This window comes from Candidatus Chryseopegocella kryptomonas (assembly GCF_001536065.1).
Taxonomy (GTDB): Bacteria; Bacteroidota; Ignavibacteria; order Kryptoniales; family Kryptoniaceae; genus Kryptonium; species Kryptonium kryptomonas.
The window spans coordinates 1-48,722 of record NZ_CZVW01000016.1; the positions used below are offsets into that span (position 1 = coordinate 1).

At 35.3% G+C, this 48,722-nt stretch carries 45 protein-coding genes and 2 pseudogenes; 33 read left to right on the top strand and 14 right to left on the bottom strand.

Annotated elements, in window-relative coordinates:
• From AWW83_RS07165 to AWW83_RS07240, 15 genes and pseudogenes are all read left to right on the top strand, one after another.
• Positions 1-475, top strand: a pseudogene (locus AWW83_RS07165) (site-specific DNA-methyltransferase); the annotation flags it as partial.
• A gap of 42 nt (positions 476-517) precedes the next feature.
• Positions 518-3,481 (top strand): DEAD/DEAH box helicase family protein, encoded by a 2,964-nt coding sequence (locus tag AWW83_RS07170; protein WP_092350372.1) that lies wholly within the window; start codon positions 518-520, stop codon positions 3,479-3,481.
• Positions 3,482-4,106: 625 nt separating this feature from the next.
• On the top strand, positions 4,107-4,898 hold the full coding sequence (locus AWW83_RS07180) for a hypothetical protein (RefSeq protein WP_143713920.1): 792 nt from the start codon (positions 4,107-4,109) through the stop codon (positions 4,896-4,898).
• A 17-nt stretch (positions 4,899-4,915) separates the two neighbouring features.
• A complete protein-coding gene (locus AWW83_RS07185) occupies positions 4,916-5,239 on the top strand; it encodes a T9SS type B sorting domain-containing protein (protein ID WP_143713921.1) in 324 nt (107 codons plus the stop codon).
• A gap of 211 nt (positions 5,240-5,450) precedes the next feature.
• A complete protein-coding gene (locus AWW83_RS07190) occupies positions 5,451-6,344 on the top strand; it encodes a hypothetical protein (RefSeq protein WP_092350380.1) in 894 nt (297 codons plus the stop codon).
• Between the two features lie 70 nt (positions 6,345-6,414).
• The gene (locus AWW83_RS07195) at positions 6,415-6,924 is read left to right on the top strand and encodes a hypothetical protein (protein ID WP_143713922.1); all 510 of its coding nucleotides are present in this window, start codon (positions 6,415-6,417) and stop codon (positions 6,922-6,924) included.
• A gap of 29 nt (positions 6,925-6,953) precedes the next feature.
• The gene (locus AWW83_RS07200; RefSeq protein WP_092350384.1) at positions 6,954-7,334 is read left to right on the top strand and encodes a hypothetical protein; all 381 of its coding nucleotides are present in this window, start codon (positions 6,954-6,956) and stop codon (positions 7,332-7,334) included.
• Positions 7,286-8,536 carry an MBL fold metallo-hydrolase gene (locus tag AWW83_RS07205; protein ID WP_092350386.1) on the top strand — a complete coding sequence of 417 codons (1,251 nt, stop codon included), beginning with the start codon at positions 7,286-7,288 and terminating at the stop codon, positions 8,534-8,536. Before AWW83_RS07200 ends, AWW83_RS07205 begins: the two co-directional genes overlap by 49 nt.
• Positions 8,533-9,258: a ribonuclease HII gene (locus AWW83_RS07210; protein ID WP_092350388.1), complete on the top strand. Its 726-nt coding sequence runs from the start codon at positions 8,533-8,535 to the stop codon at positions 9,256-9,258. Before AWW83_RS07205 ends, AWW83_RS07210 begins: the two co-directional genes overlap by 4 nt.
• Positions 9,255-10,922, top strand: a complete 1,668-nt coding sequence (locus AWW83_RS07215; RefSeq protein WP_092350390.1) for a metal-dependent hydrolase — start codon at positions 9,255-9,257, stop codon at positions 10,920-10,922. The genes AWW83_RS07210 and AWW83_RS07215 overlap by 4 nt, the downstream gene beginning before the upstream one ends.
• Positions 10,919-11,914 carry an NB-ARC domain-containing protein gene (locus AWW83_RS07220; RefSeq protein WP_092350392.1) on the top strand — a complete coding sequence of 332 codons (996 nt, stop codon included), beginning with the start codon at positions 10,919-10,921 and terminating at the stop codon, positions 11,912-11,914. The genes AWW83_RS07215 and AWW83_RS07220 overlap by 4 nt, the downstream gene beginning before the upstream one ends.
• An 877-nt stretch (positions 11,915-12,791) precedes the next feature.
• On the top strand, positions 12,792-16,247 hold the full coding sequence (locus AWW83_RS07225; RefSeq protein WP_092350394.1) for an AAA domain-containing protein: 3,456 nt from the start codon (positions 12,792-12,794) through the stop codon (positions 16,245-16,247).
• A 283-nt stretch (positions 16,248-16,530) separates the two neighbouring features.
• The gene (locus AWW83_RS07230) at positions 16,531-19,377 is read left to right on the top strand and encodes a site-specific DNA-methyltransferase (protein WP_234697272.1); all 2,847 of its coding nucleotides are present in this window, start codon (positions 16,531-16,533) and stop codon (positions 19,375-19,377) included.
• 94 nt (positions 19,378-19,471) lie between these two features.
• Positions 19,472-22,525: a DEAD/DEAH box helicase family protein gene (locus tag AWW83_RS07235; RefSeq protein ID WP_159421139.1), complete on the top strand. Its 3,054-nt coding sequence runs from the start codon at positions 19,472-19,474 to the stop codon at positions 22,523-22,525.
• Entirely contained in the window at positions 22,522-25,266 is a 2,745-nt protein-coding gene (locus tag AWW83_RS07240; protein WP_092350400.1) for an ATP-dependent DNA helicase, read from the top strand. The genes AWW83_RS07235 and AWW83_RS07240 overlap by 4 nt, the downstream gene beginning before the upstream one ends.
• 122 nt (positions 25,267-25,388) lie before the next feature.
• Here the strand turns inward: AWW83_RS07240 and AWW83_RS07245 are convergent, their stop codons facing one another.
• A complete protein-coding gene (locus tag AWW83_RS07245) occupies positions 25,389-26,336 on the bottom strand; it encodes a hypothetical protein (RefSeq protein WP_092350402.1) in 948 nt (315 codons plus the stop codon).
• A gap of 145 nt (positions 26,337-26,481) precedes the next feature.
• Here AWW83_RS07245 and lexA point away from each other — a divergent pair, with 145 nt between their 5' ends.
• The 9 genes from lexA (at position 26,482) to AWW83_RS07290 (ending at position 33,868) form a co-directional block, all read left to right on the top strand.
• A complete protein-coding gene (gene lexA, locus AWW83_RS07250) occupies positions 26,482-27,084 on the top strand; it encodes a transcriptional repressor LexA (RefSeq protein ID WP_092350404.1) in 603 nt (200 codons plus the stop codon).
• Positions 27,085-27,104: 20 nt separating this feature from the next.
• Positions 27,105-27,533: a LexA family protein gene (locus AWW83_RS07255; protein WP_092350406.1), complete on the top strand. Its 429-nt coding sequence runs from the start codon at positions 27,105-27,107 to the stop codon at positions 27,531-27,533.
• Complete coding sequence (locus tag AWW83_RS07260; RefSeq protein ID WP_092350408.1) at positions 27,494-28,741, top strand: Y-family DNA polymerase; 1,248 nt, start codon at positions 27,494-27,496, stop codon at positions 28,739-28,741. The genes AWW83_RS07255 and AWW83_RS07260 overlap by 40 nt, the downstream gene beginning before the upstream one ends.
• 64 nt (positions 28,742-28,805) lie before the next feature.
• Entirely contained in the window at positions 28,806-30,284 is a 1,479-nt protein-coding gene (gene xseA, locus AWW83_RS07265) for an exodeoxyribonuclease VII large subunit (RefSeq protein ID WP_092350410.1), read from the top strand.
• A gap of 3 nt (positions 30,285-30,287) precedes the next feature.
• Entirely contained in the window at positions 30,288-30,506 is a 219-nt protein-coding gene (xseB, locus tag AWW83_RS07270; protein ID WP_072150004.1) for an exodeoxyribonuclease VII small subunit, read from the top strand.
• Positions 30,507-31,027: 521 nt separating this feature from the next.
• A complete protein-coding gene (locus AWW83_RS07275) occupies positions 31,028-31,570 on the top strand; it encodes a sigma-70 family RNA polymerase sigma factor (protein ID WP_092350412.1) in 543 nt (180 codons plus the stop codon).
• A gap of 34 nt (positions 31,571-31,604) precedes the next feature.
• A complete protein-coding gene (locus AWW83_RS07280) occupies positions 31,605-32,015 on the top strand; it encodes a hypothetical protein (protein ID WP_092350414.1) in 411 nt (136 codons plus the stop codon).
• 22 nt (positions 32,016-32,037) lie between these two features.
• Positions 32,038-32,190: a hypothetical protein gene (locus tag AWW83_RS09895; RefSeq protein WP_159421140.1), complete on the top strand. Its 153-nt coding sequence runs from the start codon at positions 32,038-32,040 to the stop codon at positions 32,188-32,190.
• Between the two features lie 454 nt (positions 32,191-32,644).
• Positions 32,645-33,868, top strand: a complete 1,224-nt coding sequence (locus AWW83_RS07290; RefSeq protein ID WP_092350418.1) for an ATP-binding protein — start codon at positions 32,645-32,647, stop codon at positions 33,866-33,868.
• Between the two features lie 300 nt (positions 33,869-34,168).
• Here AWW83_RS07290 and AWW83_RS09900 read toward each other — a convergent pair whose 3' ends face one another.
• The 7 genes from AWW83_RS09900 to AWW83_RS07320 form a co-directional block, all read right to left on the bottom strand.
• Positions 34,169-34,336, bottom strand: coding sequence for a hypothetical protein (locus tag AWW83_RS09900; protein WP_159420569.1), 168 nt, complete (start codon positions 34,334-34,336; stop codon positions 34,169-34,171).
• Between the two features lie 109 nt (positions 34,337-34,445).
• A complete protein-coding gene (locus AWW83_RS07295; RefSeq protein WP_092350420.1) occupies positions 34,446-34,691 on the bottom strand; it encodes a CopG family ribbon-helix-helix protein in 246 nt (81 codons plus the stop codon).
• A 470-nt stretch (positions 34,692-35,161) separates the two neighbouring features.
• A complete protein-coding gene (locus AWW83_RS07300) occupies positions 35,162-35,386 on the bottom strand; it encodes a hypothetical protein (protein WP_092350422.1) in 225 nt (74 codons plus the stop codon).
• A 20-nt stretch (positions 35,387-35,406) separates the two neighbouring features.
• A complete protein-coding gene (locus tag AWW83_RS07305; protein ID WP_092350424.1) occupies positions 35,407-35,808 on the bottom strand; it encodes a hypothetical protein in 402 nt (133 codons plus the stop codon).
• 49 nt (positions 35,809-35,857) lie between these two features.
• On the bottom strand, positions 35,858-36,280 hold the full coding sequence (locus tag AWW83_RS07310; RefSeq protein ID WP_143713923.1) for a hypothetical protein: 423 nt from the start codon (positions 36,278-36,280) through the stop codon (positions 35,858-35,860).
• 98 nt (positions 36,281-36,378) lie between these two features.
• Entirely contained in the window at positions 36,379-36,663 is a 285-nt protein-coding gene (locus AWW83_RS07315; RefSeq protein WP_092350428.1) for a hypothetical protein, read from the bottom strand.
• Positions 36,664-36,682: 19 nt separating this feature from the next.
• The gene (locus tag AWW83_RS07320; protein ID WP_092350430.1) at positions 36,683-36,868 is read right to left on the bottom strand and encodes a hypothetical protein; all 186 of its coding nucleotides are present in this window, start codon (positions 36,866-36,868) and stop codon (positions 36,683-36,685) included.
• A gap of 463 nt (positions 36,869-37,331) precedes the next feature.
• On the opposite strand from AWW83_RS07320, the gene AWW83_RS07330 reads away from it, so the two are divergent.
• Positions 37,332-38,141, top strand: a complete 810-nt coding sequence (locus AWW83_RS07330) for an AAA family ATPase (RefSeq protein ID WP_072150002.1) — start codon at positions 37,332-37,334, stop codon at positions 38,139-38,141.
• On the opposite strand, the gene AWW83_RS10225 is transcribed toward AWW83_RS07330, so the two are convergent.
• From AWW83_RS10225 to AWW83_RS09905, 4 genes are read right to left on the bottom strand one after another with little or no spacing between them, the layout of a single operon-like run.
• Positions 38,116-38,292 (bottom strand): PIN domain-containing protein, encoded by a 177-nt coding sequence (locus AWW83_RS10225; RefSeq protein WP_143713503.1) that lies wholly within the window; start codon positions 38,290-38,292, stop codon positions 38,116-38,118. The genes AWW83_RS07330 and AWW83_RS10225 overlap by 26 nt on opposite strands.
• A 14-nt stretch (positions 38,293-38,306) precedes the next feature.
• Complete coding sequence (locus AWW83_RS07335) at positions 38,307-38,543, bottom strand: PIN domain-containing protein (RefSeq protein WP_072263486.1); 237 nt, start codon at positions 38,541-38,543, stop codon at positions 38,307-38,309.
• Positions 38,500-38,781 carry a ribbon-helix-helix domain-containing protein gene (locus AWW83_RS07340; RefSeq protein ID WP_092350434.1) on the bottom strand — a complete coding sequence of 94 codons (282 nt, stop codon included), beginning with the start codon at positions 38,779-38,781 and terminating at the stop codon, positions 38,500-38,502. Before AWW83_RS07340 ends, AWW83_RS07335 begins: the two co-directional genes overlap by 44 nt.
• A gap of 51 nt (positions 38,782-38,832) precedes the next feature.
• A complete protein-coding gene (locus AWW83_RS09905) occupies positions 38,833-39,000 on the bottom strand; it encodes a hypothetical protein (protein WP_159421141.1) in 168 nt (55 codons plus the stop codon).
• A gap of 607 nt (positions 39,001-39,607) precedes the next feature.
• On the opposite strand from AWW83_RS09905, the gene AWW83_RS09830 reads away from it, so the two are divergent.
• The 3 genes from AWW83_RS09830 to AWW83_RS07355 all read left to right on the top strand — a co-directional run bounded on the left by AWW83_RS09830 (position 39,608) and on the right by AWW83_RS07355 (position 40,949).
• Positions 39,608-39,850, top strand: a complete 243-nt coding sequence (locus AWW83_RS09830; RefSeq protein WP_143713924.1) for a hypothetical protein — start codon at positions 39,608-39,610, stop codon at positions 39,848-39,850.
• Between the two features lie 249 nt (positions 39,851-40,099).
• Positions 40,100-40,537 (top strand): hypothetical protein, encoded by a 438-nt coding sequence (locus AWW83_RS07350; protein WP_143713925.1) that lies wholly within the window; start codon positions 40,100-40,102, stop codon positions 40,535-40,537.
• Positions 40,538-40,580: 43 nt separating this feature from the next.
• The gene (locus AWW83_RS07355) at positions 40,581-40,949 is read left to right on the top strand and encodes a hypothetical protein (RefSeq protein ID WP_143713356.1); all 369 of its coding nucleotides are present in this window, start codon (positions 40,581-40,583) and stop codon (positions 40,947-40,949) included.
• Positions 40,950-41,009: 60 nt separating this feature from the next.
• Here AWW83_RS07355 and AWW83_RS07360 read toward each other — a convergent pair whose 3' ends face one another.
• On the bottom strand, positions 41,010-42,176 hold the full coding sequence (locus AWW83_RS07360; RefSeq protein WP_143713926.1) for a hypothetical protein: 1,167 nt from the start codon (positions 42,174-42,176) through the stop codon (positions 41,010-41,012).
• A 555-nt stretch (positions 42,177-42,731) separates the two neighbouring features.
• Positions 42,732-43,805 (bottom strand): endonuclease NucS domain-containing protein, encoded by a 1,074-nt coding sequence (locus AWW83_RS07365; protein WP_092350443.1) that lies wholly within the window; start codon positions 43,803-43,805, stop codon positions 42,732-42,734.
• Between the two features lie 631 nt (positions 43,806-44,436).
• On the opposite strand from AWW83_RS07365, the gene AWW83_RS07370 reads away from it, so the two are divergent.
• The 5 genes and pseudogenes from AWW83_RS07370 to AWW83_RS07390 form a co-directional block, all read left to right on the top strand.
• On the top strand, positions 44,437-44,664 hold the full coding sequence (locus AWW83_RS07370; RefSeq protein ID WP_072149994.1) for a helix-turn-helix domain-containing protein: 228 nt from the start codon (positions 44,437-44,439) through the stop codon (positions 44,662-44,664).
• The gene (locus tag AWW83_RS07375; RefSeq protein ID WP_072149993.1) at positions 44,665-45,453 is read left to right on the top strand and encodes a ParA family protein; all 789 of its coding nucleotides are present in this window, start codon (positions 44,665-44,667) and stop codon (positions 45,451-45,453) included.
• Positions 45,453-46,025, top strand: a complete 573-nt coding sequence (locus tag AWW83_RS07380) for a hypothetical protein (protein ID WP_092350445.1) — start codon at positions 45,453-45,455, stop codon at positions 46,023-46,025. Before AWW83_RS07375 ends, AWW83_RS07380 begins: the two co-directional genes overlap by 1 nt.
• Entirely contained in the window at positions 46,013-47,146 is a 1,134-nt protein-coding gene (locus tag AWW83_RS07385) for a hypothetical protein (RefSeq protein WP_072149991.1), read from the top strand. Before AWW83_RS07380 ends, AWW83_RS07385 begins: the two co-directional genes overlap by 13 nt.
• A gap of 234 nt (positions 47,147-47,380) precedes the next feature.
• Positions 47,381-48,722, top strand: a pseudogene (locus tag AWW83_RS07390) (site-specific DNA-methyltransferase); the annotation flags it as partial.

Sequence of the window (48,722 nt, forward strand, 5' to 3'; positions counted from 1 at the left end):
GGAGCATTTCTGGACAATAGTTTTGCCAAGAATGAAAAAGGTTTTATTCTATGATGAATCTGGAATTTCAAAAGAAAAAGATGTTAAAGAAAAATACAATGAAAAAACAGCAGGTGGATTCTTCAAATACTACGAACTTGAACAATATGAAGACACTTTAAGGAAAACAAAATACAAAGATTCCTACTTATTTGAGAATCCTAACGAAGACCCCTATAATCAATATATTTTTCTTAAAGATCCAAAGATGCTTGAAGCATTAGAAATTAACTATAAAAATAATAAGGTAAAAGTGAATTTATCAAAACTTTATCAAAATATAGACATCCCAGAAACCCTTTCAAATCTTCTTGGTAAATGGATAAAGAAAATTACAGCGGATTATGTCGAATTTGAAGATGGTGAGAGGATAGATATTAAAAATCTGGATTGTAAACTTATTAAACCCTTAATCTGGTGGTGTAGAAAAAAGTAGAAAAAACTTTAGTCATGAGAAAAAAAGAAGGGTGAAATAACTATGTCAAGGATTTTTCTTCAAAATATGTTAGAGGGTATAAAATTTGAGAATTTGCCGTCTAACTGGACTTCATTTGATTTAGAAAAGTTTTCGAGAAACAAAAAACTGTGGGATTTCCAGCAAGAGGCAATTGAAAATGCTATAAAGGTACTGTGGAAATATTTTGAAGATTTTGTTGATTATCAGGATGGTGAAAAATTAGAAACAAACAAGAAGAGGAAAGAAAAGTTTTTTGAATGGTATAAAAGTAATGGATTATATGAAGATTTATATATTACATTAGATAAAAAAGGGAGAAAAAAAGAACACAATCTTCTTAGAGATTATTATCCTCAAGAAAATAGTAAAATACCTTATAAGCATTTCATTAATAGAATGTCTTTTTGGATGGCAACAGGTAGTGGTAAGAGCTTGGTCATTATTAAACTCATTCACATTCTGGCAGAACTAATTGAAAGAAAAGAAATTCCCCCATATGATATTCTGTTTTTAACTCATAGAGATGATTTGATAGATCAACTTAAGAAACATGTAGACGAATTTAATTCTTCTAATGAACCGAAAATAATTTTAAAAGAATTAAAAGAGTATCCTGAAGTGAAAAAAGAACCTTCATTATCTGGTATCACTGTATTTTATTACAGGTCAGATAACTTAAGTGACGAACAAAAAGAAAAGATTATTGATTTTAAAAACTATGATAATAATGGGAAATGGTATATATTTTTAGATGAGGCACATAAGGGCGATAAAGAAGAATCAAAAAGGCAACATATTTATTCTATCTTATCAAGAAATGGTTTTCTATTTAACTTCTCAGCCACATTTACAGACCCAAGAGATATTATTACCTGTGCTTTTGAATTTAACCTATCAAGTTTTATAAAGTCTGGCTACGGAAAACATATCCACGTTTTAAAACAGGAAATAAGAGCATTTAGAGACGATGAAGATTATACCAGTGAAGAGAAGCAAAAGATAGTTTTAAAATCCTTAATTCTTTTGACTTATGTAAAGAAGTTTTATAAAAAGATTACAAAGAACAAATCTGATTTATATCATAACCCGCTACTTTTGGTACTTGTTAACTCTGTAAACATAGAAGATGCAGATTTAAAACTATTTTTTGACGAATTGGTAAAAATTGGAAAGAAAAAAATTGGGGGCAATGTTTACAAAGAAGCGAGAGATGAATTATGGAAAGAGTTAAAAGAGGAACCTGAATTTATATTTGAGGACGGAGAGAAAATAAAGATAGAGGAAAAAATTTTTAAAAGTATAAAAATAAATGATATTTTAAATTATGTATACAATTCACAAACAAGCGGAGAAATTGAAGTTATAAGAAATCGGTCTAATAATAAAGAACTTGCCTTTAAGTTAAAAACAAGTGATAAACCTTTTGCTTTGATAAAAATAGGCGATATTTCTGGATGGTTAAAAGAAAAACTTGTAGGATATGAGGTTCAAGAAAGGTTTGAGGAAGAAAGTTTCTTTGAAAACCTGAATAAAGAGGACTCCACAATTAATATTTTAATGGGTTCTCGCGGTTTTTATGAAGGATGGGATTCAAACAGACCAAATGTGATTAATTTTATTAACATAGGGATGGGTGAAGATGCAAGAAAGTTTATTCTCCAATCTGTAGGAAGAGGAGTGAGAATTGAGCCAGTGAAAGGTAAAAGAAAGAGATTAATCCATCTTTACAATGCTAAAGAAATTGCTAAGAATTTGTTTAATAATATTAAAGATAAAGTTTTACCATTAGAAACTCTATTTATTTTTGGGACAAATAAAAATGCTTTAAATATAGTAATCGGTGAATTAGAACAGGAAAAGAAAAAGGAAGGTGAAATTCAAATTTCTCTTATTAAAAATCCAGCAATTGAAAAAAATAAAAAATATAAACTACTAATACCTGTTTACAAAATTGCAAATTATCCACTCTTTAAAAATAGGAAACAAGTGAAATTTGAAATCTGTAAGGAAGATTTTGAAATGCTTAAAAAATTTATTGAATTTATAGAAGATGATAGGATATTATTGATGAGGTATAACACAGAACCAGAAAAAATAAAAATTTTGAAAGAAAGTTTAAGGACAAAAAATATTTTTAAGTTTAGTGAAAAAAGTTTTAAAAATGTGGATTTACTTATCCAAAGATTTTTTGATCATTTAAGTTTTGCCTCGGAGGAGTTTGAAAAGTTTAAAGAGTTAGAGGATGAGATAAAACATTTTAAGAATATAAAGGTATATTTTAAAGATGTTAACGAACTTCAGAGGAAGATCGAAACTGTTTCTCAATCTGATAAACAAGAAAGAGAGTTGAAAGAAAAATATAAAAAGGGAAAAATTACTTTAGATGAATATACAGAGGAGATTAAAAGAATTACTTTGATGATTAGAGAGGGGGAGGTAGAGTATCAAGGTAAACGATTAAGAATTAAGCATATTGCTACTCATTACTATCTTCCACTTATATTATCCGAAGATGAGAAAATAGACTATATTAAACACATTATCAAAACTAAAAGTGAAGTAGAGTTCATTAATGATTTAGATGATTATCTATCTGAAAATGATAATAAATTCAAAATGTTTGATTGGTGGATGTTTAGCAAATTGGATGAAAGTTTAGACGAAATTTATATACCCTATTATAATCCTAATTTAAATAAGATTAGTCGCTTTTACCCAGATTTTATTTTCTGGTTAAAAAAAGGCAGGAACTACTTTATCGTCTTCGTTGACCCAAAAGGAACAGAACACGTGGATTACCAACGAAAAATAGATGGCTATAACACAATTTTTAGAAAAAACAAAAAAACAAAAAATTCCCTTCAGGTAACAGTTCATTTGTTCTTTAGAACTAAAGATATAAACAAGATACCCAAAGAGTACCAAAAATTTTGGTTTGATCAAATAGAAATGATGTTGTCCAAATTACTTAATCATCCCCAGTAAAGTTTGATGAACCCTTTAAGAAAAATATTTTCAGAAAAATCCTCTCTTAAATCTGCAAATCCTGGAAGTTCTTGGTGAAGTGATCCCTTAGGGAAAAGAATCTCTCCCGAAGGTCCAAGGGACCCCATTTGGGGAATTCACTTGGACTTTCGCCGACCTTTGAGTGATCTATTCGCTGATAAAGAAAGCCTTTGGAGACAATCCCTTTCGTCATTGCTATCACAAGCAAAACAATCTCACTTTCTCTTTCATTGTTGGCTAAGCCACATAGCTAACCCCTTGGGACTTGCTTTTTTATTTACACCTTATTATATTTTCGCTAAGAGCTGAAGCACCATTAGCCGATGCACAAGCGAGGGGAAGTGAAAGGAAGATAAGATTAAAAACTGTAAAATTTCATGTTTTATATCAATTTTGAAAAAAGTTTCACCCTCGCTTGTGCATTTTTTTATGCACAGGCTTCAGCTCAACCCCCGCAACCGCCCAGTTTCACACCTCGGGGAGGTTGCGGGCAAAGTTTCAACCCTCACCCCTGGGGAAATCTTCTCCCGAAGGTCCTAAGGACCCCCTTTGGGGGATCGCTTTGCCGATCAATCTTATTAAAAACCAAAAAAGGAGACCAAAAATGCGTAAACTAATCCTTCTCTCTTTAGCCCTGTTTCTATTCTCCTGCTCTAAACCAACTGACACAGATTTAACCGCTGATAAACAACTTAAATTTGACGATTCACCAACCACCCTCCTAAATGAATCTCTCAACGAATTTGAAAACCTACACGAATGGATCCTCGCCGGACGACCCATGGGGAAACAAAATGCTGTTTTCAAATTTGATAAATCTACCGCTGACTCCGTCTGGATCTACGGCGACACCCTCCCAGGAGGTTTAGGCGTCGTCATAACTGAAAAACACTCTTACCCAAAAGGACTCCTCCTGATCACAAAAAACTACAAATACGGTGACTACGCAAACCTCAAAATCGTCTCAATCACCGAAAGATTTATCTCATGGTCGCAATACAACAACTCACCCGAAACAAAAATAAAAACTGAACTCACTTTTGAATCAGCTCCATCTAAAACAATCATCACACACATAACAAAATGGACCAAAGGAATTCAAACCCGAGAAACTTACTACTTCAGAGAGCCAGTCATCACAATTGACAACTCACGAGGTATCAAAACCGTAAGACAGGCAGACCCAAATAACGAGGTAATAGTAACTGAAACGAGAGACTTAACAACAAATAAACTGCTTCAATCAAGATGGACAGGTCCATCTTCAACATATCCAGGCGGTTTCTTCACGAGAACAAACAACTACGAGGACGGAAACCTCGTCTCCTGGACGAAAACAACTACCGTTGGCCAAGGCGATGGCTCAATCATAAAATACATAGACAGATACCCATAATCGCTCTCTCTTTGCTGTTGATAGGCTGTCAAACACCTGAACCTGAAATTGTAAAATCTTTGAGATTTGAACCGCCCCTTTTTGACTCATTTAAACAAAACACAACACTAAAATATACACTTACAAAACCTGCTACAGTTAGCATATACATATACGACCGAGAAGGGAACAGAATAAAAACAATCGCCCAAAACCTGCACCTTACCCAGGGAACACAATCCCACGGATGGAAAGGTGACAACGATCTCGGAGAATTCCAATCAGTCGGAATTTACATCGGCGTCGTTGAGGTAAAAGGAAACAAAACATATAAAACAACTGTTGAAATCTTCCACTGGTAAAAATTGTTATTGTAAACCGTTGAGCAAATGAAACAAAAAATGTGGATAAGTCATCGTTAATAAGTCATCGTTAATAACTTTAGCCGAAAATTTGCTGAAAAATGGCTATATATAAAAAAAATTTTTTCAAAAAAGTTATCAACGATGGGTTATCAACGACAGTCGGCAAAAGCGATCCCCCAAACAAAGGGGTCCTTAGGACCTTTGGGAGATGATAACTTTTTATGACATAAACAGCGATAAAATAATCACCCCAGAACTTGAATTTAAATCAAGAGTAAAATTTGACCCATTTAAGATTTTAAATGAAGAACTCTTCGCAATCGCATTGTCAAATGATAGCTTATTTCTTTTCCTTGATAAATTTGTTTATCAATTCACCCCTGAGTTTAAATTCAAACTTGAAAAACCACCGACAACCTGGGAAACCATATCAATATACTCAGCCCCAAAAAATTACTTTGACCTCCTCAAGCAGTATCTCGCACTTGAACCCTGCTTCAAGTTTAAACCCCCACCAGGAATGGACAAAAACGAAATAAAAAAATTAATTGAATCCTCATCCTGCCAGAACGGGTTTCTTGAAATAAACTCATTTGAACCATCACCAGAAATTGACATAATCTTAATTGAAAACGGAGACGAATTTGAAAAAATTGAAATAACTGAAACCTCAAACATAAACAGAATCCTGATCTATGACCTTGAAAAAAATAATTTCAGAAACTGTAAAGTTCAGGTCGGCAAAGCGATCCCTCTCGGGAGGAGCACCTTTGGGGGTCCTAAAGAGCATGCCACATCAAGCACACTGCACAGAAAACTTTTTGAATTAATTTTGAATTACATTGAAAAGAATGTCTCCGCTAAAATAGTTTGGGATCTAAACATTAACCGAAATTTAATCTACCGCGAGCATACTACACTTGAAACATTACAAGCCACGCTCTCAACAATCAAAAACGCAATCAACCTCATCAAAATAAACCAGAAGGAGCATAAACAAAAAATAAAAGAACTCATTGAAATCTTTTACTCCGAAAACTACAACGAACTTGAAAAACTAAACCTTACAACCCAAATTGAAAAATTTTACACAGAAATATAAAAAAACCATCCCCCCTCTCTGTAAAATAGAGAGGGGACCAGGGGGTGAGTTCATCTCAAAATTCCTAACCTTGCTATTTTTTATTATCACCTTAACCGCCAAAGCGCAGGATCCAGACCTTGAAATCACAAAAAAACAACTTGAACTAAAACAACACTCACTCCTCAACAGAATCATAAACTCAATTGAAATCCGTGCCCACGCTGGCTTCGGAGCAGGCTACTTCTTAAGCCAGTTTGACCCAATTAACCCGATCTATTCCCCATATACAATTAGAGACAGATTTTCGCTGTCCATATCAATTAACATCTCAAAAATCCTTGACAATTCAACATACAAAATCAAACAAATTGAACTTCAACAACTTGAAAGAAAAATCCAGCGTGAAAAACAAATAAACAAAGAAAAAATTTCGCTGTTGAACGAAAAAATAAAAGCACAAACAAAAATAATTGAACTATACGAAGAACAATTCAACCAGAACAAAATCTCCCTTGATAAACTACTTGAAGAAAAAATCAAACTGCTTGACCTTAAACTAAAACTAAAAGAAATTATCAGCGAAAGCAATGAACAATAGAATTGCAAACAAAACTAAATAAAATCGCCATGCCACTCTTCATTAAAAAAGAAAGAGAAGAAGAAACAAAAGCGGAAGAAATTATAACCGAACTAAAATCCTCGGATTCAGGAGAAGATGAGCCTAAGCCAGAGCAAACCGTCAGTTCAGAAACTCAAAAAATCAAATTTAAAATTGACGAAAAAACACAAGCAAAACCCCCACTTGGAACGATCACTGTCAAAATCCTCGCAAACGATATTGAATTCGCAACATTCATAATCGCACCAGAAATCTTCAAAGAAGCATCCATCCTGCTTAAAGAAGTCATCTCAAAAATTGAAAACCCACAACTAAAATTAACCACAAACTGCAACTGCGTATGGTGCAAAGAAAAAACCACAGAATTAGAAAACTTCTTAAACTCCTGATCGCTGTTGCCTTTACTACAAAAACATTAGCGCAGATAATCTCAATCCACCAAATAAATGTTTCTCAAGGTGACGCCTGCTTTATTAAAATTGACACAATTAAATTCTTAATTGACGCTGGAAATCCAACAAAAGGAAACAATGTAATCATACCATATCTTGCCACACTCGGAATTGACAAACTCAACTTCACCATCGCAAGCCACCACCACGCCGACCATATCGGCGGACTTGACGAAGTTATCTACGCCCTTAACCCGGAAATATGCTACGATAGGGGAGAAACCTACAACAGCCAACAATTTAACGAATATATCACCTCTGCAGGCGCACGCCGACGCACCCTCAACCCAAAAGATACAATCATCAAAATAATCAGACAGAATAAACAAATAACCTTAACATGTATCGCCTCATCCGGCTGGATCTGGAACACCTACGCAGGAACCTCAGACGAAAACACACTCTCAATCGCACTCCTGCTTGAATTTGTCTCCCAGACAGGGGACACTTTCAGATTCTTTACAGCAGGCGACCTCTACGCAAAACAAGAGTCGCTTATCGCTGTATATTTCCCCAGAAAAATTAACCTGATGAAAATCTCCCACCACGGCTCACGCTCAAGCACATCGAACTTCATGCTACAAACCTTCCAGCCTCAAGCTGTCATGATCACCGTCGGAGACAACAACCCCTATGGACACCCGCACCAGGAAACACTTGCTAAACTTGAAAACACACCCAGCATAAAATACATCTATCAAACTGAACAGGGAGCTCGCGCATCAACAAAATCTGTAATAGCAGGAAACATAATCGCAAATGTTTATGATAGATTTTTCACCATAACAACATCCAACAACCCTGCACGAATTGACACATTCTATTTTGGTAACGAAACAACTCTCAACGCCGAATCCGAACCATTTAAACGAGAAAATGAAAACAACAAAAAAGACAGATCAGCTATGATAAACTCACACAGCGAAAACGGCTTCACAAAAATTCAAATCTTTATCCCAGATGAAATCATCCAGACAATTCAGGTTTATAACATCCTCGGGAAACTCGTCCACGAAACCAATATAATCATCCCGGAAAAATTTGAACTCAAAATCCCCAGCACCGCAAGCGGAGTTTATCTCGTCCTTGTCAAAACAAACAAAAACATATACCATAACAAAATAACAATCCTGAAATGAGGCTAATCATCGGAATTGACGAAGTCGGCAGGGGCGCAATCGCAGGTCCCGTTGTCGCCGGGGCTGTTGCAATTGAAAAAATTATCCCCGGTGTAAGAGATTCAAAAGCCCTCAACATAAAACAAAGAGAAACACTTGTACAGGAAATTGAAAAGCACGCAATCGCTGTTGCAATTGAAATCATACACCCAAAAACAATTGACAAACTTAACATACACAACGCAACTCTGCTCGCTATGAAAAACGCATTTTTAAGCGCTATTGAACAGATTGACACTAAACTTGACGAAGTTTTTATCTTCATCGACGGGCTTCACATCTTCAAAATAAATCCTGATGAGCTAAACAAACAGATTAACCTTAACCTGATAGCAATTCCACGAGCGGATAAATTTATCTATCAAGTAAGCTGTGCAAGTATTTACGCAAAACATACCAGAGACACGATGATGATGACAATTGAACATGCACGGTTCCCCGATTACAACTTCAAGCGAAATCTTGGATATCCAACACCCGAGCATATAAGAATCCTGAAGCAAATAGGACCCTGTGAAATTCACAGAAAAACTTTTTTAAAGAACTTAAACTCGGCAAAAGCAATCCCCCAAACAAAGGGGTCCTTAGGACCTTTGGGACAGGAAAATCTTTTTAAGCTTGCAGAAAACATCGGCAAAAGCGATCCCCCAAACAAAGGGGTCCTTAGGACCTTTGGGAAATGACCTTCCCAACTCACATATTCTTTGCCCAATTTTGCCTTGCCTTCGCTTCAATAGGGCAGGGAATTGATTTCAACACAACAAACGCCCTCATGGCTGGGCTCGGATCCATAACCCCTGACATCGACAACTCAAACTCATGGCTTGGAAAACTACTTTACCCCATCAGCAAAAAAATTGAAACTAAATTCGGCCATAGAACAATCACACACTCAATCTGGATGATAATAACGTTGATAACTATCGCATCAATCATGACACTGCTGAACAAATTTCCGCAACTAACTATAGCCTTCTCAATAGGCTACATCTCACATATACTAATTGACTGCACCTCAACCCAAGGCGTTAAAATCCTCTACCCCCTGTCAATGAAAAACGCCGTCTTCCCATTTGACACTCAACAACCAGAAGCCTACAGAATAAAAGTCGGCTCAAAAGAAGATATAATCCTCGGCCTCATCTTCCTGATTCTGACAGCCCCACTCGCATATATCTCACACAAAACACACACTAAAATAATAAGACAAATCCAAAAAGATATTAATTCAGCCGTCAGAGCCTACAACGAACTCGCTAAAGACTTTATATGCTTCGCAAAAATAAACGGCATCAACACAACTACACACGAAAAAATAAAAGGCGAATTCATGATTATATCAGCAGAAAAACAAAACATGCTCCTGGTGCGCAACCCCGAAGGCCTCACAGTAACCGTTGGAAAAGACCCATTCAAAAACGATATCTTCACAACTGATATACTCACCACACCAAAAATCAAAGCAAAAACAGAAATAAAAAACATAACCATTGAAAACCAAACACTCACATCTGGACTTAACACACCCCCAGATCTGGACTCGCTCGTCTATCTTTCTGGCGAAATTGAACTCTACGAACCAATCTTCATAGAAAAACCAATAACTAAACACGAATTCATCAAACAAACATCAGAAAATAAAATCAAACTTAACTTCGCCCCACTCGACTACATCAAAAAAACTAACATCGCTAACCTCATCATCAAAAAAGCATCTATCACTGCAAAAATCTTCTACCCAGAACAGACCCCATCCGCCTTGACCCCGCCGATTAAAACCCACGAAGAAAACAAGTTCACAACTCAAACAATTGAATTAAAACCAAACGAAAAAATAAATCTCTTAATCAAAACTGGACAAGCGATCTCCACAGGAGAAATTATTGCCTACAAACTATCACCAAAAGCAGAGAAAATCTCACTTGAAATTGAAAAACTCAACATAAAAATTCTAAAACTTGAAAACCAGCTCTCTATACTTAAAAAGAAATTAACAGAAGACACATCATCAATAAACCTGCAAATCCTCAAACTATCGCAAGAACTTAAACGAACGCAGGAACTAATTCAAAAGGGGCTCAAACCACAATCAGCACAGGAACAAATCAACGAAGAAATAGAAAAACTTAACACAAAAAAGAAAATTCTCCTGCTTGATTACCAGGACAAAGAATCAAAAACCCAAATCCAGATCAAAGAGATAAAACTCCAGATTAAACAAAAAGAAATTGAACTTAAAAGCGAGCAACTAAAACAAACCATCACATCAAGCGCAAGCGGAATCGTCGCAGACATAAAACAGATCCAGTCTAAAACAAAAAACTCAATCATCATCACAATCAAATGATCCTAAGCGATCAAAAATTCTTCGGAAGAAAACAGGAACTAAAAAAACTTGTCGTTAATATCCTCCTCGGAAAACATACCCTGATCATCGGAAAAAGAGGAATAGGGAAGACAACCCTGATTGAACATGCGATCTCAATCATCAAAGGCTCAACCCATAGAATTGACATAAGCCCAACGGCATTAGCAGAAGAATTCAAAGACATAAGACTCGCACACAAACTAAAATCAGCATGGAAAGGGGAAATAAAACTTATAAAAGTCAACCTCAACAAAACAAAATCAACAATTTTTAACGAAATAATTGAATCCCTCTACGCTGAAAACGACCTCGTAACAGACGAACTGATTCGGATCAACAGCGACGGAACAATATCAATTCAAGTAAAAAACGCACCAATAATCATAAAATCAATCACAGGAAAAAATTACATTTTTCTTTTTGACGACCTTGACCTTGCAACAGGTCAGATGATTGAATTCATAATTGACCTCATGCCACACGCAACCATAATCGCAACAACATCAGAATTAAAACATGAGAAAAAATTCAAACACCTCTACTCATTCTTCGAAAAAATACAACTCAAAGAACTTGAAAAAGAGACAACAGAAAAACTCACAAACTACCTGATTGAAACATACATAACTGAAATTGACACAAAAACAAAAGAATTTCTAAAAAACGAAATCCTCAGAATATCCAAAGGAAACCCAACAATCATAAAATCAGCACTTCAACAAGCAAAATCACAAAAACTAATTAGAGACGAAGATATAAAAAAATTGAGAACATTAGAAGAAAGCGAATACATAAACCTTGGACCATTTTTCGCACTCCTGCTCGGCTCTGTAACTGTGATAAAAATCTTGCAAATAGGACTTGAGAACAGAGAAACCTACATCCTGCTGTCAATCTTCTCATTCTTATCATACCTTACAATTAGAATTTTTAGATACTTCTTCCTCTTCCGCCCCCAGCGAAAAAAATAAATCCCCCTGGCGAAGTGACCCCTTAAGGGATCTATCTCCCCTCTCTAAACACTTAGAGAGGGGGCAGGAGGTGAGACAAAAAACCAAACAAAGATCCTAAAAACTCCCCTAAAATCCAATTGTTATTCCCGTTTCAATCCCTCACAGGTTCGATTCACACTTGAAGGTAAGCTGATGCAAAGGCGAACCGCTAAAGGGTTTCAATCCCTCACAGGTTCGATTCACACTATTGTGTTCAAGAAAAGGTCCCTTGAACACAAACTCGTTTCAATCCCTCACAGGTTCGATTCACACCCACGGTAAAACAAAACTTTAAATAAACCAATTCACACACTTAAATACAATAAATTTTACCCCAAAAGTCAAGTCCTTCTGTGTTAACTTTTACCCTTGATTTTTCCGCTGACCTCCCTGACAATGTGTCAAGATTTGCGTCAGAGCAAGGGAAAATGATTGTAAATCAACAAGATATTCAAATTCACAAATGTTAACTTGTTAACGAGGTTCTCGGAAACCGTAATAACAAATGAAAAACGAGCTTTTTGTAAATCTCGCACCTTTGCCTCTCCCTAAGGTCCTATGGACTCTCCTAAGGAGCCCTCTGGACCTTAGGAGAACCTCCAAGGGAGTCCTTTCGGACCTTAGGGGGATCACTTCGTAGCTTTGCCGAGCTTCGCCGATTTTGAATAAAACAAAAATTTTTTTAGTTTTTTTCAACCACGTAAAAATATAAACGCTTGTGAAAAATGACAGCTCAACTTTCCATTCAACCTTACTTCAAAAATAAATCTTTTTACATTTACCCCTCGCCAGAATAACATCACAAAATATCTTTAAATCATGGTTAATAAAAAAATAAAAAATCAGTTTAAATACTATGTTCAGATGTTTCCAGGTCTCAAATTTCAGATACGATCACGAAATAAAAACATTTAAAATTATTTTTGAAAAACTAAAAAACAAGTATAACAATTCAAACCAGAATTTCAACCTAATCATACAACCTAACATTTTAGGATCAACTCCTGATTTAATCATAATTTCAAACAAACTCATTGCTGTTGCAGACATTAAATCAGGAGCTGGAACTATAACTGGAAACGAAAATAGCCGATGGTATTCCAACGGTCTTGAAATAAATAAGGAAAGAGAAAATCCATTCCAGCAAATTTTTCGCTATAAATTTGATTTGCTCAATTTCCTCAAAGATAAGTTACATTTTTACTTTCCACCCGATTTCATTGACTCAAACATAAACCTCGGCCATATTAAAGGTTTTGTAATTTTTGATAATGTAATCTATTACGATCACTCTCAACTACAAACGCCAACAAGAAAATGGTTTAAAGTTACAAGCGCTTTAAATTTTCACAAAGACATTGATAGCTTACCCGCCTCCATGATTAATTTAAGTGACCCCGACATTGAAACAATAATCTTTAAAATTCTAAAAATAGATCCATCTCAATATATAGATAACTATCCATTGCCCGAATTCGTTGAACCCTCGGAAGTAAAATTAAGGAAAGTAAATATTCCAATCAAAATCAACATACCACAATTATATTCCAAACATCAAAAAATTCTTTCATACTACCGCTATTGCCTCGTTCTTGAAGACCTTAAAAGCTCTGAAATACCCGAATCAAGCATCGCTATTAATCTTACAGAGTCACCCCTTGCCTTATCATCATTTTCAACTGTTTTGACCCCTGATTTAAAAATCTTCCTGGATAAACAATCCTTCTACTCCAGAGCTCAAAACATCCAACTTCTTTTGGCTTACCCCGTCTTTGACCTTAAAGACTCAAAAGTTCCTCTATTCATTTCCACTACCAATTTCAGCATAAAAAACTCACATGTCATCTTTTCAATTTCAGATAAATATGAGATCTCAAAAACCTTTATTTCAAGAGTGATGGGCATTTCAGACCCCGAACAGATTGAATTCATAAAATCAAACGTAGATAAATCTGCTACAATAGATGAAAAGATTGATATAATCATTCAAAATTTCAATCCCGAAAAATCTTCAATTTCAATTGACACATTGAAAAAAGCACTCTCATCATATCGTGTCTTATTATTTTGGGGAACATGGGGAACAAATTTCAAAGTAATCAGAGAACTTGAAGATATAATAAAAAAGGGAATAACAACACAAGAATTATCATGCTTCATCTCTCAATCCCAAATTGATAACACACCTCACCCCGAAAACCTCTCTCTTTTGATATTCTCTAATTTAAACAAGGAACAAGAACTTGCTCTTGAAAGTGCATTTACTAAACGACTTACAGTTGTCACCGGACCACCCGGGACCGGCAAAACACAGATTTCCTTCAACATCATGGCAAACGCAGTCATCCACGGTAAAACTGTCCTCTTCTCAACAAAGAATAATAAAGCTGTTGACGATGTTTGTAAAAAATTTGAAAAACTTTTCCCAAATAACTCCATAACCCCACTTATCAGGGTAGGGAATAAAGAAGTTATATCCCGGCTACCTGATAAAATCCTCAAGACAATAAACACTATAAACAATAATAAAACTATTGATCAAAACCTGATTAACAAAGTTAAGATTGATATTAATATAATCAAAGAAAAAATCAATGAACTTGAATCAGAAATCTCAAAATTTCATCAACTTCAACTTTACTATAACTCCATTAAGAATCAAATTGAATTCAATAAATCTTTATATGAATTTGAAAAATTAAACAAATCTAAAATCATTGAAAATCTGAATTTTGAAAAAGAAAATATTCTCTCCTCAATACCAAAGCCATTCATTGATTTCTTCTATGAAATGAGAAAAAACTATCCAACCCCAGAGTCTTTAATTTCTAAACATCTTTCCGCTTTAACAGATAAACTCTTAGGCAAACTCAATTTACTTGAGAAAATCATACTTCTTATCAATAAAAAATATATATACAACAAATACACTAAAATTTTTGCAAAACTATCATCCGCATTTGACCCTCCTCAAATTGAATTTATCAAGAAAATGTCCAAAACTTTACCAGATCTATTTAAATATCTCCTACTTGCAAAATCATGGGAAAAAGATATTGCTAAGGTTATTGATATTGACGAAAAAATTAAAGAGCGAGAATCTGAATTAGAAAATATTAAAAATGAATTTGAAAAGTTAATAGCTGACTTGGAAAGAAAACTTGTCAAGCTGAAAGATGATATATCAAAACTTGCCCCTAAAATTAAACAATATGAAGAAGAAATTGAAAGCCTTAAATCAACCTTGATTGAAAAATCAAAAGATTATCTTCGTTTATTTTACATTTCATCTCTAACACCAAACTTAGTTCCTTCGCTTCAATCATTTAAAACATCAATTGAAAATTCAACTATAATCTCAAAATCAGCCTTTAAAGAGGTTTTAAAAGCTTTCCCAATCATTGCAACCACAAATCTTTCAGTTGCAAACGTAGTCCCCCTTGAACCGTATTTATTTGATATACTCATTATAGATGAAGCCTCTCAATCGGATATTGCTTCCGCTTTGCCACTTATCCTTAGAAGCAAAAACATCGTTATAATCGGCGATCCCATGCAATTAAAACACATCTCTGGATTATCAAACGACGAAGATGCTACAATAGCCCAAAGTTGTGATATACCCGAATTTAAACTTAATTACAGCAACAAATCGCTATATTTATTAGCCGAGGAAATTTCAAATAAGAGCGCTAATCCCGTTATATTTTTGACTGAACATTACCGTTCTTACCATAAAATAATTGAGTTTTCAAATTCCCATTTCTATTCTCACATAGGTAGAGAACTTGTTGTTAAAACTCCACCGGAAAATATAAAATTCAAAAAGGTTAACGGTATTATATGGATTCCAACCCAGGGCACCGAGAAAAACAAAATAAATACCTCCGAAGCCGAAAAAATTGAAGAAATCTTGCTTAAGCTTAAAAATTATATAGATCCCGATATCTCAATTGGTATCACAACGCCATTTCGTAACCAAGCGGATTTCCTTCAAAGATATTTGTACAAACTACTTCGCCCCGGGATAGATGTTGTTGACACAGTTCACCGCTTCCAAGGAGATGAAAAAGACATCATGTTCCTTTCTCTTGTGGTTTCCCCGAATTCAGAATCATCTTTACTCTGGTTTATAAACGAATCAGCAAAACAACTTCTTAATGTAGCAGTAACCCGTGCAAGAAGTAGTCTTTTCGTCATAGGTGATTACAATTTCGCCATCTCCCCAAATAAATCCAATAGATTTAGATATGATTACATCCGCGCACTCGCCGAATCATCAATATGCGGAACCCCAGATGATTTACTATAATCTTGACACTTAACAATTATGTTTTTAAATTTTTTTCAGCCAAGTAAATTTATCTATTTTTTATGAGCCATTTTAAAGTTACTATTTTTTCATATTTCTAATGTTGTCTTGTTCCAACTGAATTGATTTGCCAATCTCGCTTAAACCACAAAAATAAAAAAAAGGAAAAACCACCATGTCCGAACAACTTTTTAAGTTTCAAAACTTACTCCGTAAAATTTTTCGCTTTGACTCCTCATCACTTGATTTCGGCATCTACCGCATATTTAATCTCAAACGCTCTATGATAGAAAACTTCATAAACCATACCATACCCCAAAAAGTTGAAGAAGCTTTTGCTCAATTCTCAACCCACCCAAATCTTGACACTATTAAAAACGAGGTTTTTAACGATCTCTACACCTTCTTTAACCGCTTTTATGAAAATGGTGACTTCATCCCACAAAGACGCTATAAAATTAGAAAAATTACTTACGCAATACCTTACAACGGTGAAGAAGTTAAACTTCATTACGCCACCTCTAACATGTATTATATTAAAACAGGAACTCTCTTCCGTGACTACACATTTACCACAGCCCCAACTTCACCATTTAAAGTTATCTTTAAGATCTCATTCGCAACAGAAGAAATCGCCTCAAACAAAGCTACAAAAAGCAGATACTTCATCCTATCTGATACAGATGATGATCCTATCATCTGGGATCAAAAAAATGAAACCTTAATTATCAATTTCCATTACATACATCTTACAGATACCCAACTTGAAAAATATAGTAAAGCTATCACTGAAGAAGAAAATAACAACAATATCTATTATGAAAATAGCAACGAAAATATTGACGAAACTGACTCTTTTGGGAATGGCAAAAGAAAAAAAACGATAAAACAAGAACTAATCAATCGTTTAATATACGAAGAGATTATAACTAAATTAAAAAATAATGAAAACACAAAACATTTAACACACTTTTTAGAAGCCCCTTGTGAATCAAACGACCCAGTTTTATTGTATCATATTAACAGATTTACCGCCAAAAATAACACCGATTTCTTCATTCATAAAGATTTGAAATCTTTCCTTGTAGAGCAACTTGACTTTTTCCTCAAATCCGAGGTTTTCAACCTTGATACTTTCAAATCTGAACCAGATTTACACTTAGCAAGGATTCAGATTACCCGAGATATTGCTCAAACCATAATTGATTTTTTATCTCAAATTGAAAATTTCCTAAAGAAACTCTGGGAAAAGAAAAAGTTCGTCATTAATACACATTATGTTATCACGCTTGACAGAATTTACGAATTAACTTCCGATGAATTTTTTAACAGACTGATCAATATAATATTAGAAAACAGGTATCAATTATATGAATGGGAAATTCTTTTCGGCATCAAAGTAAAAAGTAAAGATGATTTATTTAGAAATCACATCCCTTTAAAACTTCCTATTGATACCCGTTATTTCCCATTTGATTTTAAATTTGAACTCCTTGAAGAATTAACCAAAGACCATGATCTTGACGATCTTTTAGATGGTTTGCTTATAAAAAGCGAGAACTGGCAAGCTTTGAACTTGCTTTTGAATAAATACAAGGAAAAAATCCAGACAATATATATTGATCCACCATTTAACAAGGAATATGATGCGGATTATCTTTATAATGTAAAGTATAAGGATTCCACTTGGGCTACAATGCTTGAGAATAGGTTAAGGCTTGCAAAAGATTTGCTGAAAGATACAGGAAGCATTTTTGTCCGATGTGATTACAATGGGAACTGGATTTTAAGACCTTTGATGAATGAGATTTTTGGAAAGGAGAATTTTAGAAATGAGATAATTGTAAGAAAAGGAAAACGAACCGAAAGTATAGAAAGAAATAGGTTTGAAAACGACACAGAAAGTTTGATGTTATTTTCCGCAAATAAAGAAAAAGCTTTTGTAAGTATTCCACTAAGAGCTAAGCCGGAGGAAAAATTGGAATGGACAACTATGTTTTTCCCGGAGGAACGAGGAGATCCAAATAGATTGTTTTGGGGAATAAGCATTAAAGCACCAGCAGGAACGCATTGGCAATTTTCTCAAGAAAGAATTAATCAGGAAATATCAAAGGGTAATATAAAACTTGTGTGTAAACAATGTGGGTGGGAATATCAAGAAACCACTATAAACAGAAGAATATCAAGTTGTCCAAAATGTGGTTCTAAAAAATTTGATGCTTTATATTTAAGACGAGAGATTCCAGTAAATAATGATTGGACAGATATTCTTGGATATACATATATGATATCCAAATCTACAGGATTCCCCACCGAAAATTCCGAAATCCTTCTCAAGCGTGTCATAGAATCTACATCTAATGAAGGTGACCTTGTTATGGACTTCTTTCTTGGTTCTGGCACAACAACAGCAGTAGCACATAAACTTGGTAGGAAATGGATTGGCGTGGAAATGGGGGAGCATTTCTGGACAATAGTTTTGCCAAGAATGAAAAAGGTTTTATTCTATGATAAATCTGGAATTTCAAAAGAAGAAGATGTTAAAGAAAAATACAATGAAAAAACAGCAGGTGGATTCTTCAAATACCAAATCATTGAACAATACGAAGATACACTTGATAACATTGAATTCACTGAAAATGAACAAGCCCGCTTGCTATTTAAAGACGATTACCTCATAAAATATTACACCCACATTGAAACCCAAAACAGCCCCTTTCTCCTAAATATCGAACAACTCCGCTTCCCATTTAACTATAAACTTAAATTTAACCCCTACGAAGTAGGAAGCCCCATTGAAACCGTTATTGATATACCAGAGACCTTTAATTATTTACTTGGAGTAAAAATTAAAAAATTAGTATTTGAAAAATCTAATGATAACCCCTATTTTCTTATTCTTGCTGAAAAAGACAACCTCACTTACCTTATTGTATGGCGTAATGTTCCTGAATCATGGAGTAAAAACCATTTTGATGAAGATCGCTCTTTCATAGAAAAATTCATTAAAAAATGGAAACCGGATTCCGTTTACATTAACTCGCCCTCTACGCTTATCCCCGACGAATTTAACCTCAATTACATTGAACCAATCTTCAAAAAACTAATGATAGGGGAAAACCATGCCTAGGCGCCGATCCACAGTATCAACCGATTCAATTAACATAGAGCATCATTTTATCCTTTTCCGCTATATTCTTTCTCTCCTTGGTTTCTCCAGCTTTATGGAACTTAAAAATTTCATACAATCTCACATTTTAGATGTAACCCCCACTTTTGAAACAACAAATCAAACCCCAACTTATTACGCAACCACCCTTTGTAAAAAACTTTCTGATACGCCACTCTCCCTATATTCAATTTCTATTACAGAAGATGATATTTTTAGATACGATTCAAACATACTAAACTATCTCAAAAAAATTAATCAAAAACGCCAAATCCCGATTAACCTCAAATATTACCAGTATCTCGCCATCTTGTTTACTGAAATTTATTTTGACCTTTTGAAAAATAAACCCGATGAATTTATCAACTCCCTTAACAACTTCGCTAACTCAACTTTTACCTTTGACCGCAAAACCATGAACAAACTTGCTTATTTTATGGCAACAGGCTCTGGTAAAACCATAATTGCCCATATTAACTATCATCAATTCCATCATTATAAACTATTTGAACCCGATTGTATTCTCTTTATCACTCCTAACGAAGGTTTATCTAAGCAACATCACGAGGAACTCATCAACAGCAATCACCCAGCCATATTATATTCAGAATCAGGTTTAACTAACACTGATAAAGTATTAATTATTGAAATCACTAAATTCACCGAAGTAAAAAAAGGTTCTGGATTATCAATCACCCCAGATTCATTTGAAGGTAGGAAACTCATCTTTGTAGACGAAGGGCACAAAGGACAATCAAGCGAAGAAAGAAAATGGAAGTCATACCGTGACCAACTAGCTGAGAACGGTTTCGTTTTTGAGTATAGTGCAACCTTCGCCCAAATTCTTAATCCCTCCGAAGCCCCCGATATCTTTGAAGAATATTGTAAATCAATCATATTTGATTATTCCTACAAATATTTCTACTACGATGGCTATGGTAAAGATTTTAGCATCATTAACATTCAAAACCCAAGAGAAATTCAAGCAGATCTATTCACCGATATCATGTTTGTAGGTAATCTTCTTACTTTTTACGAACAACTTCTCATTTTTGAAAATAATAAAAGCCTCGCTGTTAAATATAATCTTGAAAAACCCCTTTGGATCTTTGTCGGCTCAACCGTTACCGCCTCATCACAAAAAGAATTTTCCGATATCTTAACTGTAGTAATACTCTTATCCAAATTTGTCTCTGAACCCAATTGGGCGCTCAATTTAATTGAAATCATACTTAACGCTAAGACCGGTCTGAGAAATCCATTCGGAGAAGATATCTTTGAAAATTCTTTTCTTTTGCTTCCAGCTATCTATCATTCAACTAACCGTGAAGAATTTTACCATAACTTACTTAAAACCGTTTTCAACGGTCCCGGACCACTCCGTCTTTTTGAAATCAAAAACGCTGAAGGTGAAATTGCCCTTAAAACAGGTGACAACTCTTATTTCGCTTTGATCAACATTGGTAATGTCGCTGAATTTAAAAAACTCCTCACTAAAAGCAATTTCACCATTGAGTCAGATATCATCTCTCCATCCCTATTTGATTCTATAAAATCCAAATCATCCACGATTAATATTCTAATCGGTTCCAAAAAATTCATAGAAGGTTGGGATACCTGGCGTGTTTCCTCAATAGGTCTTCTTTACGTCGGTAAATCACAAGGTCCTCAAATCATCCAGCTATTCGGTAGGGGAGTCCGCTTGCTCGGCGAAAATAACTCCTTAAAACGAAGCAATAACCCTCAAATTAAACCTCTTGAAACACTTAAAATCTACGGCATCAAATCCGATTATCTTGTTAAATTTCTTGAAGCTATTAAAAAAGAAGAAATTGAACTTGAGCCAATCAGCGTCCCCATAAAACCACAACACGAAGATAAATGGAACGACCTCAAAATTATTAAATTAGAAACACCTAAATTTTACCACGATGAGTTTATTGACATTTCCAAAAACTCATCAGTGTCAGTAACCCTTAATTTATTACCGCGAACTACAGTTGGTATTTCAACCTCTACCAGAGATACTATCACAATAGAAACGATGTCTAATACCCCAGAATATGATGATTACTTACTTGATCTATCGCCTTACATCAATCTATTCAATTGGCAGCGAATTTATACCGAACTATTGTCTTACAAACTTGAGCATAACTATTGGAACATCAATTTTACAATTGACTCTCTTAAAAATATACTATCCAAAGGTGCCAAATCTTCATCTGATAATAACTTTTGCTATAAACTTTACGTTTTACCCGAAGTTAAAAATTTAACCACTTACTCCGATATTATTCGCCTTGAAGATATTGCCATTTTACTCCTAAAAAAGTATATTTCAGCTCTTTACAAAATTCAAGTCAAAGAATATGAATCCAAGAACGCCACAGTAAAAAACCTTACTGATATCAACCCTCTCTCCATTTTTGAATCTACACTCAACGCATACATTCAAACTGTGTATGTGAAAAAAGAAACAAATCTGTTAAGTTACTTAAACCGTATTCATAATATTGTTAATGATACCAATGTTCTTTTAACAAACAGCCCCTACGATCCCACGCTCCCTCGCATCATTTTTCATGAATCTCTTTTCTTACCCTTACTTCTTTACACCAGAGATCTAACTCACATTGAATATATGAATCCCACTGGATTAAATGAAGGAGAGCGTGATTTCCTATTAAAACTTATTGATTACCTTAAAAACCCATCCATTGACCTATCCAATTACGAAATATATGTCCTCCGCAATTACCCCAGATCTGGTATCGGTTTTCTCATTCAAACCTCTGAGAAATTCTACCCCGATTTTATCATCTGGATTAAGCCAAAATCAAGCATCTATCCCCAAGCTATTGTATTCGCTGATCCAAAATCCGGATATTTTCTTTCAGAGGAAAAAATAAATTTAGCATTATCAATCAAAGACATAGAGAAAACTATCAATTCACAAGGTTACCATATTACTTTAGAATCTTTTATCATCATCGTTGATAACTCAAGCTCGCCAATCCCAGATAAAAATCTCATAAATCTAAATCAAATAAACTTGATTTTTGAAAAAGTGATACCAAAATTAAATAAAATTGATTCACAACCATGAATATAGATTCTTTAACCCCTGAACAAAAAGAAATTGTAACCTCAACTTCAAAGTATATAAGAGTTATCGCTGGTCCAGGAACAGGTAAAACCGAAACATTAACTCAAAGAATTCTTTACTTATTATTCAACCACGGAGCTATCCCATCTTCCATTGTTGCATTCACTTTCACAGAAAAAGCAGCTCAAAGCCTGAAATCACGAATCTATTCCCGAACACAGGAAATTGCCCCAAACTCACCATTGCTTCAAAACCTGTGCAATCTTTTTATAGGCACAATACACTCATTTTGCTTAAAAATTCTTAAAAACTATTTTAATTACGGCAATTATTCCACACTTGATGAAAACCAAGAATTTGCCTTCGTATCCTCTTTCTACTCTGATCTAAAACTTTCCGAACTTGCTAAGAAAAAATACCCAAACTCTAACTTTAAACCCTTTGAAATAATTGGCAATTTCATCAGATCCGCTAATGTTATATACGATAATCTCATAGACCTAAGCACCTTAAAACTTACCGATCCCGATTTTTACGAAGTTTTCACAATTTACGAACATTTGCTTGATTCTCATAAGCTCCTTACATTCAGCAGAATGGTTTATTTAGCTACTCTTAAAATTCAAGAAAACCCCTCATCAATCTCCGGCATAGAATATTTACTTGTTGACGAGTACCAAGATATAAACCCCTCTCAAGAAAAGCTCATTGAACTTATCGGTAAAACAGCCAGCGTTTTTATTGTCGGTGACCCTCGCCAAACCATTTATCAATGGCGTGGTTCCGATGAATCTTGCTTCTTCAGGTTTCCCCAAAAATTTCCCTCCGCCGAATCCTATTCACTCACAATTAACCATAGAAGCACGGGTTCAATCATTCAAATAGCTAATCGGTTTTCTAATACATCTCAATATTTAAATACTTATCCTCCCATCTCAACAACCAAAGAATCATCCATCCAGAGCGTCTTTAAATTAACTTTCAATGATCCAGAAGAAGAAGCCTCTTGGATTGTAAATACTATAAAAAATTATGTTCAAAATTATAATGGCAATTATCGTGATTGTGCTGTTTTATATCGCAGTGTTTATTTATCAGCTACCCCACTTATCAACATACTTCGTGAACATCATATCCCATACATCGTTGCAGGTAAAGTTAGCCTTTTCCAGCGCCCCGAAATTGAAGCCCTCGCTTATATCTTCACTTGGTTAGCTCCCAACGGCTTCTTTTTGCTTAAAAATAACAAGTATCTCAAAAACGAAAAATTAATTGAAAGCGCTCTTAAAATTTGGGAAACTTATATCACCCCACTATCTCCATTAACTGATAAATATCTAACAAAAATAAAAAATGATGTAAATAAAAACCTATTTAGAGACCTTGCTCACCTCCTGTACGAAATACTTAATGTCCTAAATTATAAACAACTTGACCCCACATCTCCCGATCACCATATAATCATAGCCAATATAGGTAGGTTCGCCTCACTTCTATCTGATTTTGAATTCCCACAGCGCCTCGGTGGAAAACCAATCAACTTCCCCCAAATGTTAGAAAATCTTTGTTATTTTCTAAACTTCTACGCTTCCTCAGCTTACGAAGAATCCCAATTAGAATCCCTATCAACATTAGACGCAGTTAACATTTTAACTATACATCAAGCTAAAGGTTTGGAATGGCCTATTGTTTTTATCCCTTCTCTTCAAGAAAATCTTTTCCCATCAAGCAGAATTGGTGAAAACCCGAATTGGTTAGTTAATCAAAGTTTATTTAATAGCTCCAGATACCTAACAACTTACAAAAGCGAATCTCAATTATTTTATGTTGCCCTAACAAGAGCTAAAGATTTTCTTTTTATTAGCTATTGCCACTATGATTCATCAGGAAGAATACAGAAAAGAAGCTCCTTGTTAGATAACATCATCACCTATTTAAACCCAATTGAAACATTCCTACCCTCCAATTTCACCTTTATTTCACATACTCCTCCCCAGAATGATATACCAGTCATCGCTATCACCGATTTAATTGATTATTTGAAATGCCCTTATTTCTTCCTTCTACGTAAGATTTTTAATTATCCTTCCGGTTTCAGCTACATGCTTGGTTACGGTGATAGTTTACACTATTGCCTTCACCTCAGCACAAGATTAATAAACGAATCAGGATATGAACCCGAAAAAGCAGTTACTGAAGCTATTGAGAAAGAATTTTACCTACCCTTCGCCTCAAATATACAAAAAATGAAAATCGCAGAAGGTGCTAAAAAAGCTTTATTGAACTTCGTTTCACACCCCGAATCAAAAATTGACAAAATAATCAATACCGAATTCCCACTGGAGCTCCTACTATTTCTTGACAATAACTCTAAAACCATATTGTCCGGCATAGCTGATGTAATCTTATCTGATGAAACCGGAACCGAGATCCGCGATTACAAAACCTCTTCCAAAGTTACCCCCGCACATCTTGCCGCACTTCAACTCCAGGTTTACGCTTACATATTACAAGCCCAAGGAAATCAAATCTCAAAAGCTTCCATAATTTACCTTGAAGAACCCGAACCGAATAATTTCAAACAAGTTAACATTGAACCCAACGAACTTAACAATGCTATTAACTTAATTAAAAAAACCTCAGAAAAAATTTTAAATAAAGATTACCCGGCACAACCCGAAAATGGCCATTGTCCCAATTGCGATTATAAAATAATCTGTAAATTTGCGAAAAGTTATTAAAACCGAACGCTTTTCTATTTCCTAAAGATCTATTCTTTTTATTTCATCCCCATCTAAAATATAATAACTATCTATTAACCAGTTTAATAGTTCTGGTTGAATTTTAATTTCCGCCCCCGGGTTTAACCATAAGTTCGCCATGGAAATAAATTAGTAAAAATTAAAACTCCGCTTATCCTTTTGTTCCTAAAACCCTCCGGACCCAAAAATATCCCATTAGTAATAAAGTTTCCCGAACCATATTTTTTTCTCCTTAAAATCTTACCATCTTGTTGAACAAATTCTCCACCATATAACACATCAAGAACATCTTGAATATCTATAGCTATGGAACATATATTTACGGCAATTATATAGGGTATATTACTTTCTACGCGTTGCTCTATTTTCTTGTTGATCTTATTTTTAAGTTTCTTATCCGAGCCCCAAAAAATAGTAAAAGACATACCGATTTTTCTATTTGCGGGATTACTAATCGGCATTTTCGTCATTTCAAACTCGATTATCCACCCATTTTCTTTATATACATACCCTCCGCCAGGTTTTAGATCTCCAACGCGATTGAGTATCATCTTTAACTTAGGTGTTGTTTTACCAATTTGAATAAGGCGCATTATTAAATAATTTTTTACATCTGCATTCGTATCAATATAATCTATTACCCTTGCTACATTTGGGTCCTCTTTATCATTAGATACACATACCTCAAGATAAAATAATTTCTGATCCCCCTTTTTTATAAGGTAATCAGGACGTTTTCCCGTTTCCTGTATTTCAGGTTCTATCTCAACATCAAACTTTTTTATTAGTTCATTATATAAATATAGCTCAAACCACGCACTCATAGATTCAGTATTATCTGATGATCTTAATCTTTTTCTTAACATATTCTTATATTTGTCAGGATATTTTTCATACCAGTTTTCTATTGTTAATCTAATTTTTGAAATATCTTCTCTACCACTTCGATTTAAATATTCAAAAATTGATCCTGCGGCTTTCTTTGGCTCCATATAATTCCTATTTATATCATCAAACACTTTCAGATTTAAAGACTTTTCCTTACACATCTTTATTTTTTGCACTTTATTTTTATACCCCTTTTTTATAAAATATAATCAAAAATTTGCTTTTTAAGAAACCTCACTTGCTTTTCACTTTCAGCCTTATTATATTTCTATTAGACATATGTCTAAAATCATTTAATTAATCAAAATGTCGCATAACTTAACCGAAAAACAACAAAAGATAGTTAACTTCTTAATCTCATTTACATCAAAACACGGCTACCCACCAACAGTCCGTGAAATAGCAAAACATCTTAACACCCCATACACAAGAACAATTGAACATCATCTCAAAAAACTTGAAGAAAAAGGGATAATAAAGCGAGATAGGGGAGTAAGCCGTGGAATCAAACTCTCAAACCCCGGCATCCCTGTCCCTCTTGTCGGCAGGATAACAGCAGGCAAACCAGTATTAGCTACCGAAAACATAGAAGATTATATAACTATCGACCCATCACTCCTTAAACCCGGAACATGTTTCCTTCTACGCATTAGAGGAGATTCAATGATTAACGCGGGTATATTTGACCAGGACCTGATTCTCGTAAGGAAACAGCCAACCGCAGAAAATAACGACATCATAGTTGCCCTCATTGACGAAACTGAAACAACTGTGAAAAGGTTAAAAATTAGAAAAGATAAAATCATACTTGAACCCGAAAACCCCAATTATAGACCTATCATCATCAAAGACCCCGAAAATTTAACAATCATAGGTAAAGTCATAGCAGTTATAAGAAAGATAGATTGAAAACAAAATCTAAAACAAAAATGAAACTTGATATTATCACCTCAGAACCACTCCCTGCTGAAATCCACACCAGACTCATAATAACATACATAAAAGCTGGATACCCATCACCAGCTCAAGATTTTGCAGAAGAGAAAATTGACCTTAACCGCCTCCTCATAAAAAGACCATCCTCAACATTCCTTATCCGTGTCTCGGGAAACTCAATGAACGATATCATACACGATGGAGATATACTCATTGTTGACCGCTCGCTTGAGCCCCAGAGCGGAGATATAGCTCTTTGTGTTTTAAATGGAGAATTTACTGTCAAAAGAATACAATTTAGCTCAAATAACGAAATAAAACTCATCCCCGAAAACCCAAACTTCCCCGAGATAAAAATAAAAGAAAACGATGATTTTCAAGTATGGGGAGTTATAACTTATATAATCAGAAAAGCAAAGTAAAACCAGCAATTGCTCTCGTTGATTGCGATAATTTTTACGTCTCATGTGAGATTGTCTTTAACCCTAAACTAAAAGACAAACCCGTCGTCGTCCTGTCAAATAATGACGCAGTCGTCGTCGCAAGATCAAATCAAGCAAAAGAACTTGGCATCCCCATGGGAGCCCCTATTTTCAAAATAAAACCTTTTCTTGAAAAACATAATGTTATAACCATACCATCAAACCTTCCACTTTACGCAAACATATCAAACCGTGTTATGAACATCATCCTTGAAGATTTCCCCAACACGGAAATTTACTCAATTGACGAAGCTTTCATCAATTTTAACCTCTCAAAAACAAACCTTGAAAAATTATTCTCACTCCAAAATAAAATCCTCAAATGGACTGGCATCCCTACAAGCATTGGCGTCTCAACAACTAAAACACTCGCAAAGGTTGCTACGAAAATTGCAAAGAAAAAGCAAAACCAGAAAATCCACATCTTACTTGACCCTGATGAAATAAAAAACACACTTTCCACTTTTGACATAGAAGACATCTGGGGAATAGGGAATAGCTATTCAAAATTTTTAAAATCACATAACATTAACACCGCACTTGACCTTGCAAACGCAGATGATATATTCATAAAAAAACATCTTGGTATCCCCGGACTTCGCATAGCTCATGAACTTCGCGGTATTCAATGTATTGACATTGAGATAGATCAGAAACCGAAAAAGTCAATCATGCGCTCCCTCTCTTTCCCTGTTGAAACCCAAAACTTTGACGAAATCTCATCATATATTTCCCGTTTCGCTGAAATCTGTGCAAAAACTTTGAGAAAACAAAACTCAACCGCAACAATCGTTTCCGTTTTCATATCAACAAATCCATTTAAGGAAAATTACTTCTCTAACTTTATCAGCTTGCCCCTGCCTTATCCAACTAATTCAACCTTTGACATAGTTAATTTTTCACTTCACCTTTTAAGATCAATTTATAAACCAGAGCATCTTTATAAAAGAGCAGGAGTTATAGTATCAGGAATTTTACCTCTAAACTCTATCCAACAACATTTATTTATCAAACCCGATCCCAGAAAACAGATATTATCCCATCTCATTGACGAGATTAATTCCCGCTTCGGTCCCGCTTCTCTCCACATAGCCCTCTCAAAACCCCCTACAAAAAATCAACCACTCATATTCGAAATAACAATTTAATTTTTCCTTTAAAGTTAATATATTTATGCAAATTTAAAATTTTAAATAAAACAACAAACATTGCATGCTAAAATATAATTCATTTTTCAAAGCAAATAGCGAAGTGATTAAATCATCCCCTTTCACACTAACAGAAATTCTTAACGAGGTAAAAGAACATATTGATAGTAAATATAGAGACACACTATACCTCATTATAGCTGAAATCAAAGAAGTTAGATTTGACCCTAAAACAGGGAATTATAGTTTTGATTTAATAGATAAGCAAAATAATAACATCACTGCAGTAGCTAATGCTGTGATTTGGAGAAATAACGCCAACGTTATTGAAGAATTTACTAAAGCAACAGGTATTAAACTTAAAGCTGGAATGAAAATTTTGTTTAAAGCTTATATTAAATATAGCCCCAAATCAAATTTATTTTTAGATATAAGGTATATTGACCCTTCCTATACACTTGGTGAAGTAGAACGCCGGCGCAGAGAAATTATAGATCAGTTAGGAAAAGAAAATTTAATGGATAAAAATAAACAGCTTGAATTTCCACTTTTGCCTCTCAGAGTTGCCGTAATTTCTTCTTCTGTTTCAGCTGGTTATAACGATTTCAAAACAATTTTACAAAATTCAAATTACCCATTCGAGATAACCCTTTTTAACGTTAATGTTCAAGGTGAACAAATGGAGCAGGATGTAGTATTCAAATTTGAAGAAATAAGTAGACATTGGTATAACTTTGATGTCGTTGTTCTTGTGCGCGGTGGTGGCTCAGGAGCTGACCTCCATTATTTTGATAGTTATCTCATCGGTAAAGCTATCGCTTACTGTCCTCTCCCTGTTCTTACTGGAATAGGGCATACAAAAGATCAATCCATCGCTGATCTCGTCGCTTACAGAGCATTCAATACCCCTACAGCAGTAGCTAATTTTATTATTGAAAAAGTTGAAGAGTTGGAAAGACGTATTTCTGAAATTGAAGAAAGAGTAGGAATTTTAACGGTAAATATACTTGTTGCTAAAAACATTGAACTAAACGAACATATAAATACTTTGAAATATCGGACTTCAAAAATTCTTTCAGATAACGAAAATAAATTAAACCTCCTTTCACAAAATTTACCTTATCTAGTTACAATCTCTATTTCAAGAGAAAAAAATAAAATTGCTCAAAACGAAAATCAACTTAAACTATATACCCAAAGTTTTATACATAATAAATTATCCTTGTTAAATTCCAGAATAGAAAATCTAAAATCATTAACAAACCAAGTTATCTCAAGACAATCAACATCGCTTAATTTTCTTGCCTATAAATTAGATACAAATCTAAGAAGATTGATGGAAAATTATAATAACAAATTGATCCTCATTGAATCCAAAGTAAATTTGCTCGATCCAATCAATGTTCTTAAACGTGGTTACAGCATTACCCGCTTGAATGGTAAGGTACTAAAATCATCCCTAAGTGTTAATTCAGGTGACATTATAGAAACTATTCTTTATATCGGAACAATAAAAAGTGAAGTTAAAACAAAGGAGGAATAACCTTTGAGATACCGAGACGCTTTACGAGAACTTGAACAGATAATAAGCTCTCTAGAAAATGAAGAAGTTGACGTTGATGAATTAGCTGAAAAAGTTAAGCGAGCCCGAGAACTTATTGATTTCCTGAAATCTAAATTAAAAAAAGTGCAAGACGAAGTTCAAAATACTCTTAACGATCTTGATGATCATGATAATTCCTTTAATGATAATATTTTTCTTTGAAGTAAAAAATTGTCCTACACTATTGAAATTTGAAAATGTTCACTGCTTAAGGTAAGAAAACCGGGCACGAATTCACTTCCTTATCTAACTTCTTATATTAGTATATATAAATACAGAGCAATCCCTCAAAATGTCCTGCGGACTCTCCTAAGGAACCCTTCGAGCCTTAGGAGAGCCCCTTGAACCCTAGAGGGTCCCTTATGGACGATCCCTTTGGGGCAAGCAAAGTTGAAGCAATCTCTTTATCCCCATCATCACGAGATAAGCAAAACAATCCTTTTCCTATACGCAACCCTTAAAAATAAACTTTTGAATTTTTCAAAAATTTGCATATTATTATCAAAATTTGTATATTATAAATAGACAAAATTGTTATAAATTTGTAAATTTGAATTTACATAATTTGGAAATGAATAAAATATAAGTTAAATTTATATCTGCAAAAAATGCTGGTCAGAGCTAAAATAAAAACCCCAGGGAGAAATCCCCGGGGCTGAGTAAAACAAAAGAGGAGAAGAAACATGACGGCAAAAGAAATTAAACAACTCAGAAACTACGCCCTAAATTTAATAAACGACGAGGATATCGTGCAAGACCTACTGCTGAAAATAATTGAAAACAACCTAAACTTCCCGCTCGCAATAAACTATATAAAACTATCAGCAAAAGGCTCAATCTTTTACAAAAAGAGAAAAGAAGCTCTCAATTACTCAGTTTCACTTTCAACAGCGCCCGCCGACGCCGAAAACTGCACAATTGAAGAAATAATCCAAACTCAAAAACCAGATCCAGAACAAAACTTTGAAATTCAAGAATTTAGATCAAACCTCACAGAAAAAGAACTTGAAATCTTAAACTTGATTGAGCAAGGTTTCACAGTCCGAGAGATCTGCAAAAAGTTAAAAATCTCAAGCAAAACCTGCACCAAAATTCTAAAATCAATAAGACTAAAAGCACTTGAATATTTCGCTTTCGGCGAAGCCAATCCCCCAAAGGGCTCCTTAGGAGAGTCCTTAGGACCTTTGGGAAAGGAAAACAAAACAGCAAAAACCTCACATTTATAAGTGAGAATTGTTAAACAAAATAAGGAGACCCGAAATGATTAAAAGGATTGAACAACAAAAACCGCAAAACTCAAAGTTAGAGCTTGTCCAAGGAACTGTTCAACAGATAAACGACCGCGGGATCAAAGTCAACGACCGCTGGTATAACTTCTCAAAGTTTCTCAAAGAAAAACCAGAAATCGCACCAAATGATAATGTTGTTTTTCTTGCTGACCAGAATTTCATCTCAAAGTTTATCGCTGTTGAAAAACAGCCAAAACAACCAGCAGAAGCCAAGCCACCAGAAACCACCACAGCCGAGACGCTCTTACTTGAAGCCTTAAGAAGTGCAGTCTCAATCGCATCAACGCTTGAAAGCGAAGTCTCAATTAAGTTTTCAACTCAAGACATCATTAAACTTGCTCTAATCCTTTTCATTCAAAAATCAAGCGAAAATTTGAATTAAAAACTAAAAAAGGTGAAGTAAAATGAAATTTGTCGGCCTTAAAATCAGGAAAACCATTGAAGTTAGGGTAATAGCAGTAAATGTTGATGCGAATCACAGAAAAGCCTTTGAATCCCCTAAAGAAATCAAAAAACTCGGACAAATAATACAAAAAAAAGAAAATCACCGAATTTAACCGCTCTGCAAAACTTATCTCATTTAACCTTTATTTCGTCTTTGGTTTTAAACGCTGAGGCTCCCCTCCCGCCTCAGCTTTTATATATTTAGCAACAAATTAAAAACATAAACCCGACAATTTGAATGATCCCAAAATATATTAAAGATTCCCCAAGTCTTTTCTACCAACAGCAGAAAAAGCCTTCTTTACTCGCTCAGTTTAAGACAAATCAACGCCAAATTCCTCAAATACCAAGTTTAATCAAAATCAAACCAGATATCGTTTCCAAAATTATACAAATAGAAATACAAAATGAAAAATTAATTTTAATTATTAAACAGCACCTCATTCACTCATAATTAACGACAATTGGATCATCCAAAAATAAATTTTTTCAAATTTCTCCAAAATTTATATATTAAATTAAGTAAAATTATTCCAAATTTATCAACCAAAAACCTGCAAACTGGAAATGAACAAAATATATCCAAGAAGAATTGAAAGCAAAATCATACATGAAATTGAAAAACCAGAAATCATCCTCCTGACTGGAATGAGACAAGTTGGGAAGACAACCCTGATGAAAACCATATTTGAACGCATCCAAACAGAAAACAAAATATTCCTTGACCTTGAAAACCCTCTAAATCAAAAAGTATTTGAAGAAGAAAACTATGATAACATCATACACAATCTCGCCTCACTTGGCTTAAACCCGAAAAAGAAAATGTATGTCTTCCTTGATGAAGTTCAACTTGCCCCGAATATCGTTAAAGCAGTGAAATATCTTTACGATAGCTACCAAATAAAATTCTTTCTTACAGGTTCAAGCAGTTTTTATCTTAAAAACCTCTTCCCTGAATCACTTGCGGGAAGAAAAGTCGTCTATGAATTGTTTCCACTTGACTTTGAAGAGTTTTTAATTTTTAAAGAAATTAACAAAAATTTCCCTGAAGAAAACCACTCCAGCATCTACGAAAAACTCAAAACCAGAGCAGAAAGTAAAGACAGGATCCTGTATGAAAAACTTATAAAACTATACGATGAATACCTCAAATTTGGTGGCTTCCCAAAAGTTGTCCTTGAGGAAGACATCAACAGAAAAAGATTAATAATTGAAGATATATTTAAATCATACTTAAAAGATGTTAAATCATTAGGTAATTTTAAAGAGATAAACAAACTTAGGGACCTTATAATCCTTCTCTCAGCAAGTGTTGGCTTAAAACTTGAGATCTCAGGAATTGCTACAAAGCTTGGGGTATCAAGGGAAACAATATATTCATATCTTAACTTCCTTGAGCATACATACTTTATCTTCCTTGTCCCTCCATTTGTCAAAAATGTAAATGGCGAAGTAAGGGGAGCAAAAAAGGTATATTTTTGCGATACAGGAATATTAAATTATCTCGGCAAGTTAACAGAAGGAGCTATCTTTGAAAACGCTGTCTTCCTGAACCTAATAAAGTTTACAGAGCCAGCGCTTAAACCAAAGATAAACTATTATCAAAGATACAAAGGTTCAGAAATTGATTTTATTCTAAATGAAAAGATAGCAATTGAAGCAAAATTAAATCCACAAATTACAGGTATAAACAAACTTAAGCGAATTTCCCAAGAGCTTGGCTTACCTTTCTTCATCATCTCAAAAGATTTCTCAACATACCCAGAAGTCATCCCCTCACCCTTTCTCTAATACACATTATGTAAACTTAAACTCCCCTATCCAACTCAAAAACCCTCAACTCTCCAAATATCCCCAGGACTAACTATCAAAATCCCTTTATATTTCCCGTCCCAAAGGGATCGCTTCGCCGAATCTCAAGCAAATCTTTATCTCCAGTTACTATTACATCAACCTTGCCTTTCCCTAAGGGATCGCTTTGCCGACAAGCGCTCCAGTCGGATAAGCGATCCCTTAGGGACGAGAATGTTATCATCACTCTCATCACGACAAACTCTCTCATTCAACCCACCATGGACCACAACTATACAATTACCCCTTCCCAAGGGGATCGCTTTGCGACAAAAATTTCTCAATCTCATCAACATCATCTCTATCAAAATTTAATCTCATCATAACATCCCTTAACTCCCTGAGAACAAATTCAGAAATATAAATCTCATGAGCCAGTCCCAAAGGGATCGCTTCGCCGACAAACATCTCTCAAAAACATCCCTGCTTACTCCGCTTGTCATAAAAGCCGAAATCTCGGCGAAGCGATCCATTAGGGAAAAACATTTGTGTCAAAAAACACCCTCACGACCCTGATCTACGATACAATTTTAAAAACATCTTCATCTGTATAAATCCCTTTCACCCTCGCCTTATACCTCATCTTATCCCTCAACCTCTCAAATTCCTTCTCGGCGAAGCGATCCCTTTCGGGAAAAGAAAGATATCTTTTCAGCGCATCCCTTATTATATCACTTCTCTTCAAACCCTCCTCCTTTGCTAATTTATCAACTTTTCTTTTCAAGTCAGCTGGCAAACTTATGGCTATTATCTCCCTCGGCATTTTACTTTTTATTAATTTTTAATACACAACAAAATTTAAAACTTTTCGCAAAGCGATCCCTTAGGGACACAATCAAAATCAAAATCCCCCATAAACCATTATCCGCAAAGCCTCAAGAAAGTCCCTTTGACCTTCGGGACAGGATGAAAAATCAATTCATCCTCTAACCCCCTCTAAACTTAGAGAGGAGGAATCAAAGGGGTGAGTTAAAAAATTAACTTACTCCCCTTTCTAAAAATTTAGAGAAGGAGACTTAGAGGGGGGTGAGTTAAGAAAATTTCTCCAACCTGTCTCCCTCTCTAAAAACTTAGAGAAGAGGAACTAAAGGGGTGAGTCAAAAAATTAACTCATCTCCTCCCCCTCTCTAAACTTAGAGGCTGTGTCGCAACCTCTTTTTTATCATCAGTAAAATCTTAATATAGAAAATAAAAAGTAGGAGCAATAAAACCTTGCCTCTACTTGAAAATTAGTTATTTAATAATCTCAACATCTTCCACATCGTCAAGAATTTCATTTATCAGCTCATTCAAGCTACCATAATTATTATAAATAAATAGCTCCCAGCATTCGCGGGGTTCATGATTGCAGCCCGCTTTCATATAGAAAACAATTTTTGCTCCGCGCGGGGCTTTATATGTATAGCCCCACGCATCACAAAATTCGCAATTCCATTTGTAAATTGTTTTTGTCTGCATAATATTTTACCTCCTTTTAATTATAAATAAATTAACAATCTGTTATTTTCCAAGGTATATGCTGGCTTTACTGTTTTAACTACAGAAATTTCATCTTCCCACCAATCTTTAACATTCATTAGGTGGGAAGTCTGGGGGGAATACCTATAACAATAGTGCTTAATCAGTCTTACCTCATCCGTGATTATCCCCGCTATTTTCAGTATATCTTGATCCTTTAATAATCCCAACCGTCTTGATAAATACCCAAACGGAAATAACCAATCTCTCTTATCCCCTTTGCGAATTTCTATCTCCTTTATCTCCCTTCCAAATTTTTCAGAAAGGAGATCAAAGATAGGGGGTTTAAAAAATACATCTCTAACAACCCCTCCTTCAAACCAATCTCTCCAATCTTCTTCATAAATTTTTATTTCTATCATTTTATCCTCCTCTTTTTAAACGATTAAAGAATAAACTATTTCCATAATATCACCTCCACTGGACAAATTTGAATATAGATTTTTTAACTATATTACCCAGCTCATCTTTTTCCTCTTCAACAACTCTTTCGGTTGTCGGAAATACAAGTTTGTCAAACAAAAAAAATTGACTATGAGGGAAATAATATTCTAATTTTCTAATTGTAAAAATTGTCAATGAATAGTCTCCTGCAATCCACAAATAAACATCATTTCCTCCTTTTGCTTTCTCATCCCAAATCTTCACAATTTTCTTCGCCAGTTCCTCGGCCATTTCCCATACCTCCTCTCTTGAAAGGGAGGAGGGGACGTTAGGAAATGGCAAATGAACAATTTCAGTCCATCCTCTTTTTTGCTCCGCCGGCCAACCCTCCGGCGGATGGTTACTAACTGCAATTAAAATTGATTTTGGGGACATATTTTTGAAGTTCATGGCCATTACACATTTTTGTTTTATATAATCTCGCTATAAATATAATATAAAAAAATGTAAAAGTCAAACCTTTGTAGCAAAAACCCGCCTACCCCAGGCTAAACAGTATAAGCGCGAACTATCGCATGTATAATCGCTATATAACCACTCTTTATAAACTTTTTATCATCTCCATACTTGCTCCTGTAACAAACATATTCAAGCGAATCCTCAATTGATTTAAAACTTTTAAATTCAACAATTTTCTCATTTACAATATCAAAAATCCTAACCTCATATCTGAGTGCATTTTTAACACTTTTATCAATCCAAGAAAACACCCGACTTATTATCCCGCAAAAACGAGAAATCTCCGCCTCAATTACTTTAATTTCTTCACTCATTTTTATCCCTCAGTATTTTTTATTGTTCCCCATCGTGTTTTCCACTTTCAATTTCCTTGGCGGCTTTTTCAACCGCCCATCTAACAAATTCAAGAATTGACACGCCAAGCTTCTTGCTCATCACAACAGCTATTTCATAAGTTTCTCTTTTTACTAAGATAGGTTTATAATCTCTCACCTTTTTCAAATTTGTTCTTTTCCTCATTGTTTAACTCCTGCTTTATTTTTTTGTAATATTCCTCCAGCGCTTTTCTTATTATTTCCCTTTTCTTTACCTTATACCCCCGACTCCTTTGGATTTCAAGAAGGATTTCTTCAACAATTTTCACAAGCTCCTCGTCGACATAAAGTATTTTGCTCATTTTAAAAATAAAACTTTATTTTACTTTACATAAAAATATAATACATTTTATTGCTAAACCCAAGCAATTTAAATTTAGGTTTCTAAATTACCTCTTTAGGGGAACTTAATAACAAACACCCCTGTCATTGTCGCTAAACCCCGAAGGAGTCCCCCTAAGGTCCGAAAGAACTCCCTTGGAGGGTTTCCTAAGGCCCAGAGGGCTCCTTAGGAGAGTCCATAGGACCTTTGAACCTTAGGGACGAGCCCAGACGATGTATTTGATTTCGCCCCCACCAATAATTAAATTAAAAACAAAAACCCCAAATTGTATATCTGCAAAGTTTGCAAAAGAACACAAATTTCATTCACAACAAAATGTATTCACTGCTTCTCCTTTCTCTCGCTTGAAAAGATTCACCAGACGGCAAATATATTAACACTTGACCAGATAGAACTCAAAGAAATAAAAAAATTCAAAACCCCAATTGACGAAAACCTCGGCGATGGCTTACCACAGGGCTCAATGACAATACTTGCTGGAATCCCAGGAGCCGGAAAATCAACACTCGCACTTGAAATAATTTCTGAAATCCTCTCACATGAAACAGATATCCACTCTCTTTATATCTCAAGCGAGGAAAATCCAGAACTGATTAAATCAAGAGCATTAAGAATCGCCCCAGAATTAAACCACGACGATAGATTTCTCATAATTTGCGAAACAAACCTTGAAATCATAAAAAACACAATAAAAAACATAATCACATCAACACTTCCACAGTCGGCGAAAGCGATCCCTTCGGGAAACGCACATCTTTTCATCGTCCTTGACTCAATCAACGCCGTCAAATCAAACACCTCAAAATCACACCCTGGCTCACCATCAAACATAATCAAAACCCTCAACACATTACAAAACATAAGGAATCAAACAAACAGAACTACAACACTTATAATCGCTCACGCAAACAAACAAAGAACAATTGCAGGACCTCTCACACTCCAACACATGGTTGACATTGTATTATTTTTCAACATTGAAAAAGATAACTCAAGAACCCTTACAACCTTAAAAAACAGATTCGGACCATCAGGAGTTAAAACAACACTTATTCCAGGATATCCTCCCTCCTGAGCATTGGATAATGTTTCCTGTTAAAAGTCCACAAGACCATATCATATTTATCAACACATGCAGCTATTAACGCATCCGCAAGCTCAACCCCATGGCTTTTCCTATACTTGTTGAGATAATCCCCCGCCAGACGACCAACCTCAAAATCTATATTTAAAACCTCAACTACCTCTCGGCGAAGCGATCCCTTAGGGAAAAGATCATTTTAACTTTTCTTTCCTCATTTTTCCTTAACCCAGCCCATATCTCGGCAACATTCACAGGTGTGATGTAAAGCTTTTCACCATCTCTTAGAAAAGCCTTTATCTTCTCAACCACATCTTCCCTACCCCTTAGCCCCCATATTAAAACATCACTATCAAGAATCTCGGCAAAGCGATCCCTTTCGGGAACTCCCGCCATACAACCTCCTCAATCTTTTTCCCCTTCTAAGTGACCTGATGTATTTATCAACATTTAATTTCCTATTTCTCCACAAACCCGCTATCTCATCAACAATATATATCTTTTTCTCACCCTTTAAATATTCTCTTCTCAACGCTTCTCTTATCAACTCAGACATCCTCACACCTTTTATCTTACTTTCAATTTTGAGTATTTTAATTAAATCTTCATCAAGGTATATTTGAGTTCTTTTCATTTTTTTAATGATTTTTATTTTTTCGGCGAAGCGATCCCTTTTGGAGATGTATTAATATACATCATAAAACTTAAAATTCAAATCTTCCCCACCGCCCACCCCCGCCGTGCCATCGTGCGGAAACATCAAGTCAACGAAAAAACAAACAAACATAACATCGTGCCGTATAACCACCGTCGGCGAAGCGATCCCCTTGGGACACGACGGCACAATTCCCACCTAAAACGCACCGCATCGCTAACGCTCGCCGTGCGTAATTCCCTATTTTGCTGTTTCTTTATTTTGCCCCTTCGCCCCCAAAGAAAATTTACGCCCCCACGCTCCACTTCGCTACGCTCTTCGGCTCGCTTCGGCGTGTCTTTAACACTAAATCATTACATAAATTCGGCTCTGGCGACCCTTGACAGGACGCTTCGCTTACGCTCCGCTCGGGCACTCCTGCCCGCCTGTCAAGGGCAAGACAAGTCGCCAGAGCCTGACCCAACCTCACATCCGCTTCCCAAAGGGATCGCTTCGCGACGTGCCGTCGCTGATCGCTCCGTCACGCCCCTTGTGGCTCGCTAAAGCTTCGCAACAAGGGGGTGCTCAACAACAAATCAAAAAAATTAACACCACAACCGTCGGCGGGCTCGGTCTTGACAAGACGCTCGCTTCCGCTCGCTCCCGCACTTCTGCGGGCTTGTCAAGACCAAGACAAGCGAGCCCGCCTCCATAAAAACACGCCTTCGCTCGCCTTCGGGGGGCGTGTGTGTCTCCTGCGGGGCTTCGGGGCAAAAAATTGCTCCGTTTTTTGCCGTGCTTTTTAAAAACAAAATTTTTGAAAAAAATGAAATACCGTGAAGAAATTATCACAATCACCGTCGCAGAGGTTTCTCCCCGCGGGCTTCGTGCATCAGACGGACGCTTTTTCAATTTCCCCCGCCCCGTCCCTTTTATCTCGGAAATTATACCCGCTGGCTCCGTCGTCTCCTTCGTCTGGGTCCGCACCCCGCATAGCGTTATTTATAAAACCGCAGGAGATCCAACAGTTTGCAAGTTTTACATCAAACAAATTTTAACAATTAACTAAAGGAGGTCAGCCATGCGAAGAATGAGCGATCTCGTCATCAACAAGTTCTACTTTGAGCTCTTTACTTCACATCTACCGAAACAATCAAGAGAAGAAAAAAAGAGATGTGACGGTTGCGGATCCCCAGAAATCTACCGAGAAATTAACCCTCTATTCCTGGAAGTGAAAGTTTTCATTTGCAAAAAATGCTGGGATGAGTTTATGCTAAACTCTTAAAACTAAATGGCAAACTAAAAAATGGAGGTCACCATGATTAAAAGAATTACTCCAGCTGTTTCAACCAAAATTCAAAATGTTAAACAAAATGAGGGGAAAACTATGATCGTTGAGGGAAAAGTCCAACAAGTGAATGAACGCGGTCTCAAGATTAACGATCGCTGGTATAACTTCAGCAGATTTTTAACCAAAAAACCAACTATCGCTGTAAATGACTCCGTTAAGTTTATCGCATCAGGCAACTTTATAAATGACTTCATCTCCATTGAAAAAGCCGAGAATCCTCTCCCAAAAGGTCCTAAGTACCCCCTTTGGGGGATCGTCCCGAACAAAGAAACCCAGCTGCTTGAAGCACTAAGAAGCGCAACGAAGATTGCTTCTATCATTGAGAACGAAGTATCAATAAAGTTCTCGGCGCAGGATATAATAAAACTTGCTCTAACTCTTTTTATTCAACAATCTGATCACTAAGCTATTTAAAAACTAAATGTCAAACTAAAAAATGGAGGTCGCTATGAAATTTGAAGAAATTAAAACGAATAAAGATTATACCGAATATCTTAACGAGGTAAAAATGAAAGCCTTCATAAGACTCGTTGAAATTAGAAAACTTATTCAAGAGCTATCAAAAGAAGAAGAACAAATAAAAGACTGGGCGCTTGATTATGTGCGCGAAAACTTGCTCAAAGATGAAAAAAGCGCCGACTTTGAAATCAACGGCTTAAAAGTCAACATAACAATAAACTATAAAAAAGTCTTTCAATACCCAGAAGAAATAATAAAACTTGAAAACGAACTGAAACAAAAAAAGAAAATCGCCGAACTTGACGGCTCCGCAAAACTTTTAAACCTTAACCCTTACATCGTCCTTAAATTTTTATGAAACGAAAAGCCCCGGCTACCACCGGGGCTTAGCCGATATTTTACAATATTAAAACACTAATTAGCAAATTTTTGTCAATTCCTCTTCAATATCGTTAAAGTCTTTTGGATGAATGTGAAATATACGCACCACCTCTGGCAAATCCTCTTTCCAATCCTTTGCTGCTTCAAGAATACCTCTATGCCGTCCTCCACCAAAAGGTAAAACACTGACCACCCTCCACTTACGCTCATATGCTAACCTCAACACTTGCTCCATAAACACTTTAGCATCATTTGTCTCCAGTCTCCAATTATTAACAATATAAGCTTTCTCCTCCGACAAACCCTCCTGCTCCAGCTTTTTGAAACAATTACGGCTAACTACAAGACCATCGCTTTCTTCAATCGCAATAGCTATATCGTCAAACTCAAAACTCAAATGAACTTTCTTAAAACTTATCCCTCGTATCCGCTGAGGATGTCGTAACACTAAATGCTCAATCGTTTCTTCCGAATAGAACGGGTATAAGAAGTGTTCCCGACTCTCGGAATCCTGTCTGAAAAGCACACCCTTGACAATAAATACCCAACCTGCTAAACCGTAAACCAAATTTGGATCATCCACCTCTACATCAGCAGGTTTGCTCTCGCAAAATGCTTTAAATAAAGCTGGGGCTTTAATAAGATGATATAATCTAAACCATCTAGAGCGTTTATCATCATAGTCATAGCCATTTTGCTGCCAGTGATCGGTAATATAAACCATTCTATCAGATGCAACCCTTAAAACCTTTCTGAAGAAAGTCCACTCATTGACACATTCGTGATTACCCCCTTCGCGACATCCATCATTTTTGCCAATGAAACAAGACAGTTTTAAGCCAGCCGATTGAATTCGTCTAAGAACCTCATTGTTCTCCCGGCCGAAGAAAACAACCCATTTATCATCCCTTTCCCGATGGAACACTTGCACTTCACTTGTCCTTACATAAAGCCAAGCATCCTCAATACGATGTAATTTAAAAAACCTATAATCAGAGAGGACAAACAATTCATACGGAAGATCCAGCAGACCTTGAAAGTTTCTGCCACAGGATGGGTAAAAGCAAACACTTTTGTCTTGAAAACCTTGTAAAAAATTATTATGGGTGATCCTCCAAAGGAAATCCTTAGGATTTTTAGAAAACAACATCATTTTCACCTCCTTAAATTTTAATTTTTTTACCCCTTTAATATACAATTCCATCAATTCCCCTCCCTAAGAAATCCCCTAAAGGGGACCTTAGGGACAGGTTCAATTCACACCAGTTTGTCGGCATATCCAAATGCATCAATTCAATCCTTCGGAGGATCACTTGGAGGAGACAGATTCTATTCACACTTTGTACCAATAACCCCCAGACCTCAACCCTAAGAGCACTTAAGAAGAGATTTGATTCCCACTTGAAACCCAAAAACTTTTCAACAGATTCATTTGAAAGCAGATCACTTAAGGACAGGCACCACTCATACCCACAGTAAAACAACATTTTAAACAATTAGATTCACACACTCAAATATAATAAATTTTATCCCAAAAGTCAACTCCCTTTGTGTTAACTTTTACCCCTGATTTTCCCGCTATCCCCCCTGAAATGTGTTAGGATTTGCGGCAGAGTGAGGTTAATTTATTGATTTATAAATTGAAAAATTTCTATGTTAACTTATTAACGAAGCTCCCAGAAACCATAATAACAAACCACTATCCACATCTTCTCCCTAAGGAACTCTCCTTGAATCTTCACCAACTTACACCCACTTTCTAATAAATCTTTTTAAGACTAAACGATACCTCATACAAAAACAAGCTCACATTCGGGATTAATTTTAGCGCATATTCTAACTTCTCATCTCTTTCCTTAAGTATAATTATCCCCCTCACATTATAATCCTTTGCTATATTTTCCTTCACCCAACCCATATATCTTAAAATTTGCCCCACCACAACATCACTGCTTCTCCCTTTCTTAAGCTCAATAACAACAAACTCTTTCTTCTCCCTATCAACAGCTAATAAATCAATATTGCCAATTGGAGTTGGATATTGTCTGCCAGTGCTTTCCTCGTCTTGATAAAGTTCTAAATTTGCACCAAAAATCTTATTAAAATTTGCTTCTATAAATTCCTCCAGATATTTTTCCATAGCAAATTCCATGCTCTCCGTAACTACAGAAATTTCCCCCTTACTCTCAACAAGGTTGAAATCCACGCCCTCTGTTACAGCCTTTACCGCTCTCATTCCTTCCTCCTCAGCAGAAATAGTGTGTAAAAATAAGTCTATATCAAGAAAACTTAAATTCAAATCAGGTCTTATGTCTTTGATTCTTTGAAGCGCCTCCAGAACTTTTAGATATGCAGAACCCCAAAGGTCTTTGCTTTCATATACCCTCCACCCGATAACAGAAAAACCCATATCTGTTTTATTGTTCCACAAACAATATTTTTCCGGTTTATAATCCATCAAAAAAGAAGTGAGTATTCCCCTACCAAACCCCTCAATATGATACTCGCCTCCTAAAATCTGCTCTATCCGCTCCTTTATCTCTATATCCTCATCAAGAAGATACAATATAGTCTCCCTAAAACGCTTTTTATCTCGGATGATCCTATCCCTATATATTTGATTTAAACTCTGTCTCCCACCCCCACTTTTATAATATTCAATGAACCTTCTCTCCAACTCTTCATCAGACATTCTCCGTATTACATCTGGCTGTATCCACTTATTATTTTCTTCAAGCGCTCTCCTCCTTTGCTCCGAAAGTCTCTTTCTAGTTTCCGACATTTTTACAAACCATTCTAAAAGCTTTCCTATTTGCTCCTCAGACAATCCCATTTAAACCTCCTAATTCTTCTTTTGTATCTTTGATCTAAAATCTTTCTCTAAAATTTAAAAAAGCGTAAATATACAGTCAATCCTTTCTCTGACTCAAAAAATAATCAATAATTTATATCCCCCATCAAGATAGATCCACTTCACCGACAAAATCAAAATTCCTCTCCTAAAGGTCCTAAGGAGCCCTTTGGGCCTTTGGGGGATCGTCCCTAAGATCCAAAGGACCCCTTTAGGGGGACTCCTTTGGAGCTTCGCCGACCTCAAGGACTAGATCCCTTTGGATCTTAGCCGACACGCAACTGTAAAATAGTAAACGCCATCCCCCTATCCCAAAACATAAATAAATTGTTACCTTTTCTCAATCCATCCCCTTACCACTGATAATTTTTACCACTGATATTTTTAACCACTGATAATTATTACCCCTGGTTAAATCTACCACTGGTTATTTTAACCACTGGTAAATTTTATCACTGATTATTTTAACCTCTGGTAATTTTGACCTCTGGTCTGATTTACCACAGAACCTCATGGAAATCGCTTTGCCGAAATTCCCGATTAATATTACCCTTGACTTTAATTTTTTTAAATATTATATTACCTCAAAAACTATAAAAAACTTATAACTGAAATGATCTACTACATCAAAGACCTCGCACTTCGCCTTGGAGTAAGCAGAGTTACTATAATCAACTGGGAAAAAAGGGGATTTTTAAAAAAACCAAAGCGAGATAAAAACAACCGCCGAATCTATACAGACGATGATATAAGAGAGATTTTATCTCTCGTTCGTGAAACTGACTACTTCAAAAATCTGAAAAAATACAGAAGAAATAAAAAATCAAATCAAACAGGTTAAATGCTCACAATTACATTTGCAAACCAGAAAGGTGGAACAACCAAAACAACAACATGTGTAAACCTCGCAACAGCGCTTGCCATGCGTGGTTTGAAAGTTTTAGTCATTGATATGGATTCACAGGCAACAACCTCTATGATACTTGGCCCCGTAAGCGATGAAGATACGAACACAGTTTATTCTGTCCTCATCAATGAAATCCCCCTAAAAAATGTTATCAGAAAAACAAGATTTGAAAACCTCTTCATTGCTCCAAGCAACATCCTGCTTGCAAGCGCTGAAATTGAGCTCGTCCCGAAGGTCGGAAGAGAATTCATGCTTAAACTCTCAATGTCAGACCTTGATAATCAATTTGACTTCGTCCTCATAGATACAGCTCCATCGCTTGGACTCTTAACCATCAATTCACTTACAGCAAGCGACTATATCATAATCCCAATCAGCTGTGATATACTATCCTTTGTCGGTGTAAAACAACTCATAAACACAGTTAACATTGTTAGAAAAAAACTTAACCCATCTCTTGAAATTTTAGGTGTCCTATTAACAAGATACGACCTCAGAGTCCGTCTCTCAAAAGAGGTTGAACGAAAAACCAAAGAAATTTTCGGCGATCTCCTTTTCCCACACTATATCAGCGAAAATGTAAAACTTAGAGAAGCACCCCTTCAAGGCAAAGTGATTTATGAATACGCACCTAACTCAAGGGGAGCGAGAAACTATCTTGAATTTGCAAACGACTTCCTTAAAAGAGTTAAAAAATTAACAAAAAATACAAAATCTAATTAATGGCTAAGCAATTTAAAATAGAAGATTCGCCCCTTTTCCAGATAACTTTGCCCGATCGGCAAAAGCGATCCCTTCGGGAGAAGCAAAAAAAATCACGAAAAATCAGCAAAAAAAACCAAATTTCAACATCATCTCCCGAAGGTCCTAAGGCCCCCCTGGAGGTGATTGCCCCAAAGGAATCCACAGCAACACAAACAACCCATTCATCTTTACAACCACTTCCCCCAGAAATTTACAAATCATTATTAGATAAAATTGTTAAGCATCAAACACCAACAGAGTTTATTGTTTATTCAACCCTTCTAAAGTTTTCAAAAATTACCAGTGACCCCACTTCGCACGATAACCTTATAATTACCGAACCAATAAGTATAAATAAAATAGCCCAGATTTGTAACATAGCATTTAAAACAGCAAAAAGAGCCATTCGCAATCTCATAAATAAAAAACATATCTCTATCTTTAACACATATAATTCAAAAAATCATAAACCAACGGAGTATAAAATAGAACATAACATCCTACCTCATATAACAGAATCATCAGAACAGGGGGAAACATGGAACCAGTAAAATTAAAAAGAGCCATACTTAAAGAAGAACTCCTTGCTATTACAGGTGACCCGATCTCCGCCATCGTCCTTAACCAATTCTTATACTGGTCAGAAAGAGTCAAAGACTTTGATTCTTATATAGCCGAAGAGAATGAGCGCCGTAAATTTGCAAATAAAGAACCTTTTCCCCTTACGCATGGCTGGATATACAAATCCGCACAAGAACTTTCCGAAGAAATTATGATTGCCTCGCGCGCCTCTGTCCAAAGAGCTATCAAAAAACTCATTGATTTAGGCTACATAGAAGAAAGGGAAAATCCCGAATACCCCTGGGATCGAACGAAACAATATAGAGTTAACCTCAATAAAATTATCCAAGACCTCGCAGCAAAAGGCTTCACATTGCAAGGTTATAGATATCTTGACCGCTTACAAATCCCTGTAACCCCTGAATCTGACCCACCCCCCATTGCTCAGGATGAGCAATGCATTGCTCACAGTGAGCAATCAATTGCTCAATCTGAGCGATCAATTGCTCATAATGAGCAAACAATACCAAATATTATATCAAAAACTATAACAGATATTTTCTCTCTTTCTCTCTACAGCGAAAAAGAAAAAGAAAAAATCATAAAAGAAATCGTGTTAAAGTTTTATAATCACCTAGGACAGCAAAAGGTATCCAAAGCCAAATTAAATAAAGGTATAAAAACAATCAATCAATTATTAGAAGATGGATTCTCAATAACCGAAATCGCATTAGCTATAAACTGGGCCCTGAAAAACATGGAAAATATATACTCAATCGCAATTATACAAGATATCATAGGCCAAGCACTTTCAGAACATAAAAAATTCACTGAAAAAAGAGAGCAAATCATAAAACAGCAGGAAGAACATAAAAAAATGTTAAACGATTTCCTGAAAACCCAGGAAAAGCTAAAACTAATAGCAGAAATAGAATCAAAGCTTGATGAGGAAACAAAAGAGAAAATCAAAAAACAAGCAGAGCGAGAACTCGCAAAAGAAGGCATTACCCCTGATAACCTTGTCTACAAAATTTTATTACAGCTTAAAATAAACGATTTAATCCTCTTATATGGCACCGAGAAAAATCTAATTAATCAAAAACCAGTATAAAAGCGTAAAAATTGAAACTATATCAAAGACCCAAAAGATAAAAGAAATTTTTTAAATTGGTAAAATCGCCCTTGAAGACAAAGCCAGAAACCTTCTTGAAAATAAAGAAGTTAAAAGACTGTATTTAGGAGAAATTTAATTTAAATACCCAGCCCCATTCCTAATGGATCGCTTCGCCGAGACATTTGAAAAATATATTTTATTAGATCAAAAAGAAAAAAGGAGATAATTAGTATGACAAAAGAAAAAAAGTTCTATAATGCCTTAAAAGATCTATTTGTGGGTGCTAAGATAGAGGGGGAATCGGGATATATCAACTTGATGAAGATTAAAACAAAATATTATGAAAAAGGTATCTTTCCAAAACTTAAAAAGGATATAAAAGAAGCACTAAAACCATTTCCTGAATTTAGGGAGGAACTTTTTGATAAACTTTATACATTTTTCAGTCGCTATTTTTCTGAAAGTGGCTCAATTTATTTTAGATATACCCCAGTCTATCAAAATGTTTATGAGAAGGTTTATACGGATGATAAAGATGTGATTCTTTTCTGGAAAACCCACATGCTTTACTATGTTAAAACCGATAGATTATTTAAAAGCCTAGATGTAAAAATAGACAGATTTAAATTCTCCTTTGACGCTTCTAAGTTAAAACATAAGAAAGCATTCGAGAAAAAGAAAATAATTTACCAGCTTAAGAAAAAGAAAATAAAAAATAACAGGACGATTGAATTTGAGGTTTCTTATGCTGAAGGAAATAAGAAGACAAAAATTGACGAGATTTTGAAAAGCATCAAGAAGAAAGGAATAAATATAACTGAGGAGATTTTAGAGCGAGCATTCAGGGTTTTTGAAAAGCAAAGTGAGGTTGACTATTTTATAAATAAGAATGCGAAGGAGTTTTTAAAAGAACAATTTAATCTCTGGTTTTATCAGTATGTTTTTTCAGGAAAAAGTGAATGGAAAAAGAAAAGAATAAAACAACTTCAGGTTTTAAAAGAGATAGCATTTAAAATTATTGACTTTATCTCACAATTTGAGGATGAACTCGTAGAGATATGGAATAAACCAAAGTTTGTTTTGAATTCAAATTATGTGATTACTTTAGACAGAATAGCAGGTAAAGGAAAGAAAGGAATAAATTTAATTAAACAACTAATCAAACATAAAGGTTTTAGAAATCAAGTTAAAGAATGGAAAAAACTCGGAATTATTGATAAAAATGTTTCCATGCCCACACTTAAAGGTAAGATATTAAACAAAGGTAAGACATTAAGCAAAGATTATCAATTTTTGCCGGTAGATACTAAGCATTTCAATGAAAAAATAAAACTTAAGTTACTTTCTTTATTTGATAATTTGGATCATGAGTTAGACGGCTGGCTCATAAAAAGCGAAAACTACCAGGCGTTGAATACTATACTTCCAAAGTTTCAGGAAAAGGTGCAAACAATTTATATTGATCCGCCATTCAACAAAGAACAGGATGCAGATTATTTCTATTCTGTGAAGTATAAAGATTCCACTTGGGCTACAATGCTTGAGAATAGGTTAAGGCTTGCAAAAGATTTGC

Bases quoted from the DNA above. Each gene is read 5' to 3' on its own strand.
- AWW83_RS07170 (WP_092350372.1), top strand. From the start codon at position 518: ATGTCAAGGATTTTTCTTCAAAATATGTTAGAGGGTATAAAATTTGAG.
- AWW83_RS07180 (WP_143713920.1), top strand. From the start codon at position 4,107: ATGCGTAAACTAATCCTTCTCTCTTTAGCCCTGTTTCTATTCTCCTGC.
- AWW83_RS07190 (WP_092350380.1), top strand. From the start codon at position 5,451: ATGATAACTTTTTATGACATAAACAGCGATAAAATAATCACCCCAGAA.
- AWW83_RS07200 (WP_092350384.1), top strand. From the start codon at position 6,954: ATGCCACTCTTCATTAAAAAAGAAAGAGAAGAAGAAACAAAAGCGGAA.
- AWW83_RS07205 (WP_092350386.1), top strand. From the start codon at position 7,286: ATGGTGCAAAGAAAAAACCACAGAATTAGAAAACTTCTTAAACTCCTG.
- AWW83_RS07210 (WP_092350388.1), top strand. From the start codon at position 8,533: ATGAGGCTAATCATCGGAATTGACGAAGTCGGCAGGGGCGCAATCGCA.
- AWW83_RS07215 (WP_092350390.1), top strand. From the start codon at position 9,255: ATGACCTTCCCAACTCACATATTCTTTGCCCAATTTTGCCTTGCCTTC.
- AWW83_RS07220 (WP_092350392.1), top strand. From the start codon at position 10,919: ATGATCCTAAGCGATCAAAAATTCTTCGGAAGAAAACAGGAACTAAAA.
- AWW83_RS07225 (WP_092350394.1), top strand. From the start codon at position 12,792: ATGTTCAGATGTTTCCAGGTCTCAAATTTCAGATACGATCACGAAATA.
- AWW83_RS07230 (WP_234697272.1), top strand. From the start codon at position 16,531: ATGATAGAAAACTTCATAAACCATACCATACCCCAAAAAGTTGAAGAA.
- AWW83_RS07235 (WP_159421139.1), top strand. From the start codon at position 19,472: ATGGAACTTAAAAATTTCATACAATCTCACATTTTAGATGTAACCCCC.
- AWW83_RS07240 (WP_092350400.1), top strand. From the start codon at position 22,522: ATGAATATAGATTCTTTAACCCCTGAACAAAAAGAAATTGTAACCTCA.
- AWW83_RS07245 (WP_092350402.1), bottom strand. From the start codon at position 26,336: ATGTGTAAGGAAAAGTCTTTAAATCTGAAAGTGTTTGATGATATAAAT.
- lexA (WP_092350404.1), top strand. From the start codon at position 26,482: ATGTCGCATAACTTAACCGAAAAACAACAAAAGATAGTTAACTTCTTA.
- AWW83_RS07255 (WP_092350406.1), top strand. From the start codon at position 27,105: ATGAAACTTGATATTATCACCTCAGAACCACTCCCTGCTGAAATCCAC.
- AWW83_RS07260 (WP_092350408.1), top strand. From the start codon at position 27,494: ATGGGGAGTTATAACTTATATAATCAGAAAAGCAAAGTAAAACCAGCA.
- xseA (WP_092350410.1), top strand. From the start codon at position 28,806: ATGCTAAAATATAATTCATTTTTCAAAGCAAATAGCGAAGTGATTAAA.
- AWW83_RS07275 (WP_092350412.1), top strand. From the start codon at position 31,028: ATGACGGCAAAAGAAATTAAACAACTCAGAAACTACGCCCTAAATTTA.
- AWW83_RS07280 (WP_092350414.1), top strand. From the start codon at position 31,605: ATGATTAAAAGGATTGAACAACAAAAACCGCAAAACTCAAAGTTAGAG.
- AWW83_RS09895 (WP_159421140.1), top strand. From the start codon at position 32,038: ATGAAATTTGTCGGCCTTAAAATCAGGAAAACCATTGAAGTTAGGGTA.
- AWW83_RS07290 (WP_092350418.1), top strand. From the start codon at position 32,645: ATGAACAAAATATATCCAAGAAGAATTGAAAGCAAAATCATACATGAA.
- AWW83_RS09900 (WP_159420569.1), bottom strand. From the start codon at position 34,336: ATGTTTGTCGGCGAAGCGATCCCTTTGGGACTGGCTCATGAGATTTAT.
- AWW83_RS07295 (WP_092350420.1), bottom strand. From the start codon at position 34,691: ATGCCGAGGGAGATAATAGCCATAAGTTTGCCAGCTGACTTGAAAAGA.
- AWW83_RS07300 (WP_092350422.1), bottom strand. From the start codon at position 35,386: ATGCAGACAAAAACAATTTACAAATGGAATTGCGAATTTTGTGATGCG.
- AWW83_RS07305 (WP_092350424.1), bottom strand. From the start codon at position 35,808: ATGATAGAAATAAAAATTTATGAAGAAGATTGGAGAGATTGGTTTGAA.
- AWW83_RS07310 (WP_143713923.1), bottom strand. From the start codon at position 36,280: ATGAACTTCAAAAATATGTCCCCAAAATCAATTTTAATTGCAGTTAGT.
- AWW83_RS07315 (WP_092350428.1), bottom strand. From the start codon at position 36,663: ATGAGTGAAGAAATTAAAGTAATTGAGGCGGAGATTTCTCGTTTTTGC.
- AWW83_RS07320 (WP_092350430.1), bottom strand. From the start codon at position 36,868: ATGAGGAAAAGAACAAATTTGAAAAAGGTGAGAGATTATAAACCTATC.
- AWW83_RS07335 (WP_072263486.1), bottom strand. From the start codon at position 38,543: ATGGCGGGAGTTCCCGAAAGGGATCGCTTTGCCGAGATTCTTGATAGT.
- AWW83_RS07340 (WP_092350434.1), bottom strand. From the start codon at position 38,781: ATGAAAAGAACTCAAATATACCTTGATGAAGATTTAATTAAAATACTC.
- AWW83_RS09830 (WP_143713924.1), top strand. From the start codon at position 39,608: ATGAAATACCGTGAAGAAATTATCACAATCACCGTCGCAGAGGTTTCT.
- AWW83_RS07350 (WP_143713925.1), top strand. From the start codon at position 40,100: ATGATTAAAAGAATTACTCCAGCTGTTTCAACCAAAATTCAAAATGTT.
- AWW83_RS07355 (WP_143713356.1), top strand. From the start codon at position 40,581: ATGAAATTTGAAGAAATTAAAACGAATAAAGATTATACCGAATATCTT.
- AWW83_RS07360 (WP_143713926.1), bottom strand. From the start codon at position 42,176: ATGGAATTGTATATTAAAGGGGTAAAAAAATTAAAATTTAAGGAGGTG.
- AWW83_RS07365 (WP_092350443.1), bottom strand. From the start codon at position 43,805: ATGGGATTGTCTGAGGAGCAAATAGGAAAGCTTTTAGAATGGTTTGTA.
- AWW83_RS07370 (WP_072149994.1), top strand. From the start codon at position 44,437: ATGATCTACTACATCAAAGACCTCGCACTTCGCCTTGGAGTAAGCAGA.
- AWW83_RS07375 (WP_072149993.1), top strand. From the start codon at position 44,665: ATGCTCACAATTACATTTGCAAACCAGAAAGGTGGAACAACCAAAACA.
- AWW83_RS07380 (WP_092350445.1), top strand. From the start codon at position 45,453: ATGGCTAAGCAATTTAAAATAGAAGATTCGCCCCTTTTCCAGATAACT.
- AWW83_RS07385 (WP_072149991.1), top strand. From the start codon at position 46,013: ATGGAACCAGTAAAATTAAAAAGAGCCATACTTAAAGAAGAACTCCTT.